General features: G+C 60.6%; 51 protein-coding genes and 1 pseudogene (1 of these 52 cut by a window edge). 28 read left to right on the forward strand and 24 right to left on the reverse strand.

Features of this window, described 5'->3' with window-relative positions; all coding sequences use genetic code 11:
* The 6 genes in view from ACYZUD_RS24840 to ACYZUD_RS24865 are tightly spaced (at most 17 nt apart) and all read right to left on the reverse strand, a layout consistent with a single transcriptional unit that may run on beyond the window.
* A protein-coding gene (locus ACYZUD_RS24840) for an ABC transporter ATP-binding protein (protein ID WP_462020583.1) crosses the window boundary here: on the reverse strand, positions 1 to 537 show its 5' portion. The gene continues 186 nt to the left of window position 1, outside the view; 537 of the gene's 723 nt are visible here — the first part of the coding sequence; its start codon is at positions 535 to 537; its stop codon lies beyond the left edge, outside the window.
* A 10-nt stretch (positions 538 to 547) separates the two neighbouring features.
* On the reverse strand, positions 548 to 2,527 hold the full coding sequence (locus ACYZUD_RS24845) for a vWA domain-containing protein (RefSeq protein ID WP_462025110.1): 1,980 nt from the start codon (positions 2,525 to 2,527) through the stop codon (positions 548 to 550).
* An 11-nt stretch (positions 2,528 to 2,538) separates the two neighbouring features.
* Positions 2,539 to 3,564, reverse strand: coding sequence for a hypothetical protein (locus ACYZUD_RS24850; protein WP_462020584.1), 1,026 nt, complete (start codon positions 3,562 to 3,564; stop codon positions 2,539 to 2,541).
* Between the two features lie 3 nt (positions 3,565 to 3,567).
* Complete coding sequence (locus ACYZUD_RS24855; RefSeq protein WP_462020585.1) at positions 3,568 to 6,282, reverse strand: putative virulence factor; 2,715 nt, start codon at positions 6,280 to 6,282, stop codon at positions 3,568 to 3,570.
* A complete protein-coding gene (locus ACYZUD_RS24860) occupies positions 6,279 to 9,344 on the reverse strand; it encodes a virulence factor SrfB (protein ID WP_462020586.1) in 3,066 nt (1,021 codons plus the stop codon). The genes ACYZUD_RS24855 and ACYZUD_RS24860 overlap by 4 nt, the downstream gene beginning before the upstream one ends.
* Positions 9,345 to 9,361: 17 nt before the next feature.
* Positions 9,362 to 10,714 carry an SrfA family protein gene (locus tag ACYZUD_RS24865; RefSeq protein WP_462020587.1) on the reverse strand — a complete coding sequence of 451 codons (1,353 nt, stop codon included), beginning with the start codon at positions 10,712 to 10,714 and terminating at the stop codon, positions 9,362 to 9,364.
* 269 nt (positions 10,715 to 10,983) lie between these two features.
* On the opposite strand from ACYZUD_RS24865, the gene ACYZUD_RS24870 reads away from it, so the two are divergent.
* Positions 10,984 to 12,198: an aldose 1-epimerase family protein gene (locus ACYZUD_RS24870; RefSeq protein ID WP_462020588.1), complete on the forward strand. Its 1,215-nt coding sequence runs from the start codon at positions 10,984 to 10,986 to the stop codon at positions 12,196 to 12,198.
* A gap of 5 nt (positions 12,199 to 12,203) precedes the next feature.
* Here ACYZUD_RS24870 and ACYZUD_RS24875 read toward each other — a convergent pair whose 3' ends face one another.
* Positions 12,204 to 13,697 carry a YifB family Mg chelatase-like AAA ATPase gene (locus ACYZUD_RS24875; protein WP_462020589.1) on the reverse strand — a complete coding sequence of 498 codons (1,494 nt, stop codon included), beginning with the start codon at positions 13,695 to 13,697 and terminating at the stop codon, positions 12,204 to 12,206.
* 523 nt (positions 13,698 to 14,220) lie between these two features.
* Between ACYZUD_RS24875 and ACYZUD_RS24880 the strand changes: the two genes are divergently transcribed.
* Both ACYZUD_RS24880 and ACYZUD_RS24885 read left to right on the forward strand, forming a co-directional pair.
* Positions 14,221 to 14,439: a type II toxin-antitoxin system RelE/ParE family toxin gene (locus ACYZUD_RS24880; protein ID WP_462020590.1), complete on the forward strand. Its 219-nt coding sequence runs from the start codon at positions 14,221 to 14,223 to the stop codon at positions 14,437 to 14,439.
* A gap of 68 nt (positions 14,440 to 14,507) precedes the next feature.
* Complete coding sequence (locus ACYZUD_RS24885; RefSeq protein ID WP_462020591.1) at positions 14,508 to 14,813, forward strand: HigA family addiction module antitoxin; 306 nt, start codon at positions 14,508 to 14,510, stop codon at positions 14,811 to 14,813.
* A 52-nt stretch (positions 14,814 to 14,865) separates the two neighbouring features.
* Here ACYZUD_RS24885 and ACYZUD_RS24890 read toward each other — a convergent pair whose 3' ends face one another.
* Both ACYZUD_RS24890 and ACYZUD_RS24895 read right to left on the reverse strand, forming a co-directional pair.
* On the reverse strand, positions 14,866 to 15,393 hold the full coding sequence (locus ACYZUD_RS24890) for a BRO-N domain-containing protein (RefSeq protein WP_462020592.1): 528 nt from the start codon (positions 15,391 to 15,393) through the stop codon (positions 14,866 to 14,868).
* A 408-nt stretch (positions 15,394 to 15,801) separates the two neighbouring features.
* Positions 15,802 to 16,062 (reverse strand): accessory factor UbiK family protein, encoded by a 261-nt coding sequence (locus tag ACYZUD_RS24895; protein WP_007942366.1) that lies wholly within the window; start codon positions 16,060 to 16,062, stop codon positions 15,802 to 15,804.
* A 418-nt stretch (positions 16,063 to 16,480) separates the two neighbouring features.
* Here ACYZUD_RS24895 and glnK point away from each other — a divergent pair, with 418 nt between their 5' ends.
* The 4 genes from glnK (at position 16,481) to sutA (ending at position 19,257) form a co-directional block, all read left to right on the forward strand.
* Positions 16,481 to 16,819 (forward strand): P-II family nitrogen regulator, encoded by a 339-nt coding sequence (gene glnK / locus ACYZUD_RS24900; RefSeq protein ID WP_002555808.1) that lies wholly within the window; start codon positions 16,481 to 16,483, stop codon positions 16,817 to 16,819.
* 35 nt (positions 16,820 to 16,854) lie between these two features.
* A complete protein-coding gene (locus ACYZUD_RS24905; RefSeq protein ID WP_462020593.1) occupies positions 16,855 to 18,192 on the forward strand; it encodes an ammonium transporter in 1,338 nt (445 codons plus the stop codon).
* Positions 18,193 to 18,406: 214 nt separating this feature from the next.
* Entirely contained in the window at positions 18,407 to 18,832 is a 426-nt protein-coding gene (locus tag ACYZUD_RS24910; protein ID WP_111448318.1) for a secondary thiamine-phosphate synthase enzyme YjbQ, read from the forward strand.
* Positions 18,833 to 18,933: 101 nt separating this feature from the next.
* Positions 18,934 to 19,257 (forward strand): transcriptional regulator SutA, encoded by a 324-nt coding sequence (gene sutA / locus ACYZUD_RS24915; RefSeq protein WP_462020594.1) that lies wholly within the window; start codon positions 18,934 to 18,936, stop codon positions 19,255 to 19,257.
* Positions 19,258 to 19,456: 199 nt separating this feature from the next.
* Here the strand turns inward: sutA and ACYZUD_RS24920 are convergent, their stop codons facing one another.
* The 6 genes from ACYZUD_RS24920 to lptM are packed head-to-tail and all read right to left on the reverse strand — an operon-like array spanning position 19,457 to position 24,076.
* A complete protein-coding gene (locus ACYZUD_RS24920) occupies positions 19,457 to 20,161 on the reverse strand; it encodes an HAD family hydrolase (RefSeq protein WP_462020595.1) in 705 nt (234 codons plus the stop codon).
* A complete protein-coding gene (gene xerC, locus ACYZUD_RS24925; protein WP_438658635.1) occupies positions 20,158 to 21,057 on the reverse strand; it encodes a tyrosine recombinase XerC in 900 nt (299 codons plus the stop codon). The genes ACYZUD_RS24920 and xerC overlap by 4 nt, the downstream gene beginning before the upstream one ends.
* Positions 21,058 to 21,059: 2 nt before the next feature.
* Positions 21,060 to 21,785, reverse strand: coding sequence for a DUF484 family protein (locus ACYZUD_RS24930; protein WP_462020596.1), 726 nt, complete (start codon positions 21,783 to 21,785; stop codon positions 21,060 to 21,062).
* 13 nt (positions 21,786 to 21,798) lie between these two features.
* Positions 21,799 to 22,629 carry a diaminopimelate epimerase gene (gene dapF / locus ACYZUD_RS24935; RefSeq protein ID WP_462020597.1) on the reverse strand — a complete coding sequence of 277 codons (831 nt, stop codon included), beginning with the start codon at positions 22,627 to 22,629 and terminating at the stop codon, positions 21,799 to 21,801.
* 4 nt (positions 22,630 to 22,633) lie between these two features.
* Positions 22,634 to 23,881 (reverse strand): diaminopimelate decarboxylase, encoded by a 1,248-nt coding sequence (gene lysA, locus ACYZUD_RS24940; protein ID WP_462020598.1) that lies wholly within the window; start codon positions 23,879 to 23,881, stop codon positions 22,634 to 22,636.
* 9 nt (positions 23,882 to 23,890) lie between these two features.
* Entirely contained in the window at positions 23,891 to 24,076 is a 186-nt protein-coding gene (lptM, locus tag ACYZUD_RS24945; RefSeq protein WP_447795279.1) for an LPS translocon maturation chaperone LptM, read from the reverse strand.
* 336 nt (positions 24,077 to 24,412) lie between these two features.
* On the opposite strand from lptM, the gene cyaY reads away from it, so the two are divergent.
* The 3 genes from cyaY (at position 24,413) to rnk (ending at position 25,629) form a co-directional block, all read left to right on the forward strand.
* Positions 24,413 to 24,745: an iron donor protein CyaY gene (gene cyaY / locus ACYZUD_RS24950; RefSeq protein WP_462020599.1), complete on the forward strand. Its 333-nt coding sequence runs from the start codon at positions 24,413 to 24,415 to the stop codon at positions 24,743 to 24,745.
* Between the two features lie 4 nt (positions 24,746 to 24,749).
* Entirely contained in the window at positions 24,750 to 24,977 is a 228-nt protein-coding gene (locus tag ACYZUD_RS24955) for a DUF1289 domain-containing protein (RefSeq protein WP_462020600.1), read from the forward strand.
* Between the two features lie 241 nt (positions 24,978 to 25,218).
* Positions 25,219 to 25,629: a nucleoside diphosphate kinase regulator gene (gene rnk, locus ACYZUD_RS24960; RefSeq protein ID WP_449645362.1), complete on the forward strand. Its 411-nt coding sequence runs from the start codon at positions 25,219 to 25,221 to the stop codon at positions 25,627 to 25,629.
* 7 nt (positions 25,630 to 25,636) lie between these two features.
* On the opposite strand, the gene ACYZUD_RS24965 is transcribed toward rnk, so the two are convergent.
* From ACYZUD_RS24965 to ACYZUD_RS24975, 3 genes are all read right to left on the reverse strand, one after another.
* Positions 25,637 to 28,483 (reverse strand): class I adenylate cyclase, encoded by a 2,847-nt coding sequence (locus tag ACYZUD_RS24965; RefSeq protein WP_462020601.1) that lies wholly within the window; start codon positions 28,481 to 28,483, stop codon positions 25,637 to 25,639.
* 183 nt (positions 28,484 to 28,666) lie between these two features.
* Positions 28,667 to 28,912 carry a TIGR02647 family protein gene (locus ACYZUD_RS24970; RefSeq protein WP_094470036.1) on the reverse strand — a complete coding sequence of 82 codons (246 nt, stop codon included), beginning with the start codon at positions 28,910 to 28,912 and terminating at the stop codon, positions 28,667 to 28,669.
* A 265-nt stretch (positions 28,913 to 29,177) separates the two neighbouring features.
* A complete protein-coding gene (locus tag ACYZUD_RS24975) occupies positions 29,178 to 29,474 on the reverse strand; it encodes a hypothetical protein (RefSeq protein ID WP_462020602.1) in 297 nt (98 codons plus the stop codon).
* Between the two features lie 125 nt (positions 29,475 to 29,599).
* On the opposite strand from ACYZUD_RS24975, the gene ACYZUD_RS24980 reads away from it, so the two are divergent.
* Positions 29,600 to 30,259 carry a glutathione S-transferase family protein gene (locus tag ACYZUD_RS24980; RefSeq protein ID WP_462020603.1) on the forward strand — a complete coding sequence of 220 codons (660 nt, stop codon included), beginning with the start codon at positions 29,600 to 29,602 and terminating at the stop codon, positions 30,257 to 30,259.
* Between the two features lie 127 nt (positions 30,260 to 30,386).
* On the opposite strand, the gene argH is transcribed toward ACYZUD_RS24980, so the two are convergent.
* Positions 30,387 to 31,781 (reverse strand): argininosuccinate lyase, encoded by a 1,395-nt coding sequence (gene argH / locus ACYZUD_RS24985; RefSeq protein ID WP_462020604.1) that lies wholly within the window; start codon positions 31,779 to 31,781, stop codon positions 30,387 to 30,389.
* Positions 31,782 to 32,127: 346 nt separating this feature from the next.
* On the opposite strand from argH, the pseudogene ACYZUD_RS24990 reads away from it, so the two are divergent.
* The 8 genes and pseudogenes from ACYZUD_RS24990 to rsd all read left to right on the forward strand — a co-directional run.
* Positions 32,128 to 32,244: pseudogene (locus ACYZUD_RS24990) on the forward strand (sensor histidine kinase); the annotation flags it as partial.
* Entirely contained in the window at positions 32,241 to 32,987 is a 747-nt protein-coding gene (locus ACYZUD_RS24995; protein WP_462020605.1) for a LytR/AlgR family response regulator transcription factor, read from the forward strand. The pseudogene ACYZUD_RS24990 and the gene ACYZUD_RS24995, both read left to right, overlap by 4 nt.
* 138 nt (positions 32,988 to 33,125) lie before the next feature.
* Positions 33,126 to 34,067 (forward strand): hydroxymethylbilane synthase, encoded by a 942-nt coding sequence (gene hemC, locus ACYZUD_RS25000; RefSeq protein ID WP_462020606.1) that lies wholly within the window; start codon positions 33,126 to 33,128, stop codon positions 34,065 to 34,067.
* Positions 34,064 to 34,831, forward strand: coding sequence for a uroporphyrinogen-III synthase (locus ACYZUD_RS25005; protein ID WP_462020607.1), 768 nt, complete (start codon positions 34,064 to 34,066; stop codon positions 34,829 to 34,831). Before hemC ends, ACYZUD_RS25005 begins: the two co-directional genes overlap by 4 nt.
* A gap of 16 nt (positions 34,832 to 34,847) precedes the next feature.
* Positions 34,848 to 35,990, forward strand: a complete 1,143-nt coding sequence (locus ACYZUD_RS25010; RefSeq protein ID WP_462020608.1) for a uroporphyrinogen-III C-methyltransferase — start codon at positions 34,848 to 34,850, stop codon at positions 35,988 to 35,990.
* Positions 35,987 to 37,225, forward strand: a complete 1,239-nt coding sequence (locus tag ACYZUD_RS25015; RefSeq protein ID WP_462020609.1) for a heme biosynthesis HemY N-terminal domain-containing protein — start codon at positions 35,987 to 35,989, stop codon at positions 37,223 to 37,225. Before ACYZUD_RS25010 ends, ACYZUD_RS25015 begins: the two co-directional genes overlap by 4 nt.
* A 368-nt stretch (positions 37,226 to 37,593) precedes the next feature.
* On the forward strand, positions 37,594 to 38,145 hold the full coding sequence (locus tag ACYZUD_RS25020; RefSeq protein ID WP_462020610.1) for a disulfide bond formation protein B: 552 nt from the start codon (positions 37,594 to 37,596) through the stop codon (positions 38,143 to 38,145).
* 178 nt (positions 38,146 to 38,323) lie between these two features.
* Positions 38,324 to 38,782 (forward strand): sigma D regulator, encoded by a 459-nt coding sequence (rsd, locus tag ACYZUD_RS25025; RefSeq protein WP_462025111.1) that lies wholly within the window; start codon positions 38,324 to 38,326, stop codon positions 38,780 to 38,782.
* A 62-nt stretch (positions 38,783 to 38,844) separates the two neighbouring features.
* Here rsd and ACYZUD_RS25030 read toward each other — a convergent pair whose 3' ends face one another.
* Complete coding sequence (locus ACYZUD_RS25030; RefSeq protein ID WP_462020611.1) at positions 38,845 to 39,510, reverse strand: FKBP-type peptidyl-prolyl cis-trans isomerase; 666 nt, start codon at positions 39,508 to 39,510, stop codon at positions 38,845 to 38,847.
* A gap of 192 nt (positions 39,511 to 39,702) precedes the next feature.
* Here ACYZUD_RS25030 and ACYZUD_RS25035 point away from each other — a divergent pair, with 192 nt between their 5' ends.
* Positions 39,703 to 40,872 (forward strand): AlgP family protein, encoded by a 1,170-nt coding sequence (locus tag ACYZUD_RS25035; protein WP_462020612.1) that lies wholly within the window; start codon positions 39,703 to 39,705, stop codon positions 40,870 to 40,872.
* On the opposite strand, the gene ACYZUD_RS25040 is transcribed toward ACYZUD_RS25035, so the two are convergent.
* Positions 40,869 to 41,333 carry a TIGR02444 family protein gene (locus ACYZUD_RS25040; RefSeq protein WP_462020613.1) on the reverse strand — a complete coding sequence of 155 codons (465 nt, stop codon included), beginning with the start codon at positions 41,331 to 41,333 and terminating at the stop codon, positions 40,869 to 40,871. The two genes, ACYZUD_RS25035 and ACYZUD_RS25040, sit on opposite strands and share 4 nt — an antisense overlap.
* Positions 41,334 to 41,383: 50 nt before the next feature.
* Here ACYZUD_RS25040 and ACYZUD_RS25045 point away from each other — a divergent pair, with 50 nt between their 5' ends.
* The 5 genes from ACYZUD_RS25045 (at position 41,384) to ACYZUD_RS25065 (ending at position 47,371) form a co-directional block, all read left to right on the forward strand.
* The gene (locus ACYZUD_RS25045) at positions 41,384 to 43,294 is read left to right on the forward strand and encodes an ATP-binding cassette domain-containing protein (protein WP_462020614.1); all 1,911 of its coding nucleotides are present in this window, start codon (positions 41,384 to 41,386) and stop codon (positions 43,292 to 43,294) included.
* Positions 43,294 to 43,875, forward strand: coding sequence for a mechanosensitive ion channel domain-containing protein (locus ACYZUD_RS25050; protein ID WP_462020615.1), 582 nt, complete (start codon positions 43,294 to 43,296; stop codon positions 43,873 to 43,875). Before ACYZUD_RS25045 ends, ACYZUD_RS25050 begins: the two co-directional genes overlap by 1 nt.
* A gap of 237 nt (positions 43,876 to 44,112) precedes the next feature.
* The gene (gene rhtB / locus ACYZUD_RS25055; protein ID WP_462020616.1) at positions 44,113 to 44,745 is read left to right on the forward strand and encodes a homoserine/homoserine lactone efflux protein; all 633 of its coding nucleotides are present in this window, start codon (positions 44,113 to 44,115) and stop codon (positions 44,743 to 44,745) included.
* A 151-nt stretch (positions 44,746 to 44,896) separates the two neighbouring features.
* Positions 44,897 to 46,795, forward strand: a complete 1,899-nt coding sequence (locus ACYZUD_RS25060) for an FTR1 family protein (protein ID WP_462020617.1) — start codon at positions 44,897 to 44,899, stop codon at positions 46,793 to 46,795.
* 120 nt (positions 46,796 to 46,915) lie between these two features.
* Positions 46,916 to 47,371: a YaiI/YqxD family protein gene (locus ACYZUD_RS25065; protein ID WP_259497443.1), complete on the forward strand. Its 456-nt coding sequence runs from the start codon at positions 46,916 to 46,918 to the stop codon at positions 47,369 to 47,371.
* 116 nt (positions 47,372 to 47,487) lie between these two features.
* Here the strand turns inward: ACYZUD_RS25065 and elbB are convergent, their stop codons facing one another.
* A complete protein-coding gene (gene elbB / locus ACYZUD_RS25070; RefSeq protein ID WP_462020618.1) occupies positions 47,488 to 48,156 on the reverse strand; it encodes an isoprenoid biosynthesis glyoxalase ElbB in 669 nt (222 codons plus the stop codon).
* 115 nt (positions 48,157 to 48,271) lie between these two features.
* Here elbB and ACYZUD_RS25075 point away from each other — a divergent pair, with 115 nt between their 5' ends.
* A complete protein-coding gene (locus tag ACYZUD_RS25075) occupies positions 48,272 to 49,507 on the forward strand; it encodes a sterol desaturase family protein (RefSeq protein ID WP_462020619.1) in 1,236 nt (411 codons plus the stop codon).
* On the opposite strand, the gene ACYZUD_RS25080 is transcribed toward ACYZUD_RS25075, so the two are convergent.
* A complete protein-coding gene (locus ACYZUD_RS25080; RefSeq protein ID WP_462020620.1) occupies positions 49,488 to 50,120 on the reverse strand; it encodes a DedA family protein in 633 nt (210 codons plus the stop codon). The genes ACYZUD_RS25075 and ACYZUD_RS25080 overlap by 20 nt on opposite strands.
* A 207-nt stretch (positions 50,121 to 50,327) precedes the next feature.
* Between ACYZUD_RS25080 and hemB the strand changes: the two genes are divergently transcribed.
* Together hemB and ppk1 are read left to right on the forward strand one after the other, a co-directional pair.
* Positions 50,328 to 51,341, forward strand: a complete 1,014-nt coding sequence (gene hemB, locus ACYZUD_RS25085; protein ID WP_162440472.1) for a porphobilinogen synthase — start codon at positions 50,328 to 50,330, stop codon at positions 51,339 to 51,341.
* Positions 51,342 to 51,359: 18 nt separating this feature from the next.
* Positions 51,360 to 53,582 (forward strand): polyphosphate kinase 1, encoded by a 2,223-nt coding sequence (ppk1, locus tag ACYZUD_RS25090; RefSeq protein WP_462020621.1) that lies wholly within the window; start codon positions 51,360 to 51,362, stop codon positions 53,580 to 53,582.
* A 168-nt stretch (positions 53,583 to 53,750) separates the two neighbouring features.
* On the opposite strand, the gene ppx is transcribed toward ppk1, so the two are convergent.
* On the reverse strand, positions 53,751 to 55,253 hold the full coding sequence (ppx, locus tag ACYZUD_RS25095; RefSeq protein ID WP_462020622.1) for an exopolyphosphatase: 1,503 nt from the start codon (positions 55,251 to 55,253) through the stop codon (positions 53,751 to 53,753).
* Positions 55,254 to 55,482: the final 229 nt, after the last annotated feature.

The following is a 55,482-nucleotide window of genomic DNA, read 5'->3' on the forward strand; positions in this document are numbered from 1 at the left end:
CTCGTCGGCCAACAGCAGCAGCGGCTCATGGGCAATCGCCCGCACGCAGGCGACGCGCTGGCGTTCGCCGATCGACAGCGCCTGCGGTTGTTTATCCAGCAACCCTTGCAGGCGCAACACTTCAACCGCGTGGCCGATGTGGTCGCTGTGCGCAGTCATGCCGAGCAAGCGGCGCGGCAGGCTGATGTTGTCGCGCACGTTCAAAAACGGCAGCAAGCCACCACTCTGCAAAATGAACCCCAAATGCCGCGAGCGAACGGCCGCAAGCGCTGGCTGGTCGTCGCTGGCAAGCAGTTGGGCGATGTCCTGAACCTGCGTCGCTTGAACCCCGGACCGCGCCGGGCCCAAGCGAAAGCATTCGAGTTCGACCGGTGCCAGCAGCAGGCCAATGGCTTCGAGCAACGTGCTTTTACCACTGCCGCTCTCACCGGTGATGGCGAGGATTTCCCCGGCGCCGACCTGCAAGTGCGGCAGGCGCACCTGATGGGCCAGCGCGCCTTCACCACGGCGCACCAGCAGGTTCTTGATATCGAGCATGGGCGTCTCGTTAAGGCATCATTTCCAGAGGCACGGGGTACACGTTGTCCCGCGCATCGCTGTCCTTGGCTAAAGCTACCCAGCGGTCGACGTCAGCGTTGTAGCGCTGGTAGTGCCGCAGTTTGGTATTGAGTGTGCGGATGAATTTCTCCTGGGCCAGGCCATCCCAGCTCTTCCAGGTTTCTTCATCCAGGTTCAGTACTTCGCTCTGGTAGGGCAGGTCTTCGAGGTACTCGCCAAGCATGCCCATATCCGACAGTTTGGCGTTGCCGTTCTGCTTGAGCTGGTTAGGGTCGGCGCCCATGGTCGCCGCCACCGAGCGCAGGCGTTCGAACATTTCAGTCGGCGAGATCAGACCTTCGTTGGCCGCGTCGAGGATCTGCTTCATCACGTCGCTCAAGTCGCTGAGCTGGGATTTGGTCAGCAGCACCCGCACATCGGTGGTCGGAATGTTCTGCTTGATCAGGTCACGGTCGGTGATCCACGCCTTGAACACCGGCGGGGCCTTGCTGTTGGTCTTCTCGCCCAGATACGCCAGTTGCATGGCGTGGCCGATCAGCGCCGCGTCCTCGAGCATTTTCTTCTCGGCCGGGTCCTGCTTGGCGTTCACCGCGCTGCCGATCGCATCTTCACCCATGTAGGCGGCTTTCACCTGCGAGGTGATTGCGGTGGCCAGTGCATCGACCTTGCGTCCGAACGCCTGAACGTCGCCCGCATTCACCGGGTAGTACAGCGAAGTGTTGGTGCCAGGGTAGGTCGACAGATTCTGGTACTGCGCCTCGGCCTTGCTGTGGTCTTTGATGCCGGCCGGTGTTTTCAGGTGCAGGGTGTAAATCGCCACGCCAGGGTTGGCGGCTTCGAGCCGGACTTGGGAAGCGCTCAAGCCGGTCTTCGACAGTTTGTCGTCGCCTTCGATGGCGCCGGCATCGGTGATCAGCACCACGTAACGCGCGCCGAACTGGCTCCAGTCGACCTTGTCGATACTGTGCATGACGCCGGCGTAGGCATCTTCGTCGAAGCTGCTGCTCGAGACTTTGGCTTGCTTGAGGTCGGCGACCTTGGCCAGGAAGTCGGAACTGTCCTTCACCTGAGTCGGGTCGGCGTACATCTTGGTGGTGTATTCCAGCCCCGGCACGGCTTGGGTGCTGGAACGGAACGCCACCAGGCCGAACTTGACCTGCTTGCCGAGGTTCTGCGATTCGATTTGCTGGTAGACCTTGCGAATCGCCTCGCGGGTGCGGTCGATGTACGGGTCCATGGAAATGGTCGAATCGATGACAAATACCACCGCTGCGCTGAATTCCTTCAGTTGGCTGGCGGCGTTGCCTTCGGCCTCCTTGCCGCCGGAGGCGCTGTTTGCAGCGCCGCCCTTGGCGTTCTTGTCGTCGGGCTTGCTGACCGATGCGACGTTGAGCAGGCGCGTGCGGAAACCGCCTTCGGTCATGACTTCCTGGCCGCTGAGTACCGGCAACAGGTAGAACTGTTTTTGCAGGTCCACGAAGTATTCAGGTTCTTCAGCCAGTACGCCCGGGGCTTGCTTGCCCTTCTTCAGTGTGGCCCGCAGCGGTGCGACTTTGCTTACCGGGTCCGGCGCATCAAGGATGCCTTCGACCGTGGCGCGTTCCTTGAAGAACAGCAACCGGTCGCGGTTGGCCGGGTTGGTGAAGGCCAGCGTCAGCTGCATTTTCCAGTCGGTGGTGCAACTGGCCGGCAGCCAACCGATGGTTTTGCCGTAACTGTCAGGGCCGACTTTCAGCCACTCGGCGTTGGCCGCTTGGGCACGCTCGTAGACGTAGAAGCGGGTGAAGGTCGGTTGCGCCTCGCCTGCCGCGCCACCCGCCGTCGGGCTGATTTTGCAGCCCGGTGTGGTCAGCACGCGCTGGAACAGGGTCTTTTTACCGGCCTGGATCAGTGGTTTGTCATCGGCCTGGGACAACGGGCTGATGCACAGCGCCAGCAATGCGGCGCCGCTCAACAGGAATCGACTCATGGACGAACGCTTCACTTCTGCAACTCCTCGAAACGCTGCTTGGCTTCGGCGTTGTTCGGATCCTGGGTGAGGATGGTTTCATACCAGTACGCGGCCGTGGCGTTGTCCGCGGCCGGGAAGCACTCGCTGGCCTTCAGGTATTTGGGGTCGTACTCGCGGGCATAGGCATTGGCGATCAACGCGTCACCGGCCTGGGCACGGTTGGCGTACAGACGTTGGGCGACGCCGCAGTGTTTGCCGGCCTTGGCTTCGTTGATGATCTCCAGCAGCTTGGCGCTGTTCGGCGCGGCCTTGATGCAGGTCTGGACGAAAGTCAGCTCGGGCAGGCTGTTCATGCTTTCCAGGGTGCAGGCCTGGGCATCGGCGTTGGCCGGTGCGGCGGCAGCGACAGCCGGGGTGGGGGCCGGGGCTCGTTTGCTGAGCCAGAACCCGACGCCCGCTGCCAGCAGTAGCAACACCACAATCGCCAGGCCGATGAGGCCTTTATTGCTTTTCTTCACCGGTGCCGGAGGTGGCGTGTAGACAGGGTCGGTGTGCACCGATTCAACTTCTACTTCCGGTTCGGCAGTGGACAGGGTCAGTTCCGGCAGCTCTGGAATCTCCGGCGCCGGGGCCGCAATCGGATTCGGCGTCGCCAGGTTGGCGGCGTCGTAGGTCGAACGGGTCTGGCCTCCGGCGGTGGACGGCAACAGCCCGACGCCAGGTCGAATCACACCTGTATCGCTATGGTCGAGGCTTTGTTCACGCAGTTCGATCCGGAATTGGGAACTCGCGCTGCCTTCCAGCAACGGGTCGACCACTTCCGGGCCAATCAGGGTTTCCAGCGCTTCACCGCTGGCGCCGATGCTGAAGTGCGTGACCTTGAACCAGAACGGGTTGTTGCTCCACGCCTGCTTGTCCTGCAGATAGAACTGATCCTGGTTGCGCTGGATGGAAAACTCCAGACGCTCATGGGCCCCCTGCCATTTCTTCACAGTGAGGCATGCCTGGCCAGGCACATTGGGCTCTAACGCGAGCAGGTCGACACGGATTGGCATTGCTTATCTCGCTGCGAAGGCTGTGAGCACTTGCCCCAGCCGTTCGTTCTGTTCAGGGGTAATTTCGCGACCGGCACCATGGCCGGCGTTGTCCTGCGTGATGTAGGCCAGGCCCGAGAGCCAGTCGCCGAGAAACAGTTGTGCCTGATTCGCCGGTTGCGGCGGCAGCACCGGCACCTGTCCCGGACCGATGTCGGTGTAGAACGAGAACAACGGCGCCTTGGCTCCGGCGCGGCTGTTCGGGCGTTCACCGACCGGCTTCTGGATGTAGCCGAACCAGGACACGAAATCGCGCAGCACGCGTTGCACTTCCAGCACCTGGCGCTCGACCAGTTGATCGCGCCGCGCGCCGCTTTGCGCACGCTTGAGGACCGCACGGCTCAACTGGCCCGGCAGATCCTGGCGGTAGCCGGCAGTGATCAGCTCGTCGACCACCGCTTCAATCAGCGACTTTTCCAGACCCAGCAGGTTGAGCAGGCTTTGCCGGGTCGTCAGTTCGCGCAAGTGCGCAACCCAGGCCTTGAAGGCCGCTTTGGCAAACCGGTGTTCGTTGCTTTGCAGTTCCGGGGCCGGGGTGTTGGTTTTGCTGCCGGCCGACGTGCTGTCGTGGCTTGCGTCATCACCGAAATCGAAATCGAAACCGGCGTCGTTGCCGTACAGGCTCTGGCTCGGTGTCGGGGCGACCGGTTCATCGCTGACCGATGGCTCGTCATCGGTTTCGTACACGCCGCTGAGGTACAGATCACGTACCTCTTCGCTCGGCATGTCGAGTTGGTCGATGAACTCGCCCAGCACCGCCGGACGACGGCCCAGGCCTGACAGAATCAACTGCGCCTGCGCTTTTTTGGCCGCTGCGGCACCGTCACCGTCAGCGTGATACCAGGTGCTCAGGCCGTGAGTGGTCAGGCCTTCGAGGCATTCGTTCAGTTGCTCGCGAATGCGCTGCAGTTTGAATTCGATGTTGGCCACGCCCTTGAAACTGCCGCTGAAGTGGCTGATGCCACCGTCATCGTTGCGCAGCATTTCTGTCCAGGCGTTGGCGGGATTATGGATGTGTTTGCACACCAGCGCGTTGCTGGCAAAGCTGGTGCCCAGCGCATCGACGCGTACTTGGTAGCTGGCGTTGATGCCAGTTTCGGCACCCGAGGCGTCTTGCACAATGAACGCCGCGTCCATGCGCGGCTTGCGCACCAGGAAGGTGTTCTGGAACGGCGTGCCGGCCCAGTCGTTCATCCAGCTCAGGCTGCCGAAGCGCTCCAGCATGGTCAGCTTGACCATGCCATTCCAGCTCTCGTCGTACTGGTCGGGCGTCAGGCTGAGGGAGTTGGTGATGCGCAGGTCGAGCATGGTCAGTGCCCAGATCAGACCGGTGTCGCGTTTGCTGCGAGCGGCGGCGTCGGCGCCCTGGGTCTTTTCGATCCAGCGCGTCAGCACCGGCCCCACGTCGTTGACGTCGCTCTGTTTGGTCGAGCCGGTACACACCACCAGCGCGTTCATTTCCTGGTTGTCGGTGTAGCGTTCAAACAGATAAGCGACCTTGCCGCGCAGAATCAGCTGCGAGACAGAGTTGTCCTTGGTGGCGGACTCGGGATCGTTGGAGTTGGCGATCTCGTGCAGCTTTTTGCGTCCGCGATAGCCGGGGAAGTCGAGCAAGTCGACCTGATTGACGATGTCATCGGCCGGAGCTTCGATCAGGCCGAACGTCATCTCTGCGGTCAGTGCCGCCAGTTGCGCGACCGGAATGCCCTGACTGCTTTGCAGGCGCCCGTCGATCTGGGGTCGCACATCGATCGGCAAGTCCCGCGGGCTGCCGAAGCGCTCGAGGATGTCGACGTTCATGATGCTGTCACGCTGGCTGTAGGTGTCGTTTTCGAAACTCACCAACGCCTTCAATGGCGCGAAAACAGTCTCGGGCAGGCCCAGCTTGTGCAGCGCGCCGGCCAGTTGCTGATACACGCGCGTCAGTTCGCTCTGCTCACCCCAGAGGATGGCAAACAGCTCGGCACGCTCCTGGAAGTTCAGCCGTGGCGCCAGTTGCAACGCCTTGGGCCAATACAGGTGTTCGAGTTTCTTCACCGAGTTGCGGAAGTTGTCGCGCAGGTAATCCCACAGCGACACCAGATCGTCGGCGCTGACGCCCGGTTGCATCGGTCCGGTCTCGCGGCCTTCAAACGGTTTCAGCACGCGCTGGATGCGTTCTTCGTCAATCTCGTAGGAGATCCGCTCCAGGTCGAAATCCTTGAACCACGAGTTGGCCAGAATCTTCGCCAGCTCGATTTCCTTGAACAGCGTCAGCTCAACCGGGAATTGCGGATCTGGGCTCGGTGTGGCCCGACGGCTGAAGCGCGTCACCAGGCCAGTGGCCTCCTTGCCACCACCCACCGGGTTGATGTGCTTGATGAAGTCCAGGCGCTGGCCACCGAAGTCGGTTTCCAGTTTGCCGTTCTGACCGGCCGCGAGCGCCGAAATCAGATAGGACTTGCCCGCTTGGGACAAACCGAAAAAGCCGATGGTCATCGGCGTGCCAGCCACGCGACCGAGGCTGTGCGCCAGGTTTCGCGCGCGGTGCAGGCGGATGTTCAGGCTGTCGGCTTCGCTGTCCAGACGCGGCGCGTTGCCACGGGTCTGGCCAATCCACTCCAGCGCCTGACCGGCACCTTCATAAACAGCGGCCCAACTGGCTGAGAGCTGATGTTGTTCGGGGGTCAGGTCGTTCATTTGCGTTTCACACTTCCACTGTCGAGCCAGTACTTGGTCTCGCTCAGGCCGGCGTCGAGCATGGTGTTGAGTTCCAGCTCGAGGTCGCTGCGCGGGTTGAAGTTGACGTTGTTACTGTTGGATTCGATGTCGCGTACCGAGAGGCGGTCGCTGACCAGATCCTGCTTGCGGGTGTACTTGTCCGCCGGTTTGACTTCGAACCGCACCTTGAGCAGCGGTGCGCTGCCGTTTTCACCGACCGCGCGGGAGAATTTCTCTCGACCGGCCTTGGTGAAGCGCAAGGTGTACAGTGGTGAAGCGGCCCAGCGATCGGCGGCCAACTGACGGAAACCGAGGCGCAGATCACCGCGCATTTCCAGCTGCGGCGTGTCGGCGGCGTCACCTGCGCCGATTTCCGGCAGTTTGATTTTGTAGTCTTCGGACTGGATGTCGCGGTACAGCACGTCGGCATCCTTGATCACGTTGTTCAGGTCGATGACACCGATGTGCTTGACCGTCGAATACGGCTTGAGCGCCGAAGAACGGAAGTAGAAGTTCGGCACGCTGTGGTTGGCGCACAACAAGCACAGCATCGCGCCCACCGAAGCGGTGCTTTTCGGGTCGTCGATCCGGCCATTCTTGTGGAACGGGTACCAGCCGCCGGTGCGGTAATTCTGCAGTGCCAGGATGCGTCCCGGTGGCAGCGGCAGCACCTTGCGAATGAATGCCTGGATGCCGGGCAGGCGCGAAGGGCGACCGGTCAGCAGCAGCACGTCGCACGGGTAATGCGCGACCACTTCACACAATGCACCGAGGATCTTGGTGATGTTGATTTGATCGTTGAGGAACGCCGCGTGGAGTTTTTGCAGGTCGAAACTGATCGGCGATTCGTACAGGTCAAAGGCGTTTTGGCCGCCGACGTCGCGGCGTACGGCGGCGTTGACGTAGTCGAGCACGGTCTGACTGATCGCGTTGTCGCCTAGCAATTGGCGGTAAGTCTGGGTGCTCACTTCCTGCTGGTCTTGCGGATCGTAATGCTCGTAGGCCTTGAGCAGCGCCAGGCCCAACGGTGCGAACACCTGCAGGTTCAGTTGCTGGCGCAGGATCATGTCCTGGGCACTGACCGACTCGTCGCCGCACAGCCGCGACATCAGCGAGTCAGGCGATTTGACGCCGGCGATCTGCAAGGCTTTCTCGAAGCTCGGCAGGATGAAGTCCTGAATCACGTCCAGCAGGATGTCGTCGCCGGCCACTTTGAAACCATCGCGAAAACGCTGCTCGGGCACGATGTGCACGTTGCTGCCGCTGCCCGTGTTGCCGGCGCGGTCGAGGCGATAGTCGGTGATCACCAGGTCCGTGGTGCCGCCGCCGATGTCGATGGTCGCCAGGGTAATGCGTTCGCGGTCGGTCTTGTCGGGCCGGGCGATGGTGTCGAAAAACTCTTCCGGGTGACCGGCGAAGTTCTCGTTGACCTCGGTGTACAGGTACACCAACTGGCCGCAGGAGGCTTCGTCCCATTCCACACGGATGCTCGGGATCGGCGTGCGCGGGCTGACGGCCTGATCCTGATGCGGGTCTTCCTCGCCGGCATGCCAGCCGAGGCTTTTCCACACCAGGCCGATGGCCTGCTGCATGCGTTCGTTGAGGATGCTGCGCTCAGCCTGAGGCATGCCTGGCGGCACGGTCAGGGTGATGCTGTTGAGCTGGCGCGGCATGCGGGTGTGACCCTGACGCGAGCGCTGGGCCGGGCTGTTGATTTGCGACAGCGCCTGGGCCAGAACCTCAGCGAGCATGAACGTCATCAGCGAGCTGCGCGAATAACGCGGCATGAACACCGGCAGACGATCGTCTTCTTCGAGGCTGTAAAGCGCCTCGCCGGTTTCGTTGATCAGGTGCGAGAACGGTGCGGCGGTGGCATACGGCTCGTTGTCGGTCTTGATGTACGAGCAGTTGAAGCGCCAGCCGTGGCCGTAAGCGTTTTCGTCCCACAAGTAACGTTTCGGGCTGGACAGGCCGGTCGAACCTTCGGTGCCACGGCGACGGCTGGCCAGACGGCTGGCCTCATTGCCGACGCGGGCAATCGTGGCCCACTGGAATGCGTCGTGGCGGCCGCTTTTGACTGAACAGTGGTCTTTGCCGAAATTCGCCTGGGCGAATTCCACGCGGCTTTCGAACGGCAGATTGTAGGTGTGCTCCGGGGTAATCAGGTCCCGCAGTTCCAGCACGTAATTCTGTTTCAGCCCGGAGCCGGCCTGACCGTGGTTCTCGATCAGGATGCCGCAGGTGCGCGAGTTGCCGACGTCCAGCACCAAGTCCACCAGAATCGGTTTGACCAAGCCATTGCTGTCGTTGGCGACCACTTTGAGTTCCGGGATCTCGACCTTCGGCCGGACCGTCGACTGCGTTGCAACCGACGGCGTACTCAGCAGGCTGAGCAAATTGAGGTAGTGCGCCAGGTGATAGTTGGCGCGGATGTCGATGTCCAGCTCTTCGCGCGAACGGTGGGCGTTGCCCTCGTTGAATACTTCCAGCAGCCATTCGTTGACCCACGGCTGGGCCAGGAACCAGCGGGTTTCACTGGCCTTGGTCGCCAGTTTGAAGGACACGCCGGAGCTGATGTCTTCTTCGTTTGGCGCCAGGTAGGCGGTGCCATCACGCTTGGGCATTACGCGGCTGTCGAAGGCCATCGTCAGGCGATGGGTGTTGCCGTCGATGTCCGGCGTCGCCAGTTTCACCAGACGCATGCGCGACCAGTTGCTCGGGCCTTCGTCGAAGCGGTGGGGGGGCATGAAACGGAAAAACGGCGTCGGTAGCCAGACACCGTCCAGCAGCTCCAGGCTGCTTTTCATGTCGACGCTGAACGCCGGTTTGGCCTTCTCGACCTTTTCCGGCTCGGGCTCGTAGAAGTAGAAGTCTTTTTCTTCGTTGTACTGCAGGCGACAGATCAGCCCGCTGATCATCGGCGCGAACTCGCCCGCCGGTTCCTTGCGAGGATCCAGGCGCAGGGCGAAATCCATGAACTGGATACCGGTATCGCTGACGAGGGTGACGGTGTCTTCGAATTGGGTGACTTCAGGCAACATGTCGGGTTATTCCAGTCTTATTCGCCCATTTGCCGCATGGACATGGGGAATTGATCTTTTCCGTAACCGCCGGTGCAGTCCGCGACCGTGGTCGCTCCTTTGCGGCAGTTGACCTTGGGCATGTCGTAAGTGCTGCCATCGCCGCACACGGCCTGGCCCTGGCTGTCGATGGCCAGGCTGCCGCCCTTCATGGCGGCGGTCACCGGGCCGCTGCATTTCGAGCCGTCGGCCTGGTGCACGGTGACTTCACCCTTGCCGTCCTTGAACTGGTATTCCAGACGCAGCGGTTTGCCGGTCCGGCGATCCTGAATGCCGGCACCGGCGCGGTACTGCCCGTCGAGGAAGTCCGCGGCGCCGTCGGCGGCGTCAGGTGGAATGCTCAGCGCCGGACCGGGTTTTGCTGCGGCGGATTTTTCCGCTTCGGGCAGCGTGGCAGCGGGCGGCTCGGTTTTGTTTTCGGGGGGTGTGGCAGGGGCTTCGGTCGCCAGGTCTTTGGCCGGGTCTGCCGCAGCGGCGTCAGCCTCGTTGCCGTCGATTGCCGGTGCTTCCACACCCTGAGTACCGACCACGGCATTGCCTGTGGTGGTGCCGATGGCTGTGCCGGTCACAGGGACACCGTTCAGCGTCGTGGCATTGCCGGTCAGTTGTGGCTCTTCCAGCTGTTTTTCCACCGGCACGATGCCCTCAGGCAGCAAGTCCACCGCCACCAACGGAATCGGGACGCACCCGCGCAAGCCGAGCAGCAGCCACAAAAGCAGCAGCAAGAATGGCAACAGCAACAGCCACCACCAGCGACGCCACCACGGACGAGCCACCACCGGCACGACTGGCGCAACAACCGGCGCTTCGACCACGGGTGGCGGGGCAATCACGGGCGGAACCTGATAGAGGCAGTGCAGGGGATCGCGATTGCGGTCGGCACCGGCGTGCTCGAAACCCCAAAAGGTCAGCACCGGTTTGCCTTGAACCAAGTAGACGAAGTTTTCGTCGGGGAAATGAATGACGCGCTTGAGCAACTTGCCGAACACGGCTTTGTCACCCTGTTGCTGTTCGGCCGGGTCGGTTCCCAGAAAACGCTGGCTCAACTCATCGAGTGCGGTCTTCAGGGCTTCGAGTTGGCGACGGGCGGGGGCTCGTTCTTCTTCGGTCGCGCTGCTCCACGGGATCACATCGCCGTCGAGGCCGCTGTACCAGTCGATCTGGTTACCGAGTTCGTCGCTTTGCGGAATGGCCAGGTGATCGACCATGTCGGGGTTCTTGCGGCGAATGGCTTCGCGCAATTGCAGGGCCGCCCGGTAGACCGGTTGACCTGTTTCGCCCAGGGCAGTGAATGACCCGCTCTTACCGCTTCGTAATAGTGCCCCGCGCATTCCAACTCCATATGATCCGTTGCGCAAAATGACAGGCAAAAACGCCTGTACTTGCTCCTGCATTTAGCTGGCGACCTTAATGTCATAATGATGTCGCCGTCAATCAGCCGATGGGCCAAAACCGTATGAGATTAGCGTAAGAGAGCGGGTGTTGCTTGAGGTCAATGTGTATTGGCCGAAGATGGCTTGGGCGAGCGCATTTTTTAATCTTGCTGAATCGTTTCATCAGCGCTATAAAAAATGCACAACTCCAAGAAAAGGCTTTCCTCATGATTCCGCTCAAGCTCGCCGTTGCCCTCGGCGCGATGACCGCTGCCTCCCACGCCATGGCTTGGGATTACGTACTGCTCGACACCGACAAGGCGGCCCGGAACTGGCAGATCACCAGTCAGCAACTAGGCGTAAAAACCGACAAACCTTTCTCCGTGGCCCTGCGCACCTTGCACGGTGGTCGGCAGGAGGGTGTGAGTATCGTCGATATCGATAACGGCACGTTGAAACTCTCGGTGGTGCCGACCCGCGGGATGAACGTTTTGCAGGCATCGGTCGGTAATGTACGAATGGGCTGGGATTCGCCGGTCAAGGACGTGGTCAATCCGTCCTTCATCGAACTCAACGGCCGTGGTGGACTGGGCTGGCTCGAAGGCTTCAACGAACTGGTCGCCCGATGCGGCTACGAATGGGTCGGCCACCCCGGCATGGACAACGGCGAACTGCTGACCCTGCACGGCCGTGCCGCCAACATCCCGGCCAGCAAAGTCACCCTACACATCGACGAAAAACCGCCCTACGCCATCAGCCTGCGCGGCGAGCTGAAAGAGCAGGCGTTCAAGAAAGTCGACTTCTCGGTGATGACCGAACTCGTCACCGAACCCGGCAGCGTAGCGTTCGCCCTCAACGACACGTTGACCAATAACGGCGACTATCCGAAGGAATATCAGGCGCTGTACCACAGCAACTTCAGCACGCCATTCCTGGAACAGGGCGCTCGCTTTGTTGCGCCTGTTAAACAGGTGTCGCCGTTCAACGACAAGGCCAAAGGGGATTTGCCGGACTGGCAAACCTATCGCGCACCGACCAAGGACTACGACGAAACGGTTTACAACGTCGTGCCCTATTCCGATGCCAAGGGCGATACGCTGACCGTGCTGCACAACAAGGCAGGGAGCCTTGGGGTGTCGGTTGGCTTTAATACGCAGCAGTTGGCGGTGTTCTCTCTGTGGAAAAACACCGATACCCAGGGGCAGGGCTATGTCACGGGTCTTGAGCCGGGGACGAGCTTTTCTTACAACCGCCGGTATCAAAGGCCATTGAACCTGGTGCCGACCATTGCTGCGAAGGCGCAGAAGCAGTTCCAGATCAGCTACAGCTTGCTGGTGGACAAGGGGGCTGTGGATAACGCGCTGAAGCGTGTGATCGAAATTCAGGGTGGGCGGGAGACTGAGGTGCGGCAGGCGCCGTTGGTGGACCTCACCAAGGAGTAAAGTCATCAGTGAGTGCTCGGCCGATACTGCAACGCCTCGGCCAGATGTTCACGGGTGATGCTATCGACTCGCTCAAGGTCCGCCAACGTGCGCGCCACTTTGAGCAGTCGATGGGCCGCGCGTAGTGACAAGGTCAAGCGCTCGCAGGCGGTTTCCAGCCAGGTTTCGTCGGTTGTGGATAACTTGCAATGGCGGCGCAGGCCCGGCAAATCGAGGAATGCGTTTGCGCAGCCTTGGCGTTTTTGTTGTCGCTCTCGTGCGTCGGCAACCCGAGCGGCGGCGGTGGCGGTGTCGTCACCAGGCTTGAGCGCAGGATTCAACGACGTGGCTTCCCGAGCGACGGTCAGGTGCAGGTCAATGCGATCCAGCAGCGGCCCCGACAGTTTGTTGCGGTAGCGCTGGACCATGTCCGGTGTACAGCTGCATTTACCGCTGGGTTCGCCAAGATATCCACAGGGACACGGGTTCATCGCAGCCACCAATTGAAAGCGGGCCGGAAATCTCACGCGATCCTTGGCGCGGGAAATCACGATGTGCCCGGATTCCAGCGGCTCTCTCAAAACCTCCAGCACCTTGCGATCGAACTCCGGGAGTTCATCGAGAAATAGAACGCCATGATGGGCGAGGGTGATTTCGCCGGGTTGTGGTTTCGAGCCGCCGCCCACCAGTGCCGGGCCAGAGGCGGAGTGGTGGGGCTGGCGGAACGGTCGCTGTGGCCAATGGCTTAATGGCACGCAACTGGTGACCGATTGAATGGCTGCGACTTCCAGCGCTTCATTTTCGGCCAGCGGTGGAAGCAATCCTGGCAAACGACTTGCCAACAGCGTTTTCCCGGTCCCGGGTGGTCCGCTGAACAACAGATTGTGAGCGCCAGCCGCTGCAATCAGCAAAGCACGCTTGGCCGAGAGTTGGCCCTGTACTTCATTCAGGTCTGGATAGGGTTTGCTGGCGTAGAGCAAACCATTGGAAACGTAGGGCTCGACCGGCGTATGACCATTGAAGTGCGCAACGGCCTCCAGCAAATGATCCACCGCAATTACCTTCAGCCCCGACGCCAGGCACGCCTCCTCGGCATTCGCCCGCGGCACCATCAGCGAACGCCCGGCCTTGCGTGCTGCCAGTGCCGCTGGCAATACGCCCCGAACCGCCCGCACCGCGCCCGAGAGCGCCAACTCCCCAAGGCATTCCACATCGTCCAGCGTCAATGTCGGCACTTGCACGCTGGCCGATAAAATCCCCAAGGCAATCGCCAGATCGAACCGCCCGCCGTCTTTCGGCAAATCCGCGGGGGCCAGATTCAAGGTGATGCGCCGCGCCGGAAATTGCAGCCCCGAGTTGATGATCGCACTGCGTACCCGGTCCTTGCTTTCCTTCACGGCAGCTTCGGGCAAACCGACCATTGTCAGTGACGGCAACCCGTTGGCCAGGTGGACTTCAACGGTGACGGGGGGCGCATCCACGCCAATCTGGGCGCGACTGTGGACGATGGAGAGGGACATGGTCGTTCCTTGAGCTGAAGAGCACCGCTTCCTGCGGTTTTTGAAGGGTAGTCGGGAGGCGGTGATTTAGCGTGGCGGCGGAGGTGCCAAACTTTCGCAGGATGTTGCGAGTGCTGGTGAGCTAATTCGGATGCGAAAGAAACCACCCGTCAGGTGGTTTCTTTGGGGAGCTTAGTCAGGCTCGTGCCTGCAAGCCAGGCACTCGGCTCAAGTTCTATGTCGTAGCAGCGGCGATATCCAAAAAGCGACGTTGGACGTTGATTGGCCGATATGTTCCCGGCTGACCGGATTGCCTTAGCATGATATTCAGCGACGTCAGCTTAAGAGGTGAGCGCGGTTGCGCTGCAATGAGAATTGGTGCTTATTTTTGTAGGAAACGGCGGGTTTTGAAGGCGTTCTGAAGGCCTTAGGTAATCCGCTTCCTAAAGTGTTGAAAGGACGGCAAAGAGTCGCGACAGCGCATTTGCGTTAGTGGATTTAGGTTATACATTCAAGGTTAATGCATAACGTTAAGCTTTAAATTATGATCGTTAGCTTTAAGTGCTCTGAGACCGAGTACCTGTTTCGCAACGGTAAGACCCGTATGTGGTCAGCCATTCTGAGTGTCGTGGAACGAAAGCTGACGATGCTTGATGCTGCTGCCGTCCTGATTGACCTTCGATCACCGCCGGGTAATCGCTTGGAGGCGTTGGGGGGGAATCGAAAAGGTCAGCACAGCCTCCGCATCAATGCTCAATGGTGAATTTGCTTTGTTTGGGGTCTTAACGGACCAGAGAATGTCGAAATTGTCGATTATCACTGAGGTGAGTAATGACTAAGAATGGTATGCGCCCGGTTCACCCTGGCGAGATCCTCAAAGAGGAATACCTGGAGCCTCTGAGCCTTACGGCATCAGCCTTGGCTAGAGCATTGAGCGTTTCGACACCAACGGTGAACGATATCGTGCTCCAGCGCCGGGGTGTCAGCGCTGACATGGCTCTAAGGCTATCTATCTGTCTGGACACGACCCCGGAATTTTGGCTGAACCTGCAATCGACCTACGATTTGCGTAAAGCCGAGATTGAGCGAGGGGCCGCGATTCGGGATCAGGTTGAGCGGCTTCCGCACTGCGCCTGATCCTCAATTCCTGAACGAACCCCACGCTATAACGTGGGGTTTTTTTTGTCGTTCAGAATGCCTGGAGTATTCGGGAAGCACGCTTCCACCACGGTGCATTGATCGAGCGCTGCGGCCGTTCACTATCCGCCAGCATGTGCGGAACATCCTGCAAGCGAATCCACGGCTGGTTATTCCAGTGCAGCAAACTCAATGACATATCTGGCCAGTTCAACAGGCTTAGTATCGGGCGTTCGGTTGAAACTGTGTGTTGGGCGTCTCTAAGGGCTGGCACTACGTCGTGGGTCAGCCATTCGCGCAGGCCTCGGTATTCAGGGCAGTAGTGGTAGACGAGCAGGGCATAGACGCCGGATTCGCTGATTAGCAAGGTGTTTTCGATGGTGCGGTGGATGACGACTCGCGCGGATTGATGTTGATCGGGATCGAGTTTTCGGACGGCGCGTTCGTCGAGGAAAAGGCGAAGAAATCGGCCTAGATCTCGGGCACTAAACCAGGCTTGGTTTTCCAACAGCAGGGCGTGGAGGTGGAGTTTGTGGCGGGTAAAGACGTTGGGGACCAGATAAACGTCATCGCTATTCATTAATACAGCTCCTTTTGCTTAAGGGACTGCCGTCAATCGTCGCCAAACAATTGGGGTGGCAGCTGTACGCGGGTTGGCGAACCGGAGCAAAAGGAACCCGGCAGACCCGAAGGTCTCCCACGCACAGCCGCCATGACTCGATGTGGCGGAGATGAGCCCGCCGTCGATGGTTGTTGTACGCCTTAAGCTTCCGGGTCGCCAAACCCAGTGCTGAATATTCAGCTAGGGATGAGCTTAGGAACCTTGGCTTCGCGGCGCTATCGGACGGCGGTGGTGATCTTTGTAGGACGTTGCCGAGATTGTGGCGGGGCGGCAGATCAAAGGATCGCAGCCTGCGGCAGCTCCTACAGAGGGTGGTCTATCCAGTGTGGCAAGGCTCGCACACAGGGGACTGCATTGTCAGCAGGGTTACTCGGCAGGTGGATTCAGCTTCGCTTCAAGCTCCGCCACCTTCGCCTCAAGACTCTCCAGCCGTGCCCGGGTCCGCGCCAGCACAACCATCTGGCTATCAAACTCTTCCCGGCTCACCAGGTCCAGTTTGCTAAACCCGCTCTGCAGCAGCGCCTTGAACTGGCTTTCGATTTCGCTTTTCGGCAGCGGGGTGTCGCCGCTGAAGAGTCGGGAGGCGGTGCCGGTCAGGGCGTCGAGGAAGTCTTTGGGCGCGAGCATGGGAAATGTCCTGGAAACAATGGCGGGCAGTGTATCACGCAGTGTCTATAGTCAATTCCGACGGCTGGCCATGCACGCTTTTCGCGCATGCGGACGGACGGCATCGCACTGTTGTTGTGCGTAATCGTCGGGTCATTCAAGCGAAGGGGCTGGCGGTCGCGGTCAACGTATTGAATTCAGTGACTTTTGGCGAGATGGCAAGCTTTCTGCTTAGTCAGTCGTAACCCATGCACTGATGCAGTCGCTGTGACGAATGCAGTGCGCCAAGCGAAACGGGGAAGTGTTTCGTGCGGAGCGGTTAGCTGGCGTCGGACGGGCAGGTAAGGCCGACGATGCGTTACAAAGCCAGGCACTGCGCTTAGACTTGAGTCGGGTTTGTTTTCCTGGGGCAAGTCCACCAATTCGGGAGAGAGTTTTCATGAAGCTAGTCACTGCCATCATCAAGCCGTTCAAGTTGGACGACGTGCGCGAGTCGCTGTCCGAGATCGGCGTGCAGGGCATTACCGTTACTGAAGTCAAAGGCTTCGGTCGGCAGAAGGGTCACACCGAGCTGTATCGCGGCGCGGAATATGTGGTCGATTTTCTGCCCAAGGTGAAAATCGATGTCGCCATTGACGACAAGGATCTGGACCGGGTTATCGAGGCGATAACCAAGGCTGCCAACACCGGCAAGATCGGCGACGGCAAGATTTTCGTGGTCAATCTGGAACAGGCGATTCGCATCCGTACCGGCGAAACCGATACCGACGCAATCTAAGCCGCCACAAACCCAACGCCCCAGGAGAAAACAATATGACTCTGCGTAAATTCGCAGGGCTAGGAGCCCTGTTGTCCCTCGTAATGCCCAGCCTGGCTATGGCGGCAGACGAAGTGGCGGCCCCAGTCCTCAATTCCGGCGACACCGCTTGGATGCTGACCTCGACAGCCCTCGTGCTGTTCATGACCATTCCCGGCCTCGCGCTGTTCTACGGCGGCATGGTTCGGTCGAAAAACATTCTTTCCGTGATGATGCAATGCTTCGCCATTACCGGTCTGATCAGCATTCTGTGGGTCATTTATGGCTACAGCATTGCGTTCGACACCACGGGCATGGAGCAGGGCGTCGTCAACTTCAACTCGTTCTTCGGCGGCATGGGCAAGGCATTCCTCGCCGGGGTCACGCCTTCGAGCCTGACCGGTCCTGCGGCGCTGTTCCCTGAGGCGGTGTTCATCACCTTCCAGATGACCTTCGCCATCATTACCCCAGCGCTGATCGTCGGTGCCTTCGCCGAGCGGATGAAGTTCTCCGCCATGCTGATCTTCATGGGTATCTGGTTCACCCTGGTGTATGCACCGATCGCACACATGGTCTGGTCCGGCAACGGCGGCCTGATGTGGGACTGGGGCGTGCTGGACTTCGCCGGCGGCACCGTGGTGCACATCAACGCCGGTGTGGCCGGTCTGGTAGCGTGCATCGTGCTCGGCAAGCGTAAAGGCTTCCCGACCACCCCGATGGCACCGCATAACCTCGGTTACACCCTGGTGGGCGCCGCGATGCTGTGGGTCGGCTGGTTCGGCTTCAACGCCGGTTCCGCCGCAGCGGCCAACGGCACTGCCGGTATGGCGATGCTGGTCACCCAGATCGCAACCGCCGCCGCTGCACTGGGCTGGATGTTCGCCGAGTGGGTCACCCATGGCAAACCAAGTGCACTGGGTATCGCTTCGGGTGTTGTCGCCGGTCTGGTGGCAATCACTCCGGCCGCTGGCACCGTGGGCCCGATGGGCGCTCTGGTTATCGGTCTGGCAGCGGGCGTGGTGTGCTTCTTCTGCGCCACCACCCTGAAACGCAAACTCGGCTATGACGACTCCCTGGACGCCTTCGGCGTACACGGCATCGGCGGTATCCTCGGCGCGATCCTGACCGGTGTGTTCGCTGCACCGTCCCTGGGTGGCTTCGGCACCGTTACCGACATCGCCGCACAAGTCTGGATTCAGTGCAAAGGCGTGGGCTTCACGGTGATCTACACCGCGATCGTTACCTACATCATTCTTAAGGTGCTGGACGCGGTCATGGGTCTGCGTATCACCGAAGAAGAAGAGGCTGTCGGTATCGACCTGGCACTTCACAACGAACGCGGCTACAACTTGTAAGCACGCGCATAAAAAACTTGCCCGGCTTGCCGGGCATTTTTTTGTCTGGAATTTGTCCATGAAGGAACTGCTGAAAGGTTTTTTCGTACACGTTTAGTGGCGTTTACGACGGGCGTTTTTCTGCGGCCAATGGCTTACATGATTGAAGGAATATTAGGGCCTTTGTTTTTTCCCAGAGCGCGCTAGAATGCGCCCCGAACGTGCGGAGAACTGTATGTGGCAACAGACTCTGATTACCCTGCGGGCGCGGCCCCGGGGCTTTCATCTGGTAACGGACGAGTTACTCGCCGGCCTGCCTGAACTCAAGGCATGTCGGGTCGGTCTGTTGCATTTGTGGCTGCAGCATACCTCGGCTTCGTTGACCATCAACGAGAACGCCGATCCGGCGGTACGTCGCGACTTCGAACGATTTTTCAATCGTCTGATCCCACAAGGAGCAGACGGCTATGAGCATAACGACGAAGGCCTGGACGACCTCCCGGCGCACTTCAAGGCCAGCGTGCTTGGCTGTCAGCTCAGTTTGCCGATTTCGGCGGGCCGACTGGCGCTGGGGACCTGGCAAGGCGTTTATCTGGGCGAGCACCGTGATTTTGGCGGTGCCCGTAAAGTCCTCGCCACCGTGCACGGTGAAGAGGCATGAACCGCTGGTCACCAGCGGTTATTGAATTTTTCCGGCGGCTGTCGACAGACGGTGAAGCTGGGCTATAACTAATCTGCTTTTCGCAAGTCATGAGGTAGAACATGAGCGACGATGATCTGGAAAACGACGACCTCGAAGTAGGCGACGACGACGAAACTGAAGAAGGTCTGGAAGCAGCGGCGGACGACGTCGCTGAAGACGACGGCGGTGAAACGCCCGTTCCGACCGCCAAAGGCAAGGCCAAGGCTGCGGTATCGGTCGATGAGCTGCCGAGCGTCGAAGCAAAAAACAAGGAACGCGATGCCTTGGCCAAGGCCATGGAAGAGTTCCTGGCCAAGGGCGGCAAGGTGCAGGAAGTGGAGGCCAATGTGGTCGCCGATCCTCCCAAGAAGCCTGACAACAAGTACGGCAGCCGGCCTATCTGAGCGTCTGCCCTTGCTTGCTGAAAAAGCCCGCCGTCGCTGCGGGCTTTTTCATGGGTGAAGCAAAAATCAGGAGCCAGCGGTGATCTCCTGTGGGAGCGAGCCTGCTCGCGAAGCGGTCGATCATTCAACATTGATGTTGGCTGACACGACCCCTTCGCGAGCAGGCTCGCTCCCACAGCGGCTGGGTGTGAATTCAAAATCAGTGTTGGGCGTTCCAGCGTGCCAACAACGCCGGCAACTCGGTCAAGCTGCCAATCTCGGCATCCGGGGCTTTCTCGGCCTCCCAGGCTTTACCCGCCGGGTTGAACCAGATCGCCCGAAATCCCGCCTGCTGGGCGCCGGCGATGTCATCGCCAGGGTGGTCGCCGATATGCACCGCCGTCTCCGCCGTCGCCCCGCCACGCTGCAATGCCTCATGAAAAAGTCGCGCATCGGGTTTGGCGATGCCGATGTCCTCGGCGCACAGCGCAAATTTGAAATAATCCGCCAGCCCCAGTCGGCGCACATCGGCATTGCCGTTGGTGACTACGCCCAAGGCATAGTGATTGGCCAGAATCTCCAACGTCGGTTGCACGTCCGGGAAGATTTCCAGCTGATGCCGGGCATGCAGAAACACTTCAAAACTCTGATCGGCCAGGTCCGACGCCTGGCCATGGTCGTACCCGGCTTCCTCCAGCGCGTGGAACAGCACTCGCCGGCGCAAGGCACTGATGCGGTGTTTGAGGCCCGGGTCGTTGCTCAGAATCCGCTCGCGAATCGACCAAAGATGCTCCACCGGCACCGCGCCCAGATTCGGTGCATGCTCGGTCAGCCATTCACGCAATACGGCTTCGGCGCTGACGATCACCGGGGCGGTGTCCCACAGGGTGTCGTCGAGGTCGAAGGTGATCAACTGGATAGTCATGAATCATCGCCTTTAATGCGTTTGGCCCGTGGATGGGCGCTGTCGTAAACCGTCGCCAGGTGCTGGAAGTCCAGGTGGGTGTAGATCTGGGTGGTTTTGATGTCCGAGTGGCCGAGCAATTCCTGAACCGCCCGCAAGTCCTGGGAGGACTCCAGCAAATGGCTGGCGAAGGAGTGCCGCAGCATGTGCGGATGCAGGTTCTGTCCCAGTTCACGCTCGCCGGCAGCCTTGACCCGTACCTGGATCGCCCTTGGACCGAGGCGCCGGCCTTGCTGACTGACAAACACCGCGTCGTCCGCAGGATTGGTCATGGCTCGTAGCGGCAACCACAACTCCAGCGCTTCACGCGCCTTTTTGCCCACCGGCAACAGTCGGGTCTTGCTGCCTTTGCCGAGCACCTGGACCATGCCGTCAGCCAGGTCCAGTTGATCAAGGTTGAGCCCGGTCAGCTCCGAAAGTCGCAAACCCGAGGAATAGAACAGCTCAAGGATGGCCTGATCCCGACGGGCCAGAAAATCATCTTCCACCGCGCCCTCAAGCAGTTGCAGCGCGCGGTCGGTGTCGAGGGTTTTCGGCAGGCGTCGTTCACCTTTCGGCGGCGCCAGGCCATTGGCCGGGTCGTGATCGCAAAGACCTTCGCGGTTCAGATAATGATAGAGCCCGCGCACCGCCGACAGCAGCCGCGCCAGGCTGCGGGACGATTGACCTTGTGAATGCAGGCGCGCGATCAGGCTGCGCAGGCGCTGGATGTCCAGGGCCGCCCAACTGCCGATGTTCTGTTTGACGCACCAGCCCAGCACCTTGTCGAGGTCGCGGCGGTAGGCGTACAGCGTGTGAGGCGACACCTGCCGCTCACTGCGCAGGTGTTCGCAGTAAGCGTCCAGTTGCCGTTCCACGATCAGCGTACCGAGCGAAGGGAGTTGTTGACCCGAGGCAGCACGCGGCCCATGACTTCGGCGATGTAGCTCAGGAACAACGTGCCCACCGAACTCTTGTAATGCTGCGGGTCGCGGCTGGCGATGGCCAGGACGCCGTGGATGCCTTGATGGCTGATGGCAACGACGGCGGTGGAGCCGATCTGCTTGCGTTGCTCCTCGCCGAACAGGAAGTCCAGTTCATGCTCGCGCAGGCTGCCGCTGACGCTTTTGTCTTCCGAGAGCAAGCCGCCAATGGCCGTTTGCGCGTCGGCATGGGTCACCCAGCGACCCACCGGCATCGGGTTGTCGCCCAGCAGGATCAGGCTGACAAAGGGCACCTGGAAGTCCTGGCGCAGGCTGTCTTCGACGCTGATCACCACGTCTTCCAGGCTGGTGGCGTCCATCAGCGCGAGAATCAGGCGGCGGGTCTTGTCGAAGAGGCGGTCGTTGTCACGGGCCACGTCCATCAAGTGCGAGAGGCGATGGCGCAATTCGATGTTGCGGTCGCGCAGGATGGTCATCTGGCGCTCGACCAGCGAGATGGTGTCGCCACGCTGGTGCGGAATGCGCAACGCCGGGAGCAGTTCTTCGTGCTCGACGAAGAAATCCGGATGAGCCTCCAGGTACGCGGCAATCGCCGCCGCCTCCAGGCTTTCGGACGGTGATTCGTCGGGCTGTCGGGCGGGTACCTGGGGCTTATCGGTCATGGTTTTGACTCACTCAAAGACGCACTTGTCCTTCATATACGCGCACTGCCGGACCGGTCATCATGACCGGTTGGCCAGGGCCTGCCCATTCAATGGACAGACGCCCGCCGGGCAGGTCGATCAATAGCGGCGAATCCATCCACCCCTGGCTGATCGCGGCCACTGCGGCAGCGCAGGCGCCGGTTCCGCAAGCCTGGGTTTCCCCGGCCCCGCGTTCCCAGACGCGCAACTGCGCGCGGTTCCGGTCGATGACCTGGAGAAAACCGACATTGACCCGCGCCGGGAAGCGCGGGTGATGTTCGATTTTCGGCCCCAGTTCATGCACCGGTGCGTTGTTGATATCGCTGACCCGCAGCACGGCGTGGGGGTTGCCCATGGACACCGCGGCCAGTTCGACCGCAGTCCCGTCAACGTCGAGCTGATAGCTCAGGGCCTGTTCCGGCGCGTCGAATGGAATGTCGGCCGGTACCAGGCGCGGTGCGCCCATATCGACGCTGATCTGGCCATCGCTGCGGATATCCAGTTCGATAATGCCACTTTTGGTTTCGACGCGAATCTGCCGTTTTGCGGTCAGGCGCTTGTCGAGCACGAAACGGGCGAAACAGCGCGCACCGTTGCCGCACTGTTCCACTTCAGAGCCGTCGGAGTTGAAGATCCGATAACGGAAGTCCACGTCCGGGTTGCTCGGCGCTTCGACGATCAGCAGTTGGTCGAAACCGATGCCCGTATGCCGATCGCCCCATTGTTTGGCGTGCTTGGGCAGGATGTGCGCGTGCTGGCTGACCAGGTCGAGGACCATGAAATCATTGCCCAGGCCGTGCATCTTGGTAAAACGCAGCAGCATGGTTTTACTCCGGCAGCAGGCTTTCGCCAGCAAACAACTCGGCTACCGTCTCGCGGCGACGCACTTCAAATGCCTGATCACCGTCCACCAACACTTCGGCGGCACGGCCGCGGGTGTTGTAGTTGGAACTCATGACAAACCCATAGGCACCGGCCGAATGCACGGCCAGCAGGTCGCCTTCTTCCAGGGCCAGCTGACGATCCTTGGCCAGGAAGTCGCCGGTCTCGCAGATCGGCCCGACGATGTCATAGGCGCGGGCAGCGGTATCGCGCGGACGCACAGCGGTGACGTCCATCCAGGCCTGGTACAGCGCCGGGCGGATCAGGTCGTTCATGGCCGCGTCGACGATGGCGAAGTCTTTGTGTTCGGTGTGCTTGAGGTACTCGACCTGGGTCAGCAGCACGCCGGCGTTGGCGACGATGAAACGGCCCGGTTCGAACACCAGCGCCAGGTCACGACCGTCGAGACGTTCGCGTACGGCTTTGATGTAGTCGGCAGCCAATGGCGGCTCTTCATCGCGATAACGCACGCCCAAACCACCACCGAGATCGATGTGGCGCAGGTAGATGCCGCAGTCGCCGAGGCGGTCGACCAGGCCCAGCAGGCGATCGAGCGCGTCGATGAATGGCGGCAGGGTGGTCAGTTGCGAGCCGATGTGGCAATCGACGCCGACCACTTCCAGGTTCGGCAGCTGCGCGGCGCGGATGTACACGTCTTCGGCGTCGGCAATGGCAATGCCGAACTTGTTCTCTTTAAGACCGGTGGAAATGTACGGGTGGGTGCCGGCATCCACGTCCGGGTTTACGCGCAGCGAGATCGGTGCGCGAACGCCCAGCTCGGCGGCCACCACTTGCAGGCGCTCCAGCTCGTCGGTGGACTCGACGTTGAAGCAATGCACGCCGACTTCCAGGGCGCGACGCATGTCGTCACGGGTCTTGCCGACACCGGAGAACACGATCTTGTCGGCGTTGCCGCCAGCGGCCAGTACGCGTTCCAGCTCTCCACGGGAGACGATGTCGAAACCGGCGCCCAGACGCGCCAGGACATTCAGTACACCCAGGTTGGAGTTGGCCTTGACCGCAAAGCAGACCAGGTGCGGCATGCCGGCCAGCGCATCGGCGTAAGCCAGGTACTGGGCTTCGATGTGCGCACGGGAGTAGATGTAAGTCGGTGTGCCAAAGCGTTCGGCGATGGCGGACAGGGCAACACCTTCCGCGAACAGCTCACCGTCACGGTAGTTAAAAGCGTCCATGGCGTTCCCTTATTGGTAGACGTCGTGCTTGTGTGCCTTGGAGGCGGGCTGCTGTTGCGATGACTTGGCCTGCTCTGCAGGGTCCTGGTTCTCGTCAGGCAGGTACAGCGGGCCTTTTTGACCGCAGGCCGATAATAAGGAGGCAAAAGCGACGAGCGAAGCGAGCGCAGCAAGGGAAGAGATCAGGCGCTTCATGGCGAAATCCTTGAAAATACGTTAATTGCGCCGGAGTATACCGGCCACCCGGCAGCTTGCCTATGCAACGGGGCTCCCGTCCGGCGGGGCTTTGCCTCTATGCTGATAAGTCGGGGGCCTAAACACTGCAACCCTTGTGGGAGCGAGCCTGCTCGCGAAGGCGCAGTGTCAGTCAACATTGATGTTGAATATGATGGCCTCTTCGCGAGCAGGCTCGCTCCCACAGGTTTCGAGGCCTGTCGGACGGGGGCTTGGTCGTTATCCTTTGCATTCACCGGGGCTCGCCCGTATCTTGCGGCGCTTGAGCGTGAGTAGACACTTTTTGAGGTTGCCGTAATGAGTTTGACCGAAGCCCGTTTCCACGATCTGGTCGATGCCACCCAGCAGACGCTGGAGGATATTTTCGACGAGAGTGACCTGGATATCGATCTGGAGAGCTCGGCCGGTGTGCTCACCGTCAAGTTCGAAAACGGCAGCCAGTTGATCTTCAGCCGTCAGGAGCCCCTGCGTCAGCTTTGGCTGGCGGCGGTCTCCGGCGGCTTCCACTTCGACTACGACGAAGAGAGCGACCGCTGGATGTGCGACAAAAGCGAAGAGCAGCTGGGCGAAATGCTTGAGCGCATCGTCAAGCAACAAGCCGGCGCTGAATTCGATTTCGAAGGTCTGTGAGATCGTGACCCAGCCTGCACCCGTTCGTCCGCCCAAGCCGCTCTACAGCAATGTCAGCCCGGCGGTGCCTTCGCCGTGCAGCGGGGTCTGTCGGCTGGATGAACAGAAGGTCTGTCTGGGGTGTTTCCGTCATGTCGAAGACATCCGCGAATGGCGCTCGGCGGACGATGAGCGTCGGCGCGTCATCTGCGCCCAGGCCTCGAATCGCCAAGCTGCCGCCAATCCTCTGTAGGAGCTGCCGCAGGCTGCGATCTTTTGATCTTTCAGCTGCGCGGGCCCCGTAAAGATCAAAAGATCGCAGCCTGCGGCAGCTCCTACAGGGTCAAAAAGCCGTCCGCCGCCCCCGACTTGTATATTTATTGAGCTGTGATAGTGTCCGGGTACGCCTCAACCCATCGAGGCTCGTGAAAACCCCGCCTTTTTCTGGCGGGGTTTTGCTTTTTTCGTGCAGAAGAAAGGAGTCTGCCCTGATCATGACCGCACCTTCCATCACCCTTACCCGTCTGGACGTACAACGTCTGGAGCGCCTGATCGACAGCCTGGATGACACGCTGCCGGGCGTTATCGCGCTGCAAACCGAACTGGATCGCGCCGATACCCTGGTCGGTCACGATGAAGTGCCCGCCGATGTCGTGACCATGAATTCCCGTGTGCATTGCCGTGAAGAGATCAGCGGCAAGGACTATCACCTGACGTTGGTTTACCCCAAGGATGCCAATGCCGACGAAGGCAAGATTTCCATTCTTGCGCCGGTAGGCAGCGCGCTGCTCGGTCTGAAGGTTGGCCAGCACATCGACTGGCCGGCACCGGGTGGCAAGACCCTCAAGCTGACCCTGCTTGAAGTCGAATCACAGCCTGCCAATGGCGGCGCCTTCCCGGAATGACATCCCCTCAGACCTGTTCGAGCGCCTCGTTCAATGCGCGCTCCAGGTCAGCCTTGTAGCGCAGATACAGATTGCTTGAGCTCTGACTATCACCGGGCAGGCCCGACAGGTCCAGGTCGGTGATGTAGCAGCGGTAGCGTTCGGTCTCGCGGCGCTGCTCGACGATTTCCCGGGCGACCACACTGAACAGTTGGTCGCCATGCTCCAGTTCTGAAAATTCCCGCTGATTGCAATACAACGTGACCTGCACCTGGCCTGGCGCGGCTTTGCCGACGATGGCCTGTACGTCGTAGAACGGTTTGTTGGCCGGGGTTTGCGGTGCTGGCCGGGCCTCTACCCGACGAGCCCGCAAGGGGCCGGACGGCAACAGCTGGTAATACAAAGTCTCCACGCTCAAAGGCTGAGCAGCGTCCATCGGCAGCAGGGCGTCGCGTCGGTACTGGATCGATTGCAGGAATCGCTGCAACGGCACCAGCAGACTTTGCTCGTCGTGGTAGGGCAAACGCTGCTGCCACAGGGCATTGAATTCATCCAGCACGTACAAGTCGGCCTGGTCTTCGTTGATTCGGTAGAACACTTGAATGCAATCGGGTTGACCCATGGGCAGAAGCAGCGCCAGGTCGTGGTCTTCCAATGCCATTGGGTCCAGGTGCAGCGGGCTATAGCTCGCCAGTTCTTCACCCAGGTAATCGAACAGTGCCGGCAGCGTGGCGAGGGCGACGTGGTTGACCTGGCCGGGCACCAGTTCCAGCACGTGGTAATGCTGCTGGACCTGAATCAGGTAGCGATGATTGAGTTTGCTCAGTAGCAGGTTCTGCGCGGTGTCGAGAATTTCTTCGACCCGCTGGGCGATAAACTGCGCGCGGTTGTGGCAGAAGCACCGTACGCGCAACTTTGGCTGTTTCAGCCCGCTCGGTAGATTGTTGAGGTAATCGCGCACGCAATCGAGCAAGGCGTGAGGGCCGTCGAAGCGATTGACCAGCACCTCGTTCCAGCTGTTGAGCGTGACCTGATCCAGGGTCAGCACCAGGTTTTCCCGGACGCCGGCGTAACTCAGGGAGTCAGTGCGCTCGGTGGTCATCAAAATGTTCAGGTCGCGGTGATGTTTGAGCGGATCGATGCCGACATTCACCAGAATCAGCACTTCGCTCGGCACGCTGGCGCGCAATAACGGTTCTTCGGCGACGGTCGAAAGCGGCAGGGCGATGCTCTGTTGCAAGCTGCCGAGCAGGTTGAACAGTTCGAACTCGCTCAGGTCGCTGCTGCCAGGGTGCAAGGCCAGGCGGGTGCTGCTGTCGATCACGCCGTTGCGGTGGCACCAGGTCAGCAGTTCCAGCAATTGCCTGCTACGTTTGATCGGCGCGAAATGCTCCCACTCGTGGGCCGTCAGGCTGCCGTTGTACAGGCCCCATTGGGTTTGCCCCGGTTCCTTTTTGTTCGGCGCCTGCACCAGGGTCAGGGTGTCTTCGGCCAGGTCCGGGGCGATGCCCGGATTGATGAACTCGACCTTGTCCGCCTTGCGCTCGAAGGCCGCGTACAGGCGACGACCCAGCACGTTGAGGTCGCGTTTGTTGATCAGGCTGACAGTCTGTTCGCTGCGAGCGAACTCGGTCAGGAAGCGGTAGCTGTAATTCAGCTCGTTGACCAACGCCCGGCGCTCGGAGCTGACCTGACGGACTTTCCACTGGCTGCGGCTGTCGAGCAGGGCCAACTGACGATGATCCCAATGCCATTCGTGTGCCAGGCGTTCGAGCAGCGAACGCTGCCAGCTCTGGGTGCGACTGTTGCTGCCGGTGAGCTTGCGATTGACCTTCAGGTACAGCGCGCGGCGCACCAGCTCCAGGCGCTCCGGCTCGCCGCGGGCGGTGAGGTATTCCTCGATGCGCCGATAGACCACGATATAGGGGTCCAGCTCATCAAGGTCGAGCCGATTGGCGAACACTGCTTGCTTGAAACGCAGGCTCAGGCAATGAACCTTGGGGTGTTCGCTGGCGTAGACCTCGGTCAGCAGCAGCTTGAGCACTGACTTGTAGGGCGATTCGATGCCCTTGAACAACTGCCAGAGCCCGGCGCCGATGAATTCGCCGGGCGGAATGTACGCCAGATGCCCCAGGTCCAGGGTCTCGTCCGCCCGAATGAAGCGTTTGGAAAGCAATGTGTGGGTGTAGCGGTCGTAAGCCGCTTCTTCGTACACCGGCACCAGCCACCAGATAGGTGTGCGTCCGGCCAGCCAGATCGCGGTGCGGTAGAACTCGTCCAGTAGCAGATAGTGCTGGGTGGTACCGCAGTCTTCTGAACTCAGTTGAGTATCACGCTCGCCGAGTACGAATCGGGCCGGGTCGATCAGGAAGAAATGCGCTTCGGCGCCCTGGCTCGCGGCCCAGGTTTCCAGCAACTGGCACTTTTTGCGCAGCTCGGCGAGTTCGCTTTCGCCAAGGTCCGGTGCGTGACAGACCCACACGTCCATGTCGCTTTGATCGGCCTGAGCCAAGGTGCCGAGGCTGCCCATCAGGAACAGGCCGTGAATTGGTCGCGGCGGATTGCTGCCGTGGCGCGGTTTATAGGAAAACGAGCGGGTCAGGCGCTGGGCTTCGGCAAGGGTGTTGGCGTCGGGTTCGAAGTTCGACAGGCCGGCGGGCGTGCTGCCCGAAACATAACCCGGCAACAGCGGATGATTGACATGGAAAAACAGCGGCAGCAAGGTCAGTACCCCTTGCTGGCGGCTTGACAGCCCTTCCATGGCTCGGGCCATGCGGCCCTCGTTGAGCTTCAGAAAACGTGCGCGCAGCTGGCTGAGAACCTTGCGGTCGATTCCCTCGTCCAGATCGGGGCGGATTTCATGGGTGCGGGTCATGTCAGCTCAAACCGGCTCGCAGGGCTCGGACGTGGAAGGTCTCAGGATGAGGGGCAGTTTAGCGCCTCGGCTCCGGGACATTTAAGCTGATTTTGTTTTTTTGACGTCAGATTTCTATCGCTGGGCGACAGAGTGCCCGCGGAAATCCCGTGGCAGGGGTTTCCGTGGGCGATGCGGTAATGCTCAGGCTGTTTCCTGGACGCTCAGAATGGTCAGAACGGTTTGCACATTTTGCGCGGCATCACGACCCAGACTGGTCAGATAACCGCCATCGGGCTGGTCGATCAGTTCTTTTTCGTACAGGCGTTGAGCGGCAGCAATAGCTTTCGGGGCAGCGGTCTGATGAATTTTCAAACCTTCCTGGGAACTGTCCAGGTTGAAGAGTGCGAGGATTTCCAGTTCGGCAACCAACTCAGGGGTAAGCGACATAAGGACTCCAGACTTTCTAGGAATTGGACGACAGCGCCCCTAAGGTGATCCCACTCGTGCGGCATGTCCAGTGCTCGCGACAGGGTTTTTTCGCCTCGGGAAGCATTCCCCGGTGGGTGGTGCGGCAGTGGGGTGCGTACCAGTGTAGTCAGGGTCTGAAAAACGGTTGCCTGAAATACAAAGATCGCAGCCTTCGGCAGCTCCTACAGGTGAATGCGATCCTCTGTAGGAGCTGCCGAAGGCTGCGATCTTTTGATCTTTGAGGTTACTTCTTTTCCGGCGGCAACTCTGGAAGAGCGCGCAATGCCGCTTCGTACCATTCGGTGTTGAACGCGCGGTCTTCTTCGAGGATCGCGTCGATTTCCACCGCCAGGACATGGGCCATCAGGTTCAGGATTTCTTCACGCTCGTAACCCACCAGGGTCAACTTGTTGAAGGTTGCCTTGGCGGCTGGTGGGTTGTCGCTTTCGATCTGGTTTTCGATAGCTTCGACCAGGGTGTTTTCGGTGAATTCTTCTTCGTCGATGTCGTCTTGGCTGGTGCCGGGGGTTGGCTCGCTCATGGCAGGCTCCTCAAGGAAAGGCGGCCAGTTTACCTGCATTCAGCGCTGTGATGCTGCTGGCGAGAAGCGCCCGGGCGTTCTATAACTGGCGCTGCCAACCCCCTGCACGGCCTGGAGGCTATGTAATGCTCAAGCTTTATGGATTTTCCGTCAGCAACTACTACAACATGGTCAAGCTGGCGCTGCTGGAGAAGGGACTGCCGTTTGAAGAAGTACCGTTTTATGCCGGCCAGAGCCCCGAGGCGCTGGCTATCAGCCCGCGCGGAAAGGTTCCGGTGCTGGGTGTCGAACAGGGTTTCATCAATGAAACCAGTGTGATTCTCGAATACATCGAGCAGAGCCAGAAAGGTACGCCGCTACTGCCGAGCGATCCCTTCGAGCGGGCGCAGGTTCTGGCTTTGGCCAAGGAAATCGAGCTGTACATCGAACTGCCCGGACGCGCCTGTTACCCGGCGGCGTTCTTCGGCATGCCGGTTGCGCAAGCTATCCAGGAAAAGACCAAGGCCGAGTTGCTGCTGGGGTTCGCGTCGTTGAACAGACACGGCAAGTTCTCCCCGTACGTGGCAGGTGACAGCCTGAGCGTTGCGGACTTGTATTTCCTGTACAGCGTGCCGCTGGCCTGCGCGGCGGCGCAGAAGCTGTTTGATTTGGATTTGTTGGCTCAGATGCCGGCAGCCAAGGCGCTGCTGGAGCGTCTGGGGCAAAATCCGAACGTGCAGCGAATTGCAGCGGATCGGGAAGCGGCGATGCCAGCGTTCATGGCGATGATCGCGTCCAAGAGATAGGTTTTGTAGCGTCTTCAAGGCCGCCATCGCGAGCAGGCTCGCTCCCACACTGGTGTTCACAAATCTGTGTTCAACACCGATCTAATGTGGGAACGAGCCTGCTCGCGAAGCTTTTAGCGGTTAGCAGTTAACGGCTGGCGAGCAGCGCCTGACCGCGAACCACAGCCTTCTTGACCTGCGCCGGCGCAGTCCCGCCGATATGATCACGGGCATTCACCGAACCTTCCAGGGTCAGCACGGCGAACACGTCCTGATCGATCTGGTCGCTGAACTTGCGCAGCTCTTCCAGGCTCATTTCCGCCAGATCCTTGCCGCTTTCCACGCCGTACTTCACCGCATGGCCAACGATTTCGTGGCAGTCACGGAACGGCAGGCCCCGGCGAACCAGGTAGTCGGCCAGGTCGGTGGCAGTGGAGAAACCGCGCAGTGCCGCTTCACGCATCATCGCGTGCTTGGGTTTGATCGCCGGGATCATGTCGGCAAAGGCTCGCAACGAGTCGCGCAGGGTATCAGCGGCATCGAACAGCGGCTCTTTATCTTCCTGGTTGTCCTTGTTGTAGGCCAGTGGCTGGCCCTTCATCAGGGTCAGCAGGCCCATCAGCGCGCCGAATACCCGCCCGGTCTTGCCGCGAACCAGCTCCGGCACGTCCGGGTTTTTCTTTTGCGGCATGATCGAGCTGCCGGTGCAGAAGCGGTCCGGCAGATCGATGAACTGGAACTGCGCGCTGGTCCACAGCACCAGCTCTTCGGAGAACCGCGACAAGTGCATCATCGCGATGCTCGCGGCCGAGCAGAACTCGATAGCGAAGTCACGATCGGACACGTTGTCCAGCGAGTTGCCGCCGACGGCATCGAAGCCCAGCAGTTGCGCGGTGTATTCGCGGTCGATCGGGTAAGTGGTGCCGGCCAGCGCGGCGCTGCCCAACGGCATGCGATTGGTGCGCTTGCGGCAGTCGACCAGCCGCTCGTAATCGCGGCTGAGCATTTCGAACCAGGCCAGCATGTGGTGCCCGAACGTCACCGGTTGCGCGGTTTGCAGGTGAGTGAAGCCCGGCATGATGCTGCCGGCTTCGCGATCGGCCTGTTCCAGCAACCCTTTTTGCAGGCGGGTGATTTCCGCCAGGATCAGGTCGATCTCGTCACGCAGCCACAGGCGGATGTCGGTGGCGACCTGGTCGTTACGGCTGCGGCCGGTGTGCAGCTTTTTACCGGTCACGCCGATGCGGTCGGTCAGACGCGCCTCGATGTTCATGTGCACGTCTTCGAGGTCGATGCGCCAGTCGAACTGGCCGGCCTCGATTTCACCCTGGATGGTCTTCAGGCCATCGGTGATGCTGTCGCGCTCGGCATCGGTCAGCACGCCGACCTTGGCCAGCATGGTGGCGTGGGCGATCGAGCCCATGATGTCGTGGCGATACAGGCGCTGGTCGAAAGTGACGGAGGCGGTGAAGCGGGCGACGAAGGCGTCGACGGGTTCACTGAAGCGGCCGCCCCAGGACTGATTGGTCTTGTCAGTGCTCATGAATTCGCTCGTATCGGCTGAAGAAAGATGGCGTTGAAAGCTGTCGCGGATAATAACAGGGTTGCCAATCCTGTCGCTGACACTGGTCGACACGTTTTTTTCTCATGCCGCAGCCCATACTCGGGGCAAGCGTTGCTGAGATTGCGCAACGATATTTTTCAATTGAGCAATAACGTCCCGGCAACCGTCTACAGTTGGACAGTAGGATCAGCGCACTTCCAGGCGCTGCCGCTGCCTATAAAAAGAGGGGGTGTTCGTATTGTGTATCAGCAAACCCTGTGGCGATGCCTCGCCAACGCGGGCCTGGGCCGCCAAACGCCCGGCAGATGAAAATTTAGCCGTCGGTCTAGCGGCACTTTTTGGCCCTCGCGCTAGTCTTAGCGTGGATCGCGGTGACGGACGTCACTTCACCTGTCTACGCTATCCTTGTGCGAGACTCACGCAGGAATCCAGCGCAATATGAATGTCCTGATCGTTGATGACGAACCCCTGAACCGCGAGCGCCTGAGCCGAATGGTCGGCGAACTCGAGGGATACAGTGTCCTGGAGCCCAGCGCCACGAACGGCGAAGAGGCGTTGGCACTGATCGACAGCCACAAACCGGATATCGTGCTGCTCGATATCCGTATGCCGGGCCTCGATGGCCTGCAAGTGGCTGCGCGATTGTGCGAACGCGAAACCCCGCCCGCCGTAGTGTTTTGCACAGGACCCGATGAATTTGCCGTGGAAGCCTTACAGGCCAGCGCCGTAGGCTATCTGGTGAAACCTGTGCGTACAGAACACTTGCATGAAGCGTTGAAGAAAGCCGAGCGCCCCAACCGTGTCCAGCTTGCGGCGCTTACTCGCCCCGCCGCCGAAACCGGCAGCGGCCCACGCAGCCATATCAGCGCCCGTACCCGAAAAGGTATCGAGCTGATTCCGTTGGGTCAGGTGGTCTATTTTATTGCCGACCACAAATACGTGACCTTGCGCCATGAAGGCGGCGAAGTGCTGCTGGATGAACCGCTCAAGGCGCTTGAGGACGAATTCGGCGACCGGTTTGTGCGAATCCACCGCAACGCTCTGGTCGCTCGCGAGCGCATCGAACGCCTGCAACGCACGCCTCTGGGGCATTTCCAACTGTTCCTCAAAGGCTTGAACGGTGACGCGCTGATCGTCAGCCGCCGCCATGTGGCTGGCGTGCGCAAAATGATGCAGCAGCTTTAATTCGCCGCTCACAGGCGTATTCCACACCCGATTGCCGGACATCCGGGGCCAGGGAGGCCAGGCAATACCTGATACAAGTCAAAGTGGATTTGGCTGAGCTGTTATTATCCGCCGTATCTATTCAGTACGGATTGATCCATGTCCTCTCGCGAAATCCGCATCGCCACCCGCAAAAGTGCTCTCGCCCTGTGGCAGGCCGAATACGTCAAAGCCCGTCTGGAGGAAGCCCATCCGGGTCTGCTCGTGACGTTGGTTCCCATGGTCAGCCGTGGCGACAAGCTGCTCGATTCGCCACTGTCGAAAATCGGCGGCAAGGGCCTGTTCGTCAAGGAACTGGAAACCGCGCTGCTGGAAAATGAAGCCGACATCGCCGTGCACTCCATGAAAGACGTGCCCATGGACTTCCCCGAGGGCCTCGGTCTGTACTGCATCTGCGAGCGTGAAGACCCGCGTGATGCGTTCGTCTCCAATACCTACGCCAGCCTGGATGAGTTGCCGCAAGGCAGCATCGTCGGCACCTCCAGCCTGCGTCGCCAGGCCCAGTTGCTGACCCGTCGCCCGGACCTGGAAATCCGCTTCTTGCGCGGCAACGTTAACACCCGTCTGGCCAAGCTCGACGCTGGCGAATACGACGCCATCATTCTCGCTTCCGCTGGCCTGATTCGTCTGGGCTTTGAGGAACGCATCACCTCGGCCATCAGCGTTGACGACAGTCTGCCGGCCGGTGGCCAGGGCGCGGTGGGGATCGAGTGCCGCAGTGCCGACAGCGAAATCCATGCATTGCTGGCGCCGCTCCACCATCAGGACACCGCCATCCGCGTCACTGCCGAACGTGCCCTCAACAAACATCTGAATGGCGGCTGCCAAGTGCCGATCGCCTGCTACGCCGTGCTTGAAGGCGAACAGGTCTGGCTGCGGGGGTTGGTGGGTGATCCGAGTGGAGGTCTGCTGCTCAGCGCCGAAGCCCGTGCACCGCGCGGCGACGCCGAAGCCTTGGGCGTGCAAGTGGCCGAAGACCTGCTGAGCCAGGGCGCCAACGACATTCTGAAAGCGGTCTACGGCGAGGCAGGTCACGAGTGAGTGGCTGGCGTCTGCTGCTGACGCGCCCTGCGGATGAGTCGGCGGCGCTGAGTGATGTGTTGGCCGAAGAGGGGATTTTCAGCAGCAGTTTGCCGCTTTTGGAAATAGCGCCGATTCCTGCCTCTGACACAATGCACCGGGTGATTCAGGATCTGGACGGCTACTGCGCAGTGATCGTGGTCAGCAAGCCGGCCGCCAGATTGGCCGTGGATCTGGTCAGTCAGTATTGGCCGCAGCCACCGCGCCTGAAGTGGTTCAGTGTCGGCGCGGCCACTGCGCAGATCCTCGAGGACCACGGGTTGGACGTCAGTTTCCCGGTGGATGGCGATGACAGCGAAGCCTTGCTGGAACTTGCGCAGTTGCGCGAGGCTATCGCACGGCCTGATCCGAGCGTATTGATCATGCGCGGGGAGGGCGGGCGCGAGTTGCTGGCTGAGCGTTTACGCGAGCTTGGTGCTAGTGTCGAGTATCTGGAGCTGTATCGCCGTGACCTGCCGCAATACCCGCCGGCCGCGCTGCCTGACCGGATCGAAGCGGAACGCTTGAACGGGCTGGTGGTCAGCAGTGGACAGGGTTTTGAGCACCTGCATCAATTGGCCGGCGATGCCTGGCCGCAATTGGCGCGGTTGCCGTTGTTTGTTCCAAGCCCCAGAGTCGCCGAGCTGGCACGTGCCGCCGGGGCCCAAACAGTTGTGGATTGTCGCGGTGCCAGTGCCGCGGCTTTGCTGACGGCGTTACGGGAGCACCCCGTGCCCGTTCTCTAATGCAAAGGATGGATACGTGAGCGAAACAGCATTGCCTAAAGATGACGTCCAGCCAGTGCTCGATGCGCCGGTTGAAACACCGCCACCTGCTGCAGTGCAGCGCCGAGGCAATGGGCTGGCAATCGTCGCGCTGCTACTGGGTGCCGCCGGTGTCGCCGTAGGCGGTTGGGGAGTCTGGCAGGTGCGTCACCTGCAAGCCAATAACCAGCAGCAACTGAGTCAAGTGCAGGCGTTGAGCGACGAGACGCAGAGCCTGAAGCTCAATGAGCAGCGCCTGACTGCCCGCCTTGAACAAATGCCAGCCGCCGACGAACTTGAAGCGCGCAGTCGTCTGGTGGCTCAACTCCAGGGCGATCAACAACGCCTGAATCAACGTCTTGAAACCGTCCTCGGCGCTAGCCGCAAGGATTGGCGCCTGGCCGAGGCCGAACACTTGCTACGTCTGGCCAGCCTGCGTCTTTCCGCGTTGCAGGACATCAGCAGCGCCCAGGCCCTGGTGCAGGGCGCTGATGAAATTCTCCGCGAACAGAATGATCCCGGCTCTTTTGCCGCCCGCGAGCAAGTGGCCAAAACCCTGGTGGCGTTGCGTAGCACCGAACAGCCGGATCGCACGGGGCTGTTCCTGCAACTGGGGGCTCTGCGCGATCAGGTCATCAACCTCACCGAGCTGGCACCCGAGTACAAGGACCGTGGCGACTCCCTGCTGGGTCTGACCGCCGATGGCGACGGCGCCAGTCGCTGGTCGCAATGGTGGGATCAGATCTCGCGCTACATCCGCATCGATTTCAACGCCGACAAGAACGTGCGTCCGCTGCTGGCAGGGCAGAGCCTGAGCCAGGTGCGCCTGGCCTTGAGCCTGGCGCTGGAGCAGGCGCAGTGGGCCGCACTCAATGGTCAGGCGGCGGTTTACACCCAGGCGCTGGCCGAGGCGCGGGATGTGCTCAAGGGCAACTTCAACCCGGACAACCCTCAGAGCAAAGTGATGCTTGAGCAGGTTGGCGAGTTGAGCAAGCAGCCGGTCACTGTGGTCACGCCGGATCTGACGGGCACGCTGAGTGCAGTCCAAGGGTACCTGCAGCGGCGTAACGTCAACGCAGAGGACTCGGTCAAACCGCTGGACAAACCTGCCGCGAGCACAGCGCAGGAGGCCACGCCATGAAACGCCTCTATGTGATCGTGCTCTTGGTCATCGCCGCTGCCGCCGCGCTGGGGCTGGCGATTGCCGAGCATTCTGGCTACGTGCTGATCGCCTACAAGAGCTTCCGTTACGAATCGAGTCTGTGGGCGACGCTGGCCCTGGTTGCCGTGCTCTGGCTGGTATTCTGGGGTATCAAGGCGTTGATCGAGCTGGTGACGACCTCCAGTGGCGTGGTCAATCCCTGGTCGCGGCGTAATCGCAGCCGTCGGGTGCAAGTGGCGATCGAACACGGTCAGTTGGACCTGGCCGAAGGTCGTTGGGCCAGTGCGCAGCGTCATCTGCATCGCGCCGCCGAAGCCGAGCGCCAGCCACTGCTTTACTACCTCGGCGCCGCCCGCGCCGCAAACGAACAGGGGCACTACGAGGAAAGCGACAACCTGCTTGAGCGCGCCCTCGAGCGACAACCCCAGGCCGAGTTGGCGATTGCCCTGAGTCACGCTCAATTGCAGACCGATCGCGGCGATACCGAAGGCGCTCTGGTGACCCTGCAAGCCATGCACGAGCGTCATCCTCATAACGTCCAGACCTTGCGCCAGTTGCAGCGCCTGCATCAACAGCGCGGCGACTGGTCGGCGGTGATCCGCCTGCTGCCGGAGTTGCGCAAGGACAAAGTCCTGCCACCGGCCGAACTGGCCGAACTGGAGCGTCGGGCATGGGGTGAAAACCTGTCGCTGGCGGCGCATCAGGAAGAGGACGGAACGGTCGGTTTGCAGTCGCTCAATCGAGCCTGGCAGCAGTTGACCCCGGCTCAGCGTCAAGAGCCGCAATTGGTGCTCGCTTATGCCGAACAACTGCGGCAATTGGGCGCTCAGGTCGAATCGGAAGAAATCCTGCGCGCAGCACTCAAGCGCAACTACGACAGTCATCTGGCGCGCCTGTACGGATTGGTTCGCGGCAGTGATCCGGCACGTCAACTGCACGCCGCCGAGGGCTGGCTGAAAGACCATCCGGCCGACCCGAGCCTGCTGCTGACGCTGGGGCGCCTGTGCCTGCAAAGCAGCCTGTGGGGCAAGGCCAGGGATTATCTGGAAAGCAGCCTGCGCGTACAGCGCAACCCGGAAGCCTGCGCGGAACTGGCGCGGCTGCTGGCGCAAATGGGTGACACCGAACGCAGCAATCAGCTGTTCCAGGAAGGCCTGGGCCTGCTGGATGAGCGCCTGCTTGCAGCGCCGTTGCCGGTTCCGGTTCACGCTTGATATTGGTCTGAAGTGTGATTCAGCGGCTGACGTAATACCTGTGGCGAGGGGGCTTGCCCCCGATGGGGCGCGAAGCGTCCCCAAAACCTGCGTCCCCATCCTTCCAGTTCAAACACGTACCATCGTTTTGCGACCGCTACGCGGTCGAACGGGGGCAAGCCCCCTCGCCACAAAGTATGCGTTCTAACGTCGGATTTTTATCTTCTTATTGCGTCGTCGGACGAGTCCTACAGAGGGCTACACCTGATCCTCTCGCTCCTGTCGGGAATTCCCTACACTTCTGTTGAAGTGTCCCTGTCGGCCTGCCTTGAAAGGCTGGCGCGCTTTCCTCTACCGTAACCGCCTGTCTCTACTGTTACGGAAAAGCCATGTCTTTGGCCTGCTCACGCTCCTTGTTCTTCATGGCTTTCATTGCAGGTGCCCTGGCCCTGGGCGTTTCCTGGTACCTGGAATATGCCGTCGGCCTGAACCCTTGCGGGTTATGTCTGTTGCAGCGGGCTTGCCTGGCGCTGTTCACGGGCGTCTGCCTGATAGCGTCGGTGCACGGACCTGGTCGCTTCGGGTCTTTCCTGTATTGGTTGCTCGGTCTGTTCTGGAGTCTGGCCGGTACGGTTACGGCGTGGCGGCAGGTGTTGTTGCAGAGTGATCCGGTGCAACAGCTATCGGCCTGCTCGCCCAACCTGACTGATCTGTTCGCAAGCACACCCTGGGTGTGCGTCGTTCAGCGGTTGTTCAAAGGCACCGCCGACTGTGCGCAGATTTCCTGGACGTTGTTCGACCTGAGCATCCCGGAGTGGAGTCTGCTGTTTTTCGTCGCGATGATGATCCTGAGTGTTTATCAGTTGCTGCGGCTTGTCTGGACAGCCTGTCAGCGACCGCTCAGCGGCGAGTCGTCGCACCGGGTACTGGCGGGCGATTAAACACTTGTATGAACTTTATCTCCTGCGTACCTTGAAGCCATTGTCGCGCGGGCATAATCTGGCCCGCACGTGTCATTGGAATTATGTTGCTCGAATGACGCTCTGCCTGGCCGATTCTTGATCTTCAAGTGTGCGACAGGTGTAGGGCAGCATGACCCACAAGGGAAGAGAGATCACCATGCTCGAAAGTTGTCAGAATGCTCAGGAACGCTGGGGTGGAGTGCATCTGCTGATCGATCGCTGGTTGCAGGAGCGTCACGAACTGGTTCGGGCCTATGATGCTCTCGGCGCCAAGCCTGAGGCTCTGAGCGAGAACCGCAAGCCATTGCAGGAATTCTGCGGCGTGCTGGTCGATTACGTGTCTGCCGGGCACTTCGAGATCTACGAACAGTTGACGGGGGAGGCCAAGGCCTTCAACGACAAGCGTGGTCTGGAGCTGGCCGAGACGATTTACCCGCGCATCGACGTCATCACCGAGAAGCTGCTCGCGTTCAACGATTTGTGCGACGCAGGAAAGTGCGTAGCAGAGAAGTTCAAGGAACTGGGTGGTCTGTTGCACGAACGCTTCGAACTGGAAGACTGCCTGATCGAAGTGCTGCACACCGCTCACAAGGAAGAGGATTCGGTTCAAGCCTGAACCCTTTCCAGCAACACCCTGAAAACGGTGCGCACATGCGCGCCGTTTTTCGTTTCTGCTATTCAGCCTGTGGCGCCGCGCAATTCGACTTCGAATACCAGCGGCGTGAACGGTGCGATCAAGTCGCCGGCACCGTCGGCGCCATAAGCTTGGGCCGATGGAATCACCAGGCGCCATTTTGCACCGACCGGCATGTTTTGCAGCGCGCTGCGCCATCCGCTGATCACGCTATCGAGACTGAACCATTGAGGCTGGCTGTTCTGATCGAACACGGTGCCGTCAGGAAGGCGACCGATGTACAACACCTGGACTTTGCCGTTCGGACCGGCTTTCGCGCCGGTGCCTGGCGCCAGCTCCGTCAGCAATACTCCATCTGCCAGTTCATGAACGCCGGGTTTGGTTTTTTCCTCGGCGAGAAAACGCTTTTCTTTTTCGAGGGCGACCTCGCTCTGCGGCGTGGTCGGTTGCAAGGCGACCTGGGCTTCGTGCTCAGTCAGGATCTGTTCGATCTGCTCATCTTTCAGTGCCAGGGGTTTGCCTTGATAGGCTTGTTGCAAACCTTCGACCAGCGCCTGAAGTTGCAGATCTGGAACCTCCTGGCGCAGGCGTTCGCCGAGGCTCGCACCAAGGCTGTAAGCGAGATCGTGAGCGTCATTTTCCTTGGTTTTTTCGGCCGCCTGGGCCACGGAAAAAAACACGCACAGCGATAAAAAAAGGTAGCGCGACATGGGCACTCTCCGACCTGAGATGCGGCAGATTATGCCAGTGTGAATGCGCTCGACAGTGAACTTGTTTTGCGCAAGCGCAGAACATTTTCAATCCGTTGCAACGCAGTGCTTTGGATACTGTCAACATGCCCTAGCGGCGGTAGCAGCAGAGGTCTAGTATGAGCCGCACCCACGTCAGCCAGGAGGTAAACCATGTCGGCCACCAAGAAGCCTGTAAATACCCCGTTGCATTTGCTCCAACAACTCTCGGGCAGCCTGCTCGAGCATTTGGAAAACGCTTGTTCCCAAGCCTTGGCTGATGCTGAAAAACTGCTAGCCAAACTGGAAAAGCAGCGCGGAAAAGCGCAGGAAAAACTGCACAAATCCCGTACCAAATTGCAGGACGCTGCGGCGGCCGGCAAGGCCAAGGCGCAAACCAAAGCCAAGGGCGCGGTGAAAGAGCTTGAAGACCTGCTCGATGCCCTCAAGGATCGTCAATCCGAAACACGCACCTACATTCTGCAACTCAAGCGCGATGCTCAAGAAAGCCTGAAACTGGCCCAGGGCGTCGGTCGTGTACAAGAGGCTGTCGGCAAGGCGTTGTCCCTGCGTTCGGCCAAGCCTGCTGCGGCCCCTGCCAAGAAAGCCGCTGCCAAACCGGCTGCTGCAAAAGCACCGGCCAAGCCTGCTGCCAAACCTGCCGCCAAGGCACCGGTGAAAGCCGCAGCCAAGCCAGCAGTAAAACCTGCGGCGAAAAAACCAGTCGCTGCCAGCGCTGCGAAACCGGCGGTTAAAACTGCAGCTGCCAAACCTGCTGCCAAGCCAGCCGCTGCAAAAACAGCTGCCGCTAAACCTGCTGCAAAAACCGCTGCTGCGAAACCGGCCATGGCGAAGACTGCAGCAGCAAAACCAGCTGCTAAACCGGCAGTAAAACCAGCCGCTAAAACTGCTGCTGCGAAGTCTGCTGCCAAGCCAGCCGCCAAACCTGTCGTGGCTAAAACCGCTGCCGCCAAGCCTGCTGCAAAACCGGCTGCGAAACCCGCTGCAAAAGCCGCGGCAAAACCTGCTGCTAAACCGGCTGCCAAAACTGCTGCCGCGAAACCCGCTGCCGCAAAACTCGCCGCAAAACCAGTAGCCAAACCTGCCGCGGCTAAACCTGCCGCTGCGAAGCCGGCTGCAAAACCTGCTGCCAAGCCTGCCGTGAAAAAACCGGCCGCCGCTGCCAAGCCGACCACCGCGCCTGCTGCCAAGCCAGCGACTCCAGCTCCGGCGCCAGCTGCATCGGTTTCGCCTGCACCAGCAGCAACTACCTCTACAGCCACGACTGCGCCAACGCCAGCCGCACTGTCGAGTACCAGCAGCACCCCAACCAGCGCTTCCTAAGTGCCGGTTACCGCGACGCGCAGCTGATGCAGCGCGTCGCGGTCCAGGTGGGCGGCGCCTGCCGCCACACCTTCCAGCCAGGCCGATAGATCGGTCACATCACACTGCGGCCAACTCTGCGCCGAACGCTCCAGCCGTAACAACAGATGCCGCTCGGCTTCCAGTTCCAGTTTCTTCACCTGTTCGCGCAACATACTCAGCTCGTCATCCTCAAGTGCGACGGCTTTCCATTGCATGCGCAAAGCTCGCAGCGGTTGCACGACATCCGCGTCCCACGGTTCGGCCACATTGCGAAGTTGCTGCAAACGTTGCTCGTTGCAGGCGACTCCCCGCTGTTCCAGCCATAGCCCACAGAGCAGCAGGCATACATTCACCCCCGCCGACTGCAATGTCAGGCACGCGGCTTCAACGCCGGGACGGGCGTAAGTGCCAAGGGAAAAGCTCCACAGGTCTGAGGACATAGTGCTACTCGCGCCAGTTGCGAGCGAAGCTGGTAGACTCCGCCGCCATTATGATTCGACTTCAGAACCTGACTTTACAGCGTGGCCCGCAACGTCTGCTAGAAGACGCCGAGCTGACCCTGCACGCCGGCCACAAAGCCGGCCTCATCGGTGCCAACGGCGCCGGCAAATCGAGCCTGTTTGCCTTGCTTCGAGGTGAACTGCACCCGGACTCGGGTGATTGCTTCCTGCCGGCCGACTGGCGCATCGCCCACATGCGCCAGGAGGTCGACACGCTCGAGCGCCTGGCGGTCGACTACGTGCTCGATGGCGACCTGCGCCTGCGCCAGGTGCAACGCGAGCTGGCGGCAGCCGAAGCGGCCCATGACGGTGCCGCCCAGGCCCGCCTGCACTCGGATCTCGACAGCGCCGACGGTTACACCGCCGACGCCCGGGCTCGCAAGCTGCTGGCAGGACTCGGGTTCACCAACGAGCAGATGGATCGGCAGGTAGGAGATTTCTCCGGTGGCTGGCGGATGCGTCTGAATCTGGCGCAGGCTTTGATGTGCCCCTCGGACCTGTTGCTGCTCGACGAACCGACCAACCACCTGGACCTCGACGCCATCATCTGGCTCGAAGAATGGCTCAAAAACTATCCCGGCACGTTGATGCTGATTTCCCACGACCGGGATTTCCTCGATGCCGTGGTCGATCACGTGGCCCACGTCGATCAGCGCAAGATCACCCTGTATCGCGGTGGCTATAGCGCCTTCGAACGCGCCCGCGCCGAACGTCTGGCCCAGCAACAGCAGGCCTACGAGAAGCAGCAGGCGCAACGTGCGCACATGGAAAGCTACATCGCCCGCTTCAAGGCTCAGGCCACCAAGGCTCGTCAGGCCCAGAGCCGGATCAAGGCGCTGGAGCGGATGGAAGAGCTGTCCGCCGCCCACGTTGATTCGCCGTTCGACTTCGTCTTCCGTGAGTCGACGAAGATTTCCAGTCCGTTGATCGACCTGTCCGATGCGCGTTTGGGTTACGGCGACAAAACCGTGCTGGAAAAGGTCAAGTTGCAACTGACCCCTGGCGCGCGGATCGGTTTGCTCGGCCCCAACGGCGCCGGTAAATCGACCCTGATCAAAAACCTGTCCGGTGAACTTGAGCCGCTGGCCGGCCGACTGACCCGTGGCGAGAACACCGTGGTCGGTTACTTCGCCCAGCACCAACTCGACTCCCTCGATTCGAAGGCCAGTCCGTTGCTGCACTTGCAGCGTCTGGCGCCGACCGAGCGCGAACAGACCTTGCGCGACTTCCTTGGCGGTTTTGATTTCCGTGGTGCGCGGATCGACGAGCCGGTGCTGAACTTCTCCGGTGGCGAGAAAGCCCGTCTGGCGCTGGCGTTGATCGCCTGGGGGCGGCCGAACCTGTTGCTGCTCGACGAACCGACCAACCACCTGGACCTGGAAATGCGCCTGGCGCTGACCATGGCTCTGCAGGAATTCAGCGGTGCGGTACTGGTGGTCTCCCACGATCGTCATCTGCTCAAAAGTACCACCGATAACTTCTATCTGGTGGCGGACGGCAAGGTCGAAGAATTCGACGGCGACCTGGAAGACTACACGCGGTGGCTGGTCGACTATCGCCAGCGCAACGCGCCGGTCAGCAACACCCCGGTCAATCCGGACAAGACCGACAAGAAAGCCCAGCGTCAGGCCGCTGCTGCGTTGCGTCAGCAACTGGCGCCGCACAAGCGCGAGGCTGACAAGCTTGAAGCCGAGCTGGGCAAGCTGCACGAGAAACTGGCGAAGATCGACACCAGCCTCGGTGACAGCGACATTTACGAACCGGCGCGCAAGAACGATTTGCGTGATCTGCTGGCCGAACAAGCCAAGCTGAAGGTGCGTGAAGCCGAACTGGAAGAAGCCTGGATGGAAGCCCTGGAGTTGCTCGAAAGCATGCAGGCGGAGCTGGAGGCGCTGTCCTGATGGAGGCCTTCAAGCTGCCGCTGCCAGCGATGTGGGTCGAGCCGATCTGGCTGATCGTGCAAATTCTGCTGATCCTGCTGGCCGGTTATATCGCCCAGCGCGTCGTCGCTAAATGCCTGACTCGATTGGGTGAGCGCTACCCGTTTCCGCCGCAGTTCTTGATGCCGCTGCGCGGCGGTTTGCGCTGGCTGATCATGGGCAGTGCGCTGATTTTCGTGCTGGAGCGCCTTGGGGTATCGGCAACGGTGCTCTGGACCGCGTTGTCCGGTTTCGTCGCCGTAGCTGCCGTGGCGTTTTTCGCCATGTGGAGCGTGCTCTCCAATTTGCTTTGCGCGATCCTGATCTTCACCGTCGGCCCATTCCGCATCGGCGATGTGGTCGAGCTGGTGGATACCACCGACAAGCCCGGCGTCAAAGGCCGGGTGGTGGCGATCAATCTGCTCTACACCACGCTGATCGAAGCCGAAGAGCTCGGCACCGGCAGCGCCATGGTGCAAGTGCCCAACAGCCTGTTCTTCCAGCGCTCGGTTCGGCGCTGGCGCGGCAGCGATGTCTTCCCTTCGAACGGCTTTGAAAAGTAGGCCGTCTGTTGCCTGACACGCCGCCATCGCGAGCAGGCTCGCTCCCACATGTGATCTTCAGTGAACCTGTTTTCTGCGGCCAATCGAGAATCAGTGTGGGAGCGAGCCCGCTCGCGATAGGACCCTGGAGCCCTAAACACTGGTCGATGGCAACACCCATCCGACAAAAATCGGTAGTCATCAGCCCAAAGCCGCATTAGCTTAGACATCTGTCACGAGTCTGAGTCGAGGTGAGCAATGGAGCTTCAAACATGGCTGGCGTTTTTTGCCGCCTGCTGGGTGATCAGTTTGTCTCCCGGTGCCGGCGCCATTGCGTCGATGTCCAGCGGTCTGCAATACGGTTTCTGGCGCGGTTACTGGAACGCCCTGGGCCTGCAATTGGGTCTGGCGGTGCAGATCGCGATTGTCGGCGCCGGTGTGGGCGCGATCCTCACGGCATCGGCCACGGCGTTTTATGCGATCAAATGGTTCGGCGTGGCGTATCTGGTCTACCTTGCGATCAAGCAATGGCGCGCGCTGCCCAGCGACATGAGCGACGACGCGGCCGTGCGCCAGATTGGCAAGCCGATGGCGTTGGTGTTCCGCGGTTTCCTGGTGAACATCAGCAACCCCAAGGCCCTGGTGTTCATGCTGGCGGTGTTGCCGCAGTTCATTGATCCGCATGCGCCACTGCTGGCTCAGTACCTGATCATCGGCGTGACCATGATCTTCGTCGATCTGATCGTCATGGCCGGTTACACAGGGCTGGCGTCGAAGGTACTGCGTTTGTTGCGTACCCCTAAACAGCAAAAACGCATGAACCGGACGTTTGCCGGTCTGTTCATTGGTGCTGCGGCATTCATGGCGACGTTGCGCAAAGCCTCCGTGTAAAACGGTCAGGTACTAAAGAAGGCGACCCTTGAGGTCGCCTTTTTCATGTTCTGAATCAGCGCAGAACCTGCGACACCTGCGAACAAAGCTTGAGTGAAACGCATTGGAAGTGAACAATGTGTTACTTCGTATTTCCAATTGAGATTCATTCATGACTGCCCCGTCCCGTTTCCTGGCCTGGCTGGTGTTGCCGCTCTTTGCCTTGTGCAGTTTCAATCTGCTGGCCGACACCGTGGAAGGTGCGCCGCAAGCACTGCACTTGCTTGATTACATCGGCGCGGACTATCCGGAGGCCGTGCAAGCGGGCAAGGTCATCAATGAGACCGAATACCGCGAGCAGCTCGAATTCATCAAAGTGTTGCAAGGCTTGATCGCCGCGATGCCGGCCAAACCGGAAAAAGCCGGGCTGGAGCAGGGCATCAGCACACTGCGCAGCGCCATCGCTGCACGTCAGGACGGCACGGACGTCGCCCGTCAGGCACGGCAGCTCGGCGCGAAACTGGCCGTTGCCTATGAAGTCAGCCAGGCACCGATCATTACGCCGGATCCCTCCCGTGGTGCGCCGCTGTATGCCCAGCATTGTTCGGTCTGCCACGGCGATGCGGGTGCCGGTGATGGCCCGGCGGGTGTCGGTCTGACGCCACCGCCGTCCAATCTGCGCGATGCCGCGCGACTGGACCGCTTGAGCCTCTACGCGATCTACAACACCTTGGGGATGGGCGTTGAAGGCACCGACATGCCGGCCTTCGCCGATCAACTGGACGACCGCCAGCGCTGGGACCTGGCCACCTATATCGCCAGTTTCAGCGCCGATCTGGCTGCTGCCAAATCCGAAAAAACCTACAACATCGCCGACCTCGCCCGTCAGACTTCGGCCGAAGTGCTGGCGGCCGAGGGGCCGCAAGCGGCTGCAACCTTCCGTGCTCAGCGGGCGCAACCGCCGCAGGTCAAGCGTGGCCCGGCGCAGTTGCTTGATTACACCGCTGCGACCCTGGACAAGAGCATCGCGGCCTACCGTGCCGGCGATCACGATCAGGCGTATGACCTGTCGGTGGCGGCGTACCTGGAAGGCTTCGAACTGGTCGAAAGCTCTCTGGACAACGTCGATGCCAACGTGCGCAAAGACACTGAAAAATCCCTGATGGCTTATCGTCAGTCGTTGCAGGACGGTTTGCCGATGGCCCAGGCCCAGCTGCGTCTGGATGCGGCCAAAGCCAAGTTGAAGGAATCCGCCGGCCTGCTCGGCAGCGATGGTTTGAGCTGGTCCTTGAGCTACATCTCCGGTCTGCTGATTCTGCTGCGCGAGGGCCTGGAAGCGATTCTGGTGCTGGCGGCGATCCTCGCTTTCCTGCGCAACACCGGCCAGCAGTCGGCGGTGCGCAGCGTCAACGTCGGTTGGGGACTGGCGCTGCTGGCCGGCCTGGCGACCTGGGCGCTGGCGGCGTATGTGATCGATGTCAGCGGGTCGCAGCGTGAATTGCTGGAAGGCGCGACCGCATTGTTCGCCGCCGTCATGGTGCTTTGGCTCGGCGTATGGATGCACGACCGCCGCCACGCGGCGGCCTGGCAGGATTACATCAAGAGCAGCCTGGTGGGCGGCGGCGGGCGTTTCGGGTTTGCGACGCTGGCGTTCTTCTCGGTGTATCGCGAACTGTTTGAAGTGATTCTGTTCTACGAGACCCTGTGGCTGCAGGCCGGTCCGGCGGGCCATAACGCGGTGCTCGCTGGCGGTGCGACGGCATTGGTGATGCTGGTCGGTCTGGCCTGGGTGATCCTGCGTGGCTCGGCGAAACTGCCGCTGTCGCTGTTCTTCAGCATCAACGCCGGTTTGTTGTGTGCACTGTCGGTGGTCTTTGCCGGGCACGGCGTGAAAGCGTTGCAGGAGGCCGGGATCTTCGGCACGCGGCCGTTGCCGTTCTTTGACTTCGACTGGCTGGGCATCCACGCGGATGCGTATTCGTTGAGTGCCCAGGCGGTGGCGATTGTTGCGATCATCGTGCTGTATGGTCGCAGTTGGATGGCTGAGAAGCGGCGGGTGCAGGTTTCTTAAACAGCAATCGCTGCGCTCACAATCGCGAGCAGGCTCGCTCCCACAGGATTGCGTATAACCTGTGGGAGCGGCGGTGCGACGATTCGACTTGCCCGCGATGCTTTTGAAGAGGAAAACACAATGCGTGTCTGGATCGATGCCGACGCTTGCCCTCGGGCGGCCAAGGACCTGGTGGTGAAGTTCGCCCTCAAGCGCCAGTTCGAAGTGGTGCTGGTGGCCGGGCAGCCGCAGATCAAACCGGGCCTGGCGTTGGTGAAGCTGATCGTGGTGCCGAGCGGTCCGGATGCGGCCGACGACTACCTGGTGGAACACGCGGTCCCCGGCGAACTGGTGATCTGCAGCGACGTGCCGCTGGCCGACCGGCTGGTGAAGAAAGGCGTGTCGGCACTGGACCCGCGCGGCAAGGAGTTCGATGCGCAGAACATGGGTGACCGGCTGGCGGTGCGCAACCTGTTCACCGATTTGCGTGAACAGGGGCAGATGAGCGGCGGACCTGCACCGTTTGGCGAGCGAGAGAAGCAGGCGTTTGCCAATGCACTGGACCGAATCCTCACCCGGTTGACCCGCAAAGCCTGAACCGTGCGGTGAAACCTGTGGGAGCGAGCCCGCTCGCGAAGGGGCCAGAACATTCAACGTCGATGTCGACTGTAAAGCCGCATTCGCGAGCAGGCTCGCTCCCACATTAGTCCGTGTCAGGCGTCGTTTTCGTGGGTCAGTTCGAGGACGCGGTCGACGAGTTTGTTGATGCCTGATGCGGCCTCGCTGATCGATTGCGCCAGCATGTAAGCCGGTGTACTCACCAGTTTGCGCGCCTTGTCTTCAACGATATCGGTCACCGAGCAGTCGGCGTGCGTGGCGCCCATCTTGTTCATGGCCGCGGCGGTCTCGGCATCATTGCCAATGGTGCAGGTCACGCCAGGTCCATAGATCTTCGCCGCCAGGGCTGGCGAAATGCAGATCAGCCCGACCGGTTTACCAGCCTCGGCAAAGGCTTCAGCCAAGGCCAGGACTTCCGGTTGCACGGTGCAACCGGCACCTTCAATCGCAAAGTTCGACAGGTTCTTGGCCGCTCCGAACCCCCCGGGCACGATCAGCGCATCGAAGTCTTCGACGTCCGCTTCGCGAATATCCTTGATGTTGCCCCGGGCGATCCGCGCCGATTCCACCAGCACGTTGCGTGACTCGGGCATTTCTTCACCGGTCAGGTGATTGATCACATGCAACTGCGCGATATTCGGTGCGAAACACTGCACTTGAGCGCCACGCTGGTCCAGGCGCAGCAAGGTAATCACGCTTTCGTGGATCTCGGCGCCGTCGTAGACGCCACAGCCGGAAAGGATCACTGCAATTTTTTTGCTCATGGGCTTTTCTCCAGATTCATGGCGTTAAATGTCCACTAATTTGTCACTCGTTGCCATAGGGTTAATTCACGGCTACACCTAGCATCTGTCCTCAAGATTCCGATCAGGGCGCGTCATGGACTTCATTCTGTATGCGGTGCCGTTTTTCTTTGTGCTGATTGCCATCGAGCTGCTGGCCGACCGTTGGCGCGGGGTGAGCAATTATCGCGTGGCGGATGCGATCAACAGCATCAGCACCGGTGTGCTGTCCACCACCACGGGTTTGCTGACCAAAGGCGTGGGGCTGGTGACCTATGCGTTTGCCCTTAAGCATCTGGCGCTGTTTGAACTCTCGGCTGACAGCGTTTGGGTCTGGGTGTTTGCCTTTATTCTTTACGACTTCTGCTATTACTGGCTGCACCGCATGGGCCACGAACGCAACATCCTCTGGGCGGCGCATTCGGTGCATCACCAGAGCGAGGACTACAACCTCTCCACGGCCCTGCGCCAGACCAGCACCGGTTTTTTGCTGAGCTGGATCTTCTACCTGCCCATGGCCGTGCTCGGCGTGCCACTGCTGGTGTTCGTCAGCGTTGCGGCGCTGAACCTGCTGTACCAATTCTGGGTGCACACAAGGCACATTCCCAAGCTCGGCTGGTTCGAGTGGTTCTTCGTCACGCCGTCCAATCATCGGGCCCACCATGCACAGAACGCTCTCTACATGGATCGCAACTACGGCGGGGTGTTCATTATTTGGGACCGTCTATTTGGCTCGTTCCAGGAAGAGGACGACAACGAACCGGTGATTTTCGGCGTGACCACGCCATTGGCGAGCTGGAATCCGTTGTGGGCGAACGTGCAGTTTTACGTGCAGTTGTGGGATGACGCACGGCGGGCCGGGAGCCGGTGGGACAAGCTGCGGATCTGGTTCATGCGCACCGGTTGGCGGCCGGCGGACGTGGCGGCGAAGGACCCGATGAACAAGCCGGACCTGAGCCAGTTCCGCAAATTCGAGGTGCCGCTGGACGGGCGTCAGCAGCTCTACGTCGTGTTGCAGTTCTGTGTCTACATCGCGCTGGGCAGCTACTTGATGAACCTGGAGCCGAGTCTGCCGACAGCCGCGTTGGTGCTCGGCTGGAGTGCGGTGGCGTTGGGATTGTTTACGTTGGGCGTAGCCCTGGAGAATCGCCCGTGGGCGCTGAAGCTGGAACTGCTGCGCCTGGCGTCGAATGTGCCACTGGTGTGGCTGGCGCCGGTGGTCGGGCTATGGCCGGCCAGTGCGGCGGGCTGGGTCGGCCTGCTCAGTTACAGCCTGCTCAGCGGTATCGGTCTCTACTGTTGCAGAAACCGTTTCACTCGACTGGCGTCTTAGTCTCGGCGCCTTTGGCCTGTTCGGTTTTCAAGGCCTGCTCGTCGGCGTAGATTTTCTTCGCCAGACGGGCATTCTTGAAGCGCCGGCGCAGCCACAGGCAAAAGCCCAGTACCAGCAGGGCGCCAAGCACCCATAGCTCGTACTTCTTGACGCTGCCGAGCAAACCTTCGAGCACCGCGCCGAAGTGATAAGCCGCGGCAGCCAGTGCGGCGGCCCAGATCGCGGCACCAATCCCGTTGAGCAGCAAATAACGTCCCGGCGGATAGCCCGACAGGCCGATTGCCACCGGCATCACCGTGCGCAGGCCATAGACGAAGCGGAAGCTCAGCACCCAGATGTCCGGGTGCCTGCGGATATGTTCCAGCGCCCGGTCGCCCATCAATTGCCAGCGCGGTTTGCGCGCCAGCAACTTGCGGCCGTGCTTGCGCCCCAGGAAGTACCACAGCTGATCGCCGGCATAGCTGCCGCAGAACGCCACGATCGTCACGATCTTGATGTCCATGTATCCGCGGAACGCAAGGAAGCCTGCGAGCACCAGGATGGTTTCGCCTTCGAAGAACGTGCCGAGAAAGAGGGCGAAGTAGCCGAATTCCTGAAGAAATTGTTGGAGCATTGTCTGGGTGCTGGCGAAATGAACGCGCAGCCTAACCCTTCGTGCTCATTCATGAAAGTGTCCAAATGTGTCTCGACGTGAACATTTCCTACAAGGACAATGGAATGCGACTACCTGTCACAGGGTGCACATAACTGTCATACGTTCGTCATAATGGCCGCTTATAACTGTCACGCTCGCCCGCCAGCGCGGGCTCAGGAGTCTGCCGTGAGCTTTACCCCCGCCAACCGTTTGTTTCCTGCAACCCGCCTGCGTCGTAATCGCCGTGATGATTTCTCGCGTCGACTGGTCCGTGAAAACGTTCTGACCGTCGACGACTTGATTCTGCCGGTGTTCGTACTGGACGGTGAAAACCGTCGCGAAGCAGTGGCCTCGATGCCGGGCGTCGAGCGCCTGACCATCGATCTGTTGCTTGAAGAAGCGGCCAAGTGGGTCGAGTTGGGCATTCCGGCATTGGCCCTGTTCCCGGTGACGCCGCCGGAGCTCAAGTCGCTGGACGCCGCTGAAGCTTGGAACCCCAACGGCATTGCCCAGCGCGCTACCCGCGCCTTGCGCGCGCAGTTCCCTGAGCTGGGTGTGATCACCGACGTCGCCCTGGACCCGTTCACCACTCACGGTCAGGACGGTATTCTCGACGAAGAAGGCTACGTGCAGAACGACATCACCGTCGACGCACTGGTCAAGCAGGCCCTGTCCCACGCCGAAGCCGGCGCTCAGGTGGTGGCCCCGTCGGACATGATGGACGGTCGCATCCAGGCGATTCGCGAAGCCCTGGAGCTGGCCGATCATGTCAACGTGCGGATCATGGCTTACTCGGCCAAGTACGCCAGTGCCTATTACGGCCCGTTCCGTGACGCGGTGGGTTCGGCGTTGAACCTGGGCAAGGCCAACAAGGCCTCCTATCAGATGGACCCGGCCAACAGCAACGAAGCCCTGCACGAAGTGGCGGCGGACTTGTCAGAAGGCGCGGACATGGTCATGGTCAAGCCAGGCATGCCGTACCTGGACATCCTCTACCGGGTCAAAGAAGAATTTAAAGTGCCGACCTTTGTTTATCAGGTCAGCGGTGAATACGCCATGCACATGGCGGCGATACAGAATGGCTGGTTGAGCGAAGGGGTTATCCTCGAATCCCTGACCGCTTTTAAACGTGCAGGCGCTGATGGCATCCTGACTTACTTTGCCGTTCGTGCTGCTCAACTGTTACGAGAGCAACAATAGCCCTCCCAGGAACATTCGATGAATACCGAAGGACTCACTGAAGTTGCCGTAAAAGATGCTCAACCTGTGGTGGAGCAAATCGCCGAAACCCCGCCGGAGCTTGAGCCTGCTCCACCCGCGGTGGTGGCCGAGCCCGTTGCGGCGGCGCCGACGATTGCCATTCCCGGCCTGGATGACAGCAGCCTGTACATCCATCGCGAGCTCTCGCAACTGCAGTTCAACATCCGCGTGCTGGAGCAGGCGCTGGATGAGTCCTACCCGTTGCTGGAGCGGCTGAAGTTTCTGTTGATCTTCTCCAGCAACCTGGACGAGTTCTTCGAGATTCGTGTGGCCGGCCTCAAGAAGCAGATCACCTTTGCCCGTGAACAGGCCGGCGCCGATGGCCTGCAACCGCACCAGGCCCTGGCTCGCATCAGCGAACTGGTGCACGGTCACGTCGACCGCCAGTACGCGATCCTCAACGACATTCTGCTGCCGGAACTGGAAAAACATCAGGTCCGCTTCATCCGTCGCCGCTACTGGACCACCAAGCTCAAAACCTGGGTCCGCCGTTATTTCCGCGACGAGATCGCGCCGATCATCACCCCGATCGGCCTCGACCCGACGCACCCGTTCCCGTTGCTGGTGAACAAGAGCCTGAACTTCATCGTCGAACTCGAAGGTATCGACGCCTTCGGTCGCGACTCCGGTCTGGCGATCATCCCGGCGCCGCGTCTGTTGCCGCGAGTCATCAAGGTGCCGGAAGAAGTCGGCGGCCCTGGTGACAACTACGTATTCCTGTCGTCGATGATCCACGCTCACGCCGATGACCTGTTCCAGGGCATGAAGGTCAAGGGCTGCTACCAGTTCCGCCTGACCCGAAACGCCGACCTTGCCGTCGACACCGAAGACGTGGAAGACCTGGCCCGCGCCCTGCGCGGCGAGTTGTTCTCCCGTCGCTACGGTGACGCGGTGCGCCTGGAAGTGGCCGACACGTGCCCGAAACACCTGTCCGACTACTTGCTCAAGCAGTTCAACCTGCACGAGACCGAGCTGTATCAGGTCAACGGTCCGGTCAACCTGACCCGCCTGTTCAGCATCACCGGCCTGGACAGTCAGCGCGAGCTGCAATACCTGCCGTTCACGCCGCAGATCCCGAAACTGTTGCAGAACAGCGAGAACATTTTCAGCGTGATCAGCAAGCAGGACATTTTGCTGCTGCACCCGTTTGAGTCGTTTACCCCGGTGGTCGACCTGCTGCGCCAGGCGGCCAAGGACCCGCATGTACTGGCGGTCCGTCAGACCCTGTACCGCTCCGGCGCCAACTCGGAAATCGTTGATGCACTGGTCGATGCCGCGCGCAACGGCAAGGAAGTTACGGCGGTGATCGAATTGCGTGCGCGGTTCGACGAAGAGTCCAACCTGCAACTGGCCAGCCGTCTGCAAGCGGCCGGTGCGGTGGTGATCTACGGCGTGGTCGGTTTCAAGACCCACGCCAAGATGATGCTGATTTTGCGTCGAGAAGCCGGCGAGATTGTCCGTTACGCCCACTTGGGGACCGGCAACTACCACGCGGCCAACGCCCGTCTGTACACCGACTACAGCTTGCTCACCTCCGACGACGCCTTGTGCGAAGACGTCGGCAAACTGTTCAGCCAGCTGATCGGCATGGGCAAGACCCTGCGCATGAAGAAGCTGCTGCACGCGCCGTTCACGTTGAAGAAGGGCATGCTCGACATGATTGCCCGGGAGACTCAGTTCGCCCTCGATGGCAAACCGGCGCACATCATCGCCAAGTTCAACTCGCTGACCGATCCGAAGATCATCCGCGCGCTGTACAAGGCCAGTCAGTCGGGCGTGCGCATCGACCTCGTGGTGCGCGGCATGTGCTGCCTGCGTCCGGGCATCGCCGGCGTCTCGCACAACATCCACGTGCGCTCGATCATCGGACGCTTCCTGGAGCACACCCGGGTGTTCTACTTCCTCAACGGCGGGGAAGAGCAGATGTTCCTGTCCAGTGCCGACTGGATGGAGCGCAACCTCGATAAACGCGTCGAGACTTGCTTCCCGGTCGAAGGCAAGAAGCTGATCATGCGGGTCAAGAAAGAGCTGGAGCTTTACCTGACCGATAACACCCACAGCTGGAGCCTGCAGGCGGACGGTCGTTATATCCGCAACACGCCGACCGGCAACCAGAACCCGCGCAGTGCGCAGGCAACGTTGCTGGAGCGTTTGGGCAGTCCGATTTTGACCGTTCGTTAACGCACAAAACCTGTGGGAGCGAGCCTGCTCGCGATGGCGGTGTAACAGTCAACATAGATGTTGGATGTTATGGCCTCTTCGCGAGCAGGCTCGCTCCCACATGGGACTTGCGTCGTCTGCTGAGTTGCGGGCATAAAAAAGGCCTTCCGAAGAAGGCCTTTTTCAGTTTCAGCGAACGTTCAGGATGAACCCGACGCGGGTGAGCCATTCCGCTTCGAGGGCGAAGTCGGCCTGGGTCAGCTGGTTTTCGTCCAGCCAGTTTTCCGGGAACAACACCTCGAGGCTGTCACCGTTGGCGTGCAGCGCCACCTGAGGCATGGCCTGTGTGCCGCGGATGTGATGGAACAGGATCGCAAAGCGCAGTAGCACGCACAGGCGAATCAGCTTGATGCCTTCGTCGCCGAACTCGGCAAACTTGTCCCGGGGAATATTGCGGCGGTGGCCACGCACCAGCAGCGCGAGCATTTGCTGGTCTTCGCGGGAGAAACCGGCCAGGTCCGAGTGCTCGATCAGGTAGGCGCCGTGCTTGTGGTAGTGATAGTGAGCGATGTCCAGGCCCACTTCATGGACCTTGGCGGCCCAGCCGAGCAGTTCGCGCCAGACGCCGTCATCCAGGTCCCAATCTTCGGCCACCTGGTCGAAGGCATGCAGCGCTTTGCGCTCGACCCGTGCGGCTTGTTCCAGATCGACGTGATAACGCTCCATCAGCGAGCTGAGGGTGCGCTCACGGACGTCTTCGTGATGATGACGGCCCAACAGATCATAGAGCACGCCTTCGCGCAGGGCGCCTTCACAGTGGTCCATGCGTTGCAGTTCGAGGGCATCGAAGATCGCTTCGAGAATCGCCAGGCCCGCCGGGAAAATCGCGCGACGGTCAGGCTTTATGCCTTCGAAGTCGATCTTCTCGACGTCGCCGAGCTTGAACAGCTTGCGCTTGAGCCAGGCCAGGCCTTCGGCGTTGACTTCGCCAGTGCCGTGACCGCCGGCCTTCAGCGCCAGACCGATGGCGCGAATGGTGCCCGAGGAGCCGATGGCTTCATCCCAGGTCAGGCGATGCAGGGCGTGTTCGATGCTCATGATCTCCAGCCGTGCCGCCGTATACGCCTGGGCGTAGCGGGCCGGGGTGATCTTGCCGTCCTTGAAATAGCGCTGGGTGTAGCTGACACAGCCCATTTGCAGGCTTTCGCGCAGCAGCGGTTCGAAGCGCTGGCCAATGATGAATTCGGTACTGCCGCCGCCGATGTCGGCCACCAGGCGTTTGCCCGGGGTGTCAGCGAGGGTGTGGGAGACGCCGAGGTAGATCAGGCGCGCCTCTTCACGGCCGGAGATGACTTCCACCGGGTGGCCGAGGATTTCTTCGGCGCGGCGGATGAATTCGCCACGGTTGCGGGCTTCACGCAGGGCGTTGGTGCCGACGATCCGCACGGCGCCGGGAGGCATACCGTTGATCAGTTGGGCAAAACGCTTCAGGCAATCGAGCCCGCGCTGAATGGATTCTTCGTTGAGCTGACGTTCTTCGTCGATGCCGGCGGCCAGCTGAACCTTCTCCCCGAGACGTTCGAGAATACGGATTTCGCCGTTCTGGGCCTTGGCCACGACCATGTGAAAGCTGTTGGAGCCCAGGTCGATTGCGGCGATCAGGGACAGATTCTTGGCTTGGGATTGCGGCATGGTCAGGGGGTCTCGGTCGATAACCTCGACATCGTGCCACGATCAAACGCTGCCGCCAACGCGCAGAGTTCAAAGCCTTGATCCGGCGCAGGAAAGACAGAGATCGCTGCGCGATCAATCGCGAGCAGGCTCGCTCCCACAGTAGTTCTGCGTCGTCCCCGGTAAAGGCGGCAACACAAAACCCTTGTGGGAGCGAGCCTGCTCGCGATGACGGCCGCGCAAACGCTGA

The sequence above is a fragment of the Pseudomonas sp. XS1P51 genome (assembly GCF_054897845.1).

Excerpts from the sequence above, each read along its gene's own strand:
- ACYZUD_RS25030 (WP_462020611.1), bottom strand. The coding sequence starts at position 39,510 with ATGTCGCGCTACCTTTTTTTATCGCTGTGCGTGTTTTTTTCCGTGGCC.
- ACYZUD_RS25080 (WP_462020620.1), bottom strand. The coding sequence starts at position 50,120 with ATGCTCCAACAATTTCTTCAGGAATTCGGCTACTTCGCCCTCTTTCTC.
- ACYZUD_RS25015 (WP_462020609.1), top strand. The coding sequence starts at position 35,987 with ATGAAACGCCTCTATGTGATCGTGCTCTTGGTCATCGCCGCTGCCGCC.
- ACYZUD_RS24865 (WP_462020587.1), bottom strand. The coding sequence starts at position 10,714 with ATGCGCGGGGCACTATTACGAAGCGGTAAGAGCGGGTCATTCACTGCC.
- ACYZUD_RS25065 (WP_259497443.1), top strand. The coding sequence starts at position 46,916 with ATGCGTGTCTGGATCGATGCCGACGCTTGCCCTCGGGCGGCCAAGGAC.
- dapF (WP_462020597.1), bottom strand. The coding sequence starts at position 22,629 with ATGCTGCTGCGTTTTACCAAGATGCACGGCCTGGGCAATGATTTCATG.
- ppx (WP_462020622.1), bottom strand. The coding sequence starts at position 55,253 with ATGCCGCAATCCCAAGCCAAGAATCTGTCCCTGATCGCCGCAATCGAC.
- ACYZUD_RS24905 (WP_462020593.1), top strand. The coding sequence starts at position 16,855 with ATGACTCTGCGTAAATTCGCAGGGCTAGGAGCCCTGTTGTCCCTCGTA.
- ACYZUD_RS24870 (WP_462020588.1), top strand. The coding sequence starts at position 10,984 with ATGATTCCGCTCAAGCTCGCCGTTGCCCTCGGCGCGATGACCGCTGCC.
- rhtB (WP_462020616.1), top strand. The coding sequence starts at position 44,113 with ATGGAGCTTCAAACATGGCTGGCGTTTTTTGCCGCCTGCTGGGTGATC.
- rnk (WP_449645362.1), top strand. The coding sequence starts at position 25,219 with ATGACCGCACCTTCCATCACCCTTACCCGTCTGGACGTACAACGTCTG.
- sutA (WP_462020594.1), top strand. The coding sequence starts at position 18,934 with ATGAGCGACGATGATCTGGAAAACGACGACCTCGAAGTAGGCGACGAC.
- ACYZUD_RS24975 (WP_462020602.1), bottom strand. The coding sequence starts at position 29,474 with ATGAGCGAGCCAACCCCCGGCACCAGCCAAGACGACATCGACGAAGAA.
- ACYZUD_RS25075 (WP_462020619.1), top strand. The coding sequence starts at position 48,272 with ATGGACTTCATTCTGTATGCGGTGCCGTTTTTCTTTGTGCTGATTGCC.
- ACYZUD_RS24995 (WP_462020605.1), top strand. The coding sequence starts at position 32,241 with ATGAATGTCCTGATCGTTGATGACGAACCCCTGAACCGCGAGCGCCTG.
- ACYZUD_RS24855 (WP_462020585.1), bottom strand. The coding sequence starts at position 6,282 with ATGAACGACCTGACCCCCGAACAACATCAGCTCTCAGCCAGTTGGGCC.
- rsd (WP_462025111.1), top strand. The coding sequence starts at position 38,324 with ATGCTCGAAAGTTGTCAGAATGCTCAGGAACGCTGGGGTGGAGTGCAT.
- argH (WP_462020604.1), bottom strand. The coding sequence starts at position 31,781 with ATGAGCACTGACAAGACCAATCAGTCCTGGGGCGGCCGCTTCAGTGAA.
- ACYZUD_RS25045 (WP_462020614.1), top strand. The coding sequence starts at position 41,384 with ATGATTCGACTTCAGAACCTGACTTTACAGCGTGGCCCGCAACGTCTG.
- ACYZUD_RS24920 (WP_462020595.1), bottom strand. The coding sequence starts at position 20,161 with ATGACTATCCAGTTGATCACCTTCGACCTCGACGACACCCTGTGGGAC.
- ACYZUD_RS24850 (WP_462020584.1), bottom strand. The coding sequence starts at position 3,564 with ATGCCAATCCGTGTCGACCTGCTCGCGTTAGAGCCCAATGTGCCTGGC.
- ACYZUD_RS24980 (WP_462020603.1), top strand. The coding sequence starts at position 29,600 with ATGCTCAAGCTTTATGGATTTTCCGTCAGCAACTACTACAACATGGTC.
- glnK (WP_002555808.1), top strand. The coding sequence starts at position 16,481 with ATGAAGCTAGTCACTGCCATCATCAAGCCGTTCAAGTTGGACGACGTG.
- ACYZUD_RS24880 (WP_462020590.1), top strand. The coding sequence starts at position 14,221 with ATGATCGTTAGCTTTAAGTGCTCTGAGACCGAGTACCTGTTTCGCAAC.
- hemC (WP_462020606.1), top strand. The coding sequence starts at position 33,126 with ATGTCCTCTCGCGAAATCCGCATCGCCACCCGCAAAAGTGCTCTCGCC.
- lptM (WP_447795279.1), bottom strand. The coding sequence starts at position 24,076 with ATGAAGCGCCTGATCTCTTCCCTTGCTGCGCTCGCTTCGCTCGTCGCT.
- ACYZUD_RS25020 (WP_462020610.1), top strand. The coding sequence starts at position 37,594 with ATGTCTTTGGCCTGCTCACGCTCCTTGTTCTTCATGGCTTTCATTGCA.
- ACYZUD_RS25060 (WP_462020617.1), top strand. The coding sequence starts at position 44,897 with ATGACTGCCCCGTCCCGTTTCCTGGCCTGGCTGGTGTTGCCGCTCTTT.
- ACYZUD_RS25035 (WP_462020612.1), top strand. The coding sequence starts at position 39,703 with ATGTCGGCCACCAAGAAGCCTGTAAATACCCCGTTGCATTTGCTCCAA.
- ACYZUD_RS24885 (WP_462020591.1), top strand. The coding sequence starts at position 14,508 with ATGACTAAGAATGGTATGCGCCCGGTTCACCCTGGCGAGATCCTCAAA.
- ACYZUD_RS24970 (WP_094470036.1), bottom strand. The coding sequence starts at position 28,912 with ATGTCGCTTACCCCTGAGTTGGTTGCCGAACTGGAAATCCTCGCACTC.
- ACYZUD_RS24910 (WP_111448318.1), top strand. The coding sequence starts at position 18,407 with ATGTGGCAACAGACTCTGATTACCCTGCGGGCGCGGCCCCGGGGCTTT.
- ACYZUD_RS24890 (WP_462020592.1), bottom strand. The coding sequence starts at position 15,393 with ATGAATAGCGATGACGTTTATCTGGTCCCCAACGTCTTTACCCGCCAC.
- ACYZUD_RS25050 (WP_462020615.1), top strand. The coding sequence starts at position 43,294 with ATGGAGGCCTTCAAGCTGCCGCTGCCAGCGATGTGGGTCGAGCCGATC.
- cyaY (WP_462020599.1), top strand. The coding sequence starts at position 24,413 with ATGAGTTTGACCGAAGCCCGTTTCCACGATCTGGTCGATGCCACCCAG.
- elbB (WP_462020618.1), bottom strand. The coding sequence starts at position 48,156 with ATGAGCAAAAAAATTGCAGTGATCCTTTCCGGCTGTGGCGTCTACGAC.
- ACYZUD_RS24895 (WP_007942366.1), bottom strand. The coding sequence starts at position 16,062 with ATGCTCGCGCCCAAAGACTTCCTCGACGCCCTGACCGGCACCGCCTCC.
- ACYZUD_RS24845 (WP_462025110.1), bottom strand. The coding sequence starts at position 2,527 with ATGAGTCGATTCCTGTTGAGCGGCGCCGCATTGCTGGCGCTGTGCATC.
- ACYZUD_RS24965 (WP_462020601.1), bottom strand. The coding sequence starts at position 28,483 with ATGACCCGCACCCATGAAATCCGCCCCGATCTGGACGAGGGAATCGAC.
- ACYZUD_RS24875 (WP_462020589.1), bottom strand. The coding sequence starts at position 13,697 with ATGTCCCTCTCCATCGTCCACAGTCGCGCCCAGATTGGCGTGGATGCG.
- ppk1 (WP_462020621.1), top strand. The coding sequence starts at position 51,360 with ATGAATACCGAAGGACTCACTGAAGTTGCCGTAAAAGATGCTCAACCT.
- ACYZUD_RS24930 (WP_462020596.1), bottom strand. The coding sequence starts at position 21,785 with ATGACCGATAAGCCCCAGGTACCCGCCCGACAGCCCGACGAATCACCG.
- ACYZUD_RS25040 (WP_462020613.1), bottom strand. The coding sequence starts at position 41,333 with ATGTCCTCAGACCTGTGGAGCTTTTCCCTTGGCACTTACGCCCGTCCC.
- ACYZUD_RS24860 (WP_462020586.1), bottom strand. The coding sequence starts at position 9,344 with ATGTTGCCTGAAGTCACCCAATTCGAAGACACCGTCACCCTCGTCAGC.
- lysA (WP_462020598.1), bottom strand. The coding sequence starts at position 23,881 with ATGGACGCTTTTAACTACCGTGACGGTGAGCTGTTCGCGGAAGGTGTT.